Source organism: Bacillus sp. BB081 (assembly GCF_008368895.1).
Classification (GTDB): Bacteria; Bacillota; Bacilli; order Bacillales; family Bacillaceae_G; genus Bacillus_A; species Bacillus_A wiedmannii.
In genome coordinates this window covers 1-57,671 of sequence record NZ_QOZX01000017.1, presented here as the reverse complement: position 1 = coordinate 57,671, position 57,671 = coordinate 1, and the positions used below count along the sequence as shown (strand labels likewise).

The 57,671-nt window shown below is 33.9% G+C and carries 53 protein-coding genes and 4 pseudogenes; 22 read left to right on the top strand and 35 right to left on the bottom strand.

What is annotated here, in order from left to right; all coding sequences use genetic code 11:
- Positions 1-26: 26 nt before the first annotated feature.
- The 3 genes from DN394_RS09855 to DN394_RS09845 form a co-directional block, all read right to left on the bottom strand.
- A complete protein-coding gene (locus DN394_RS09855; protein ID WP_000608947.1) occupies positions 27-407 on the bottom strand; it encodes a hypothetical protein in 381 nt (126 codons plus the stop codon).
- 419 nt (positions 408-826) lie between these two features.
- Positions 827-1,489 carry a bacillithiol biosynthesis deacetylase BshB2 gene (gene bshB2 / locus DN394_RS09850; RefSeq protein ID WP_046957847.1) on the bottom strand — a complete coding sequence of 221 codons (663 nt, stop codon included), beginning with the start codon at positions 1,487-1,489 and terminating at the stop codon, positions 827-829.
- Positions 1,490-1,504: 15 nt separating this feature from the next.
- The gene (locus DN394_RS09845) at positions 1,505-1,855 is read right to left on the bottom strand and encodes a YojF family protein (protein WP_000407039.1); all 351 of its coding nucleotides are present in this window, start codon (positions 1,853-1,855) and stop codon (positions 1,505-1,507) included.
- Between the two features lie 262 nt (positions 1,856-2,117).
- Here DN394_RS09845 and DN394_RS09840 point away from each other — a divergent pair, with 262 nt between their 5' ends.
- Complete coding sequence (locus DN394_RS09840) at positions 2,118-3,443, top strand: ArsB/NhaD family transporter (RefSeq protein ID WP_098209325.1); 1,326 nt, start codon at positions 2,118-2,120, stop codon at positions 3,441-3,443.
- 131 nt (positions 3,444-3,574) lie between these two features.
- Here DN394_RS09840 and DN394_RS09835 read toward each other — a convergent pair whose 3' ends face one another.
- Positions 3,575-3,802, bottom strand: coding sequence for a coiled-coil domain-containing protein (locus tag DN394_RS09835; protein ID WP_001047304.1), 228 nt, complete (start codon positions 3,800-3,802; stop codon positions 3,575-3,577).
- Between the two features lie 230 nt (positions 3,803-4,032).
- Between DN394_RS09835 and DN394_RS09830 the strand changes: the two genes are divergently transcribed.
- From DN394_RS09830 to DN394_RS09820, 4 genes are all read left to right on the top strand, one after another.
- Complete coding sequence (locus DN394_RS09830) at positions 4,033-4,920, top strand: ABC transporter ATP-binding protein (protein ID WP_098109962.1); 888 nt, start codon at positions 4,033-4,035, stop codon at positions 4,918-4,920.
- A 125-nt stretch (positions 4,921-5,045) separates the two neighbouring features.
- Positions 5,046-5,222, top strand: a complete 177-nt coding sequence (locus DN394_RS29365) for a hypothetical protein (protein WP_252197103.1) — start codon at positions 5,046-5,048, stop codon at positions 5,220-5,222.
- 21 nt (positions 5,223-5,243) lie between these two features.
- Positions 5,244-6,014, top strand: a complete 771-nt coding sequence (locus DN394_RS09825; RefSeq protein WP_252197105.1) for an ABC transporter permease subunit — start codon at positions 5,244-5,246, stop codon at positions 6,012-6,014.
- A 1-nt stretch (position 6,015) separates the two neighbouring features.
- The gene (locus tag DN394_RS09820) at positions 6,016-7,314 is read left to right on the top strand and encodes an ABC transporter permease subunit (protein WP_141503348.1); all 1,299 of its coding nucleotides are present in this window, start codon (positions 6,016-6,018) and stop codon (positions 7,312-7,314) included.
- 93 nt (positions 7,315-7,407) lie between these two features.
- On the opposite strand, the gene DN394_RS09815 is transcribed toward DN394_RS09820, so the two are convergent.
- From DN394_RS09815 to DN394_RS09800, 4 genes are all read right to left on the bottom strand, one after another.
- Positions 7,408-7,959 carry a GNAT family N-acetyltransferase gene (locus tag DN394_RS09815; protein WP_097918071.1) on the bottom strand — a complete coding sequence of 184 codons (552 nt, stop codon included), beginning with the start codon at positions 7,957-7,959 and terminating at the stop codon, positions 7,408-7,410.
- Positions 7,960-8,174: 215 nt separating this feature from the next.
- Entirely contained in the window at positions 8,175-9,083 is a 909-nt protein-coding gene (locus DN394_RS09810) for an iron-hydroxamate ABC transporter substrate-binding protein (RefSeq protein WP_097918070.1), read from the bottom strand.
- A 21-nt stretch (positions 9,084-9,104) separates the two neighbouring features.
- Positions 9,105-10,121: a FecCD family ABC transporter permease gene (locus DN394_RS09805; protein WP_000661399.1), complete on the bottom strand. Its 1,017-nt coding sequence runs from the start codon at positions 10,119-10,121 to the stop codon at positions 9,105-9,107.
- On the bottom strand, positions 10,122-11,156 hold the full coding sequence (locus tag DN394_RS09800; RefSeq protein ID WP_098084824.1) for a FecCD family ABC transporter permease: 1,035 nt from the start codon (positions 11,154-11,156) through the stop codon (positions 10,122-10,124). It lies immediately after the preceding gene.
- 275 nt (positions 11,157-11,431) lie between these two features.
- On the opposite strand from DN394_RS09800, the pseudogene DN394_RS09795 reads away from it, so the two are divergent.
- Positions 11,432-12,189 (top strand): annotated as a pseudogene (locus DN394_RS09795) (DUF817 domain-containing protein).
- 127 nt (positions 12,190-12,316) lie between these two features.
- Here DN394_RS09795 and DN394_RS09790 read toward each other — a convergent pair.
- Entirely contained in the window at positions 12,317-13,354 is a 1,038-nt protein-coding gene (locus tag DN394_RS09790; RefSeq protein ID WP_098084827.1) for a DUF4003 domain-containing protein, read from the bottom strand.
- Positions 13,355-13,631: 277 nt separating this feature from the next.
- Positions 13,632-14,108, bottom strand: coding sequence for a DinB family protein (locus tag DN394_RS09785; protein ID WP_240514115.1), 477 nt, complete (start codon positions 14,106-14,108; stop codon positions 13,632-13,634).
- Positions 14,109-14,284: 176 nt separating this feature from the next.
- On the opposite strand from DN394_RS09785, the gene DN394_RS09780 reads away from it, so the two are divergent.
- Positions 14,285-14,773, top strand: a complete 489-nt coding sequence (locus tag DN394_RS09780) for a DinB family protein (RefSeq protein WP_097918066.1) — start codon at positions 14,285-14,287, stop codon at positions 14,771-14,773.
- 204 nt (positions 14,774-14,977) lie between these two features.
- On the top strand, positions 14,978-15,514 hold the full coding sequence (locus DN394_RS09775) for a GNAT family N-acetyltransferase (protein ID WP_098084831.1): 537 nt from the start codon (positions 14,978-14,980) through the stop codon (positions 15,512-15,514).
- Positions 15,515-15,622: 108 nt separating this feature from the next.
- Here the strand turns inward: DN394_RS09775 and DN394_RS09770 are convergent, their stop codons facing one another.
- From DN394_RS09770 to DN394_RS09755, 3 genes are all read right to left on the bottom strand, one after another.
- Positions 15,623-16,099 (bottom strand): DUF2690 domain-containing protein, encoded by a 477-nt coding sequence (locus DN394_RS09770; RefSeq protein WP_000771039.1) that lies wholly within the window; start codon positions 16,097-16,099, stop codon positions 15,623-15,625.
- 16 nt (positions 16,100-16,115) lie between these two features.
- The gene (locus DN394_RS09765; protein ID WP_046957837.1) at positions 16,116-16,628 is read right to left on the bottom strand and encodes a DUF2690 domain-containing protein; all 513 of its coding nucleotides are present in this window, start codon (positions 16,626-16,628) and stop codon (positions 16,116-16,118) included.
- Positions 16,629-16,929: 301 nt separating this feature from the next.
- Positions 16,930-17,823 carry a LysR family transcriptional regulator gene (locus tag DN394_RS09755; protein WP_097918062.1) on the bottom strand — a complete coding sequence of 298 codons (894 nt, stop codon included), beginning with the start codon at positions 17,821-17,823 and terminating at the stop codon, positions 16,930-16,932.
- Between the two features lie 123 nt (positions 17,824-17,946).
- Between DN394_RS09755 and DN394_RS09750 the strand changes: the two genes are divergently transcribed.
- A complete protein-coding gene (locus DN394_RS09750; RefSeq protein WP_098209323.1) occupies positions 17,947-18,912 on the top strand; it encodes a quinone oxidoreductase family protein in 966 nt (321 codons plus the stop codon).
- 50 nt (positions 18,913-18,962) lie between these two features.
- On the opposite strand, the gene DN394_RS09745 is transcribed toward DN394_RS09750, so the two are convergent.
- From DN394_RS09745 to DN394_RS09730, 4 genes are all read right to left on the bottom strand, one after another.
- Positions 18,963-19,673, bottom strand: a complete 711-nt coding sequence (locus DN394_RS09745; protein ID WP_097918060.1) for a histidine phosphatase family protein — start codon at positions 19,671-19,673, stop codon at positions 18,963-18,965.
- Between the two features lie 159 nt (positions 19,674-19,832).
- Positions 19,833-20,357 (bottom strand): GNAT family N-acetyltransferase, encoded by a 525-nt coding sequence (locus tag DN394_RS09740; RefSeq protein ID WP_098109965.1) that lies wholly within the window; start codon positions 20,355-20,357, stop codon positions 19,833-19,835.
- Positions 20,358-20,363: 6 nt separating this feature from the next.
- A complete protein-coding gene (locus tag DN394_RS09735; RefSeq protein WP_098209321.1) occupies positions 20,364-22,265 on the bottom strand; it encodes an endonuclease MutS2 in 1,902 nt (633 codons plus the stop codon).
- A 452-nt stretch (positions 22,266-22,717) separates the two neighbouring features.
- Positions 22,718-23,437 (bottom strand): hypothetical protein, encoded by a 720-nt coding sequence (locus DN394_RS09730; RefSeq protein ID WP_098209320.1) that lies wholly within the window; start codon positions 23,435-23,437, stop codon positions 22,718-22,720.
- 235 nt (positions 23,438-23,672) lie between these two features.
- On the opposite strand from DN394_RS09730, the pseudogene DN394_RS09725 reads away from it, so the two are divergent.
- A pseudogene (locus DN394_RS09725) lies at positions 23,673-23,759 on the top strand (exosporium leader peptide); the annotation flags it as partial.
- A 94-nt stretch (positions 23,760-23,853) separates the two neighbouring features.
- On the opposite strand, the gene amyS reads toward DN394_RS09725, so the two are convergent.
- On the bottom strand, positions 23,854-25,395 hold the full coding sequence (gene amyS / locus DN394_RS09720; protein ID WP_098084843.1) for an alpha-amylase: 1,542 nt from the start codon (positions 25,393-25,395) through the stop codon (positions 23,854-23,856).
- A gap of 217 nt (positions 25,396-25,612) precedes the next feature.
- On the opposite strand from amyS, the gene DN394_RS09715 reads away from it, so the two are divergent.
- Entirely contained in the window at positions 25,613-26,404 is a 792-nt protein-coding gene (locus tag DN394_RS09715; RefSeq protein ID WP_046957829.1) for an arylamine N-acetyltransferase family protein, read from the top strand.
- 117 nt (positions 26,405-26,521) lie between these two features.
- The gene (pepF, locus tag DN394_RS09710; protein ID WP_098209319.1) at positions 26,522-28,309 is read left to right on the top strand and encodes an oligoendopeptidase F; all 1,788 of its coding nucleotides are present in this window, start codon (positions 26,522-26,524) and stop codon (positions 28,307-28,309) included.
- Positions 28,310-28,357: 48 nt separating this feature from the next.
- On the opposite strand, the gene DN394_RS09705 is transcribed toward pepF, so the two are convergent.
- The 6 genes from DN394_RS09705 to DN394_RS09680 all read right to left on the bottom strand — a co-directional run bounded on the left by DN394_RS09705 (position 28,358) and on the right by DN394_RS09680 (position 36,048).
- A complete protein-coding gene (locus DN394_RS09705) occupies positions 28,358-29,404 on the bottom strand; it encodes an agmatine deiminase family protein (RefSeq protein WP_098209318.1) in 1,047 nt (348 codons plus the stop codon).
- A 96-nt stretch (positions 29,405-29,500) separates the two neighbouring features.
- Complete coding sequence (locus DN394_RS09700) at positions 29,501-31,243, bottom strand: amidohydrolase (protein ID WP_098209317.1); 1,743 nt, start codon at positions 31,241-31,243, stop codon at positions 29,501-29,503.
- An 81-nt stretch (positions 31,244-31,324) separates the two neighbouring features.
- Positions 31,325-32,146: a MerR family transcriptional regulator gene (locus DN394_RS09695; protein WP_098209316.1), complete on the bottom strand. Its 822-nt coding sequence runs from the start codon at positions 32,144-32,146 to the stop codon at positions 31,325-31,327.
- A 42-nt stretch (positions 32,147-32,188) separates the two neighbouring features.
- Complete coding sequence (locus tag DN394_RS09690) at positions 32,189-33,166, bottom strand: agmatine deiminase family protein (RefSeq protein ID WP_098209315.1); 978 nt, start codon at positions 33,164-33,166, stop codon at positions 32,189-32,191.
- 358 nt (positions 33,167-33,524) lie between these two features.
- Positions 33,525-34,682 (bottom strand): agmatine deiminase family protein, encoded by a 1,158-nt coding sequence (locus DN394_RS09685; protein ID WP_149293762.1) that lies wholly within the window; start codon positions 34,680-34,682, stop codon positions 33,525-33,527.
- A gap of 238 nt (positions 34,683-34,920) precedes the next feature.
- Positions 34,921-36,048 carry a serine hydrolase domain-containing protein gene (locus DN394_RS09680; protein WP_098209313.1) on the bottom strand — a complete coding sequence of 376 codons (1,128 nt, stop codon included), beginning with the start codon at positions 36,046-36,048 and terminating at the stop codon, positions 34,921-34,923.
- 253 nt (positions 36,049-36,301) lie between these two features.
- Here DN394_RS09680 and DN394_RS09675 point away from each other — a divergent pair, with 253 nt between their 5' ends.
- Complete coding sequence (locus DN394_RS09675) at positions 36,302-36,532, top strand: hypothetical protein (protein WP_098209312.1); 231 nt, start codon at positions 36,302-36,304, stop codon at positions 36,530-36,532.
- A gap of 110 nt (positions 36,533-36,642) precedes the next feature.
- Here DN394_RS09675 and DN394_RS09670 read toward each other — a convergent pair whose 3' ends face one another.
- Positions 36,643-37,857: an MFS transporter gene (locus tag DN394_RS09670; RefSeq protein WP_098209311.1), complete on the bottom strand. Its 1,215-nt coding sequence runs from the start codon at positions 37,855-37,857 to the stop codon at positions 36,643-36,645.
- Between the two features lie 101 nt (positions 37,858-37,958).
- Here DN394_RS09670 and DN394_RS09665 point away from each other — a divergent pair, with 101 nt between their 5' ends.
- Positions 37,959-38,801 (top strand): LysR family transcriptional regulator, encoded by an 843-nt coding sequence (locus tag DN394_RS09665; protein ID WP_098209310.1) that lies wholly within the window; start codon positions 37,959-37,961, stop codon positions 38,799-38,801.
- Positions 38,802-38,803: 2 nt separating this feature from the next.
- Positions 38,804-39,313, top strand: coding sequence for a DUF3916 domain-containing protein (locus DN394_RS09660; protein WP_098209309.1), 510 nt, complete (start codon positions 38,804-38,806; stop codon positions 39,311-39,313).
- Positions 39,314-39,389: 76 nt separating this feature from the next.
- Here the strand turns inward: DN394_RS09660 and DN394_RS09655 are convergent, their stop codons facing one another.
- Both DN394_RS09655 and DN394_RS09650 read right to left on the bottom strand, forming a co-directional pair.
- The gene (locus DN394_RS09655; RefSeq protein ID WP_098209308.1) at positions 39,390-40,334 is read right to left on the bottom strand and encodes a glycerophosphodiester phosphodiesterase; all 945 of its coding nucleotides are present in this window, start codon (positions 40,332-40,334) and stop codon (positions 39,390-39,392) included.
- Positions 40,335-40,721: 387 nt separating this feature from the next.
- The gene (locus DN394_RS09650) at positions 40,722-42,356 is read right to left on the bottom strand and encodes an FAD-dependent oxidoreductase (protein WP_149293761.1); all 1,635 of its coding nucleotides are present in this window, start codon (positions 42,354-42,356) and stop codon (positions 40,722-40,724) included.
- A gap of 562 nt (positions 42,357-42,918) precedes the next feature.
- Between DN394_RS09650 and DN394_RS09640 the strand changes: the two are divergent.
- The 5 genes and pseudogenes from DN394_RS09640 to DN394_RS09620 form a co-directional block, all read left to right on the top strand.
- A pseudogene (locus tag DN394_RS09640) lies at positions 42,919-43,260 on the top strand (ArsR/SmtB family transcription factor); the annotation flags it as partial.
- A 173-nt stretch (positions 43,261-43,433) separates the two neighbouring features.
- Positions 43,434-44,432, top strand: a complete 999-nt coding sequence (locus tag DN394_RS09635; RefSeq protein ID WP_149293758.1) for an NADP-dependent oxidoreductase — start codon at positions 43,434-43,436, stop codon at positions 44,430-44,432.
- 162 nt (positions 44,433-44,594) lie between these two features.
- Complete coding sequence (locus tag DN394_RS09630; protein ID WP_098208996.1) at positions 44,595-46,061, top strand: protein adenylyltransferase SelO; 1,467 nt, start codon at positions 44,595-44,597, stop codon at positions 46,059-46,061.
- Positions 46,062-46,285: 224 nt separating this feature from the next.
- Positions 46,286-47,380: a response regulator aspartate phosphatase gene (locus DN394_RS09625; RefSeq protein ID WP_088081843.1), complete on the top strand. Its 1,095-nt coding sequence runs from the start codon at positions 46,286-46,288 to the stop codon at positions 47,378-47,380.
- Positions 47,377-47,565, top strand: coding sequence for a Phr family secreted Rap phosphatase inhibitor (locus DN394_RS09620; protein WP_088081842.1), 189 nt, complete (start codon positions 47,377-47,379; stop codon positions 47,563-47,565). Before DN394_RS09625 ends, DN394_RS09620 begins: the two co-directional genes overlap by 4 nt.
- 73 nt (positions 47,566-47,638) lie before the next feature.
- Here DN394_RS09620 and DN394_RS09615 read toward each other — a convergent pair whose 3' ends face one another.
- From DN394_RS09615 to DN394_RS09590, 6 genes are all read right to left on the bottom strand, one after another.
- Positions 47,639-48,238: an FMN-binding negative transcriptional regulator gene (locus DN394_RS09615; RefSeq protein WP_149293757.1), complete on the bottom strand. Its 600-nt coding sequence runs from the start codon at positions 48,236-48,238 to the stop codon at positions 47,639-47,641.
- Positions 48,239-48,380: 142 nt separating this feature from the next.
- The gene (locus DN394_RS09610) at positions 48,381-48,908 is read right to left on the bottom strand and encodes a GrpB family protein (protein ID WP_149293756.1); all 528 of its coding nucleotides are present in this window, start codon (positions 48,906-48,908) and stop codon (positions 48,381-48,383) included.
- Between the two features lie 23 nt (positions 48,909-48,931).
- Entirely contained in the window at positions 48,932-49,279 is a 348-nt protein-coding gene (locus DN394_RS09605) for a DUF4260 domain-containing protein (RefSeq protein ID WP_149293755.1), read from the bottom strand.
- A gap of 12 nt (positions 49,280-49,291) precedes the next feature.
- Positions 49,292-50,260: a bile acid:sodium symporter family protein gene (locus DN394_RS09600; protein WP_149293754.1), complete on the bottom strand. Its 969-nt coding sequence runs from the start codon at positions 50,258-50,260 to the stop codon at positions 49,292-49,294.
- Between the two features lie 4 nt (positions 50,261-50,264).
- Positions 50,265-51,656, bottom strand: coding sequence for an FAD-binding oxidoreductase (locus DN394_RS09595; protein ID WP_098209001.1), 1,392 nt, complete (start codon positions 51,654-51,656; stop codon positions 50,265-50,267).
- A gap of 322 nt (positions 51,657-51,978) precedes the next feature.
- Complete coding sequence (locus tag DN394_RS09590; RefSeq protein WP_098704912.1) at positions 51,979-52,377, bottom strand: DUF2871 family protein; 399 nt, start codon at positions 52,375-52,377, stop codon at positions 51,979-51,981.
- 407 nt (positions 52,378-52,784) lie between these two features.
- On the opposite strand from DN394_RS09590, the gene DN394_RS09585 reads away from it, so the two are divergent.
- Positions 52,785-53,288, top strand: coding sequence for a GNAT family N-acetyltransferase (locus tag DN394_RS09585; RefSeq protein WP_098704913.1), 504 nt, complete (start codon positions 52,785-52,787; stop codon positions 53,286-53,288).
- An 861-nt stretch (positions 53,289-54,149) separates the two neighbouring features.
- A pseudogene (locus DN394_RS09580) lies at positions 54,150-55,628 on the top strand (Lsa family ABC-F type ribosomal protection protein).
- A 285-nt stretch (positions 55,629-55,913) separates the two neighbouring features.
- On the opposite strand, the gene DN394_RS09575 reads toward DN394_RS09580, so the two are convergent.
- Together DN394_RS09575 and DN394_RS09570 are read right to left on the bottom strand one after the other, a co-directional pair.
- The gene (locus DN394_RS09575; protein WP_017560598.1) at positions 55,914-56,207 is read right to left on the bottom strand and encodes an ArsR/SmtB family transcription factor; all 294 of its coding nucleotides are present in this window, start codon (positions 56,205-56,207) and stop codon (positions 55,914-55,916) included.
- Between the two features lie 436 nt (positions 56,208-56,643).
- Positions 56,644-57,084 (bottom strand): hypothetical protein, encoded by a 441-nt coding sequence (locus DN394_RS09570; protein ID WP_098092252.1) that lies wholly within the window; start codon positions 57,082-57,084, stop codon positions 56,644-56,646.
- Positions 57,085-57,671: the final 587 nt, after the last annotated feature.

The following is a 57,671-nucleotide window of genomic DNA, read 5'->3' as shown; positions in this document are numbered from 1 at the left end:
TATGCTGCTACACATCCTACTTTTAGCTATTCAGCATCAGCGCACGTAAAATTCTTTCCTCCATCATTTGATTTACAAATATTATTTATAGATTTTTCGGTTATTCTTTCATTTTCATTAGAAACTCGATCTAAGTCCATTCGAAATACTTGTTCCGGATTCTCTTTTGAATTCCCTTCAATATGAATTGTACGATCGAACATCTCAGCCGTGAAGCTACTAGATGTATTTATCATTTCTACTCCATTATTTTCACCTACATAGCGTTCAACTACTTTTTCGGCTTCTTTAAGTTGTTGAGATGTAGGATATGGTATAGATTCCGCTAATATGACTACACCTACTAAATATGTAATATACAAACCACCTGCAATCAAGATCACTTTCTTTACTGTTTTATTAATCATGCTCTAACTCCCTTTGCTTCTTTTGCTATTAAAATATATAACTTTCCTAATTTCTATCAATTTCTTTTTAGTACATAACATTTATTTTACATTTTATAAAAAACACCTCTTTTACTAATTTTCAATTTGATATTAACATGTTATTTATCGTTTTTCAATAAATAATTATTATTAAACAATTTATTTTTACTGTTTTTTAGTTCTGATTCAATCTAAAAACAACCGACTTATTTAATTCCACTACATGATGCTAGTTTTGTTAATGGTACAACACTTCTTGTTGATGGAGGCTATACTGCACATTAATTTTAAAACTTTAAAGCATATCTCTAAGAAATATATAGTCTTCAACAAAAAAAGCACCGTCACAAGTGACAGTGCTTTTTTTATGTAAGAGCAGCCAGAAGATATCTTCTAGCCTACTCCCATTTATAAGTCCAAAATTGTTCAAGTTGCAGCCATTTTAATGTTGCTGCATCTTTATTTTTGATTTTTGCATGTGTTTCTTCTAGCATCGCTTCTGTTTGTGAACGATGCGCACCTAGTGCAGCTAATTTATGCTCGAATACTTCACTAATATTATTTACAACATCCGGCTCACCTAATACAGCTTCACGATTTCTCGTAATCGCAACTGCATGAATGACTGGACGTTCTTCTTTTGACATACGTGATACAGCGCGAACGACAGCGCGGCCAAATGCATCGTGATCTGGATGTACGCCGTGCTCTGGATAAAATGTAATAATTCGAGATGGGTTTACTTCTTGAATGATTGCTTCAATTTTATCTGCAACGAAATCAACATCTTCAAATTCTAACGTTTTATCATGGAAACCAAGCATTCTTAAATCTTGAATTCCCATCGCTTCACATGCATCTTTTAATTCTTTTTCACGGATATTTGGAATTGTTTCACGGTTAGCGAATACGTTTTTCCCCATGTTACGTCCCATTTGTCCTAAAGTACCACATGCATACGTTACAGGTACTCCTTGATCTGTTAATAAGCGAATTGTTCCTCCCGCAGCAAATGCTTCATCATCTGGATGCGGAAATACAACAAGTACATGTCTCTCCATAAGTTTCCCTCCTTCTTACTTAAATGGCGTTAAGCTTAACTCAAGTGCAACTGCTAAGCGGCCTTGGTTATCATGCCCTGCAAGTAATAAACGCTCTTTATCGTCTACTTCCCAGTGCGTAATACCTTCTGCATATACCCAGCCATGATCCATTTTCAAACCAACTCGGTATGGATTCGTTCCAGTAATCTTCCCGCGTTCAAAGCGAATAATTGCATTTCGAATGAATGCTCCAACTGTCATCATCTTTTCGTTAAAGTGTGACGCATACGCTCCGTTCGTTGTTTCTAAATGAATATATACATCTTTATTTACAAAACGTTCAATTTCATTTTGAATAAGAGAACTATCTTTTACTATTTCCATCGGAATTCACCTCTTTAAACCATTTTACGCAAAAATAATGTAAATTGCTATCTCTATATTAGAGGACAACGCTCACTTTTCCTAATAATTTGCACTGTGTTTTTTATATTTTTTATATGATATGTAAAAAATATATTTTTTCCTTCACTTTGTTAAATAGTTTTCTTTCTTTTTTGAATTTGCTACAATATATTTTATCCCGTATTTATGCAGCGAGATACATTTCGACAATTGAATACATACTTTAAAGAAGGTGACATGATTGGAACAATCAGCACATGAAGTAGCAAATTGGCAATATTATTTTGCAATTGCCGTATTTTTAATCACGTACGGATTTATTATTTCTGAGAAATTGAATCGTGCTGTAATCGCACTATTCGGAGCTGCTATTATGATTATTTTTGGAGTTGTAGATTTACATACTGCTTTCACATCACATATTCAATGGGAAACGATCACCCTTTTAATTGGGATGATGATTCTCGTACATATTACGAGTCAATCAGGCGTATTTGAATTTGTGGCCATTAAAACAGCGAAGGCAGCTGGTGGAAAACCAATCCGCATTTTATTATTACTATCCCTATTAACTGCTGTCGGTTCTGCCTTTTTGGACAACGTAACGACCGTTCTACTAATCGTTCCTGTTACACTGTCCATTACACGTATTTTAAAAGTAAACCCTGTTCCTTATTTGATTTCGGAAGTACTATTTTCAAATCTAGGTGGAACAGCAACATTAATCGGTGATCCACCTAACATTATGATTGGATCAGCAAACAAGCATTTAGACTTTAATGCCTTTTTACTAAACTTAGCTCCAATCGTAATCATTATCTCTATCGTTACACTTAGTATCATTTACTTTATGTATCGCAACAAACTAAAAACAACACCTGAACAAATCGAAAAACTAATGGCGTTGAACGAAAAAGATTATATTAAAGATCAAAGCCTCCTTTTAAAATCCATTTCAATTTTAGGACTAACTATTTTAGGCTTTATCCTTCATTCTGTTATTCATGTAGACGCTGCGGTTATCGCGATGACAGGCGCTACACTTCTTATGCTAATTGGCGTGAAAGAACATGATATTGAAGATGTATTTGCCCACGTTGAATGGGTAACCATTTTCTTCTTCGCTGGATTATTCGTTCTCGTTGGCGGGTTAATTGATATCGGGCTTATTTCTTCACTCGCAAAAGAAGTGCTCGACGTAACGAACGGTGATATCGGTTTCGCTGCTATACTTATTTTATGGGTATCAGGCATCGCCTCTGCGACGATTGACAATATCCCATTTGTCGCAACGATGATCCCGCTCATTCAAGATTTAGCTACAGGACTCGGACTATCTGTCGACTCTCCGCAAATTGAAGTACTATGGTGGGCGTTATCACTTGGAGCTTGCTTAGGAGGAAACGGAACATTAATCGGAGCATCCGCAAACGTAGTCGTTGCTGGTATTGCAAAACGTGAAGGACATGCTTTTTCATATATGGACTTCTTAAAAATTGGTTTACCGTTAACAATCATTGCATTACTATTATCACATGCTTATATATATTTACGTTATTTAATGTAAATGCTATAGTGCGTGAAATTATATCGACGATTTTCTAATTATATCGTTGATTCGACAGAGAATATCGACTTACCGACAAATAACGACAATGAAAAAGGTATGCAGCTCTAAATTGCATACCTTTTTTTCGTTCACCAAAATATACCGATAATTGCTAATCCACCTAAAATCATACCACCAATTTGTCCGACGATTGTTGGTGATAATTGAACACCTTTTCTCACCTCAACGACCGGTCTTTCGTGCCTTAGTTGCTGCACTTCACTTTGAAGCTGATGTACACTTCCGTGTAATTCTTTAATTAGTTCCTTTAATTCAGCAACCTCTTCATTTACTGGTTTTGCTTTTTCTAAATTCATTTTGCATAGCTCCTTTTTCTCTAATCGACACATTGTAAAAATTCTCCAACAAGTGCTCTTTTTCCTTTCTTCACAGTCTCATTTCTAAATTATTCATATAATAGGTTTAAGAATTAATTTTAGAAAAAACTTAAATTTGTAACTATACCTATTTATAAATCAGAATTTTCAGTTATAATTAATAGAGTAATTACATTTTATACCAATTAATTAAAAAGGAGGAATTCTACTTGACTATTCTATCTATCAATAATTTATCCAAAAGTTACAAACATAAAAAAATACTAGATGGAATTAACCTCACAATCAGCTCCCCAGGAATTTGGGCTTTAGTAGGCCCTAACGGTGTTGGTAAAACTACTTTTTTAAATGTAGTTACCAACCTTTTGCCCGCTACATCCGGAAATATTGAACTCATGGGGAAATCTAACAAAGATGTTTCAGTGTTTAAAGACGTTTCTTTTTTACAAGACAATTCTGTACTATATGACTATTTAAACGGCTACGACCACCTTGCATTCATTTGTGATGCGCAAAAAATTTTAAAAGAACGCATGAATGAAGTTGTAAAATACGTAGGAATGGAAAGTTATGTAAAGATGAAAATCAAAGATTACTCCTTAGGTATGAAACAACACCTTCTCTTAGCGATGGCAATTTTAAACAAACCAAAGCTTATGTTCCTTGATGAACCTCTGAATGGCTTGGATCCAACTAGCGCTATACTGATGAGGAAAATTTTATTACGTTTAGTAGATGAAGGTACGACGATAATTCTTTCTTCTCATAACTTATCAGAAATTGACCGTGTTACAAAGAAGATTCTTTTTTTAAAAGACGGCAAATTAATAGAAGAAGATATGACAAAGTACGAAAAAATTTATTATCACTTCTTATTTTCAGATTTAAAACACACACAACACGTTTTATTACAAGAAAACGTACAAACAGTGTTAACTAAGAATAGCCTTCGAATCCAATTAGAACACCACACCATCCAAGACCTTATTACTATATTTCATTCTCATCAAATTAATATTATTGATATCCAAAAAGAAGTTATCGGTTCTGAAAAAAGATATGAAGAAGTATTTAATGTATGTGGTGATAAGACATGAAAATATTTCTATTCGAACTAAAAAAAATGCTCTACTCTAATATTCTCTTTACTTTAATCATTGCTACTATACTAATCATCTGCGGGTTATTTCTTCATAATGCGCTTAAACAAGAAATAGTCCAAATGAAAAAAATCGAATTATTTTCTAAATATGAAACAGAAGTTTCTAATCAAGTTATAAGAGATCAAGAGGACTTAAAAAAAGGACCTAACGCAAAAATCGAATCTCGATTAGCAATCGGACTTCCGCTATTAAAACATTTAAATCAACTTATACAAGAAGTAAAAGATAACAAGTGAAAAAATGAATTACAGACTGAAATGAAAGTGTATGACTTAGCTATGCGCTTTGAACGAGTAGAAGGAGGTTTCTCAGCTAGCGAAAAAGATATGAAAAAAGCAATTCAACTGAATAAAATCTTATTACAACAAGGTTTGCCAAAAGAAGACCTTGACCTTTCCATTCAACCATCTCTATTTATGAAAAAAGTAATTTCACTACTACTCAATGCCCCAGGATTTCTTATTTTACTACTCTTACTAGGTACAGTCATTACGAAAGAATTTGAAGACCATACGATTAAGCTAGCCTATACTTTACCTATTTCTCGTAGTCACTATATCTTAATAAAATTTTTCAGTTTACTTGTTGTTAGTCTCCTATGGATTTTACTAGTATTTTCACTATCTTATATATTACCGACAATATTCGGAAAATCTATCGGTAATATTTTTAATTACCCGCTTTTCACAAAAACAGAAACTATTATTAGTTCAGGTACATACTTAAAAACAGCTCTCGCTTACAGTCTATGTTATTCCACTGTAGCTATTTCCTTTTTAGTGCTCATTGGATTTTGGATAAGAAATACTCTTGTTACATATTTAATTCTCACTTTTATTTTGAGCAGTGGTTTCATTTTATCAAAAATTGGCTTTAATCCGTTTCTATCTCCCCTTTCCTATCAACAAATAGATCGCGTCATTTTAGATAATAATGGATATTATCCATTAGGTGCAGTGATGTTAATCGGAAGTACATTTTTGCTCTTACTATGTGCCATATGCATGAATCGAAAGCGGGGGGTGTAATATGAAACAACTCTTCCAATTTGAATTCAAAAAATATTTCAAGAAAAAAACAACATGGATTGCAGTACTAACCTCTATTTTTTTCATTAGCAGCTTATATTTCTTGAATTATTCTGTCGCGGAAGATATCCAGCGTGGGAATTTATCATTTGCACAAAATAGCGTTAACATTTCTCAACAGGCTTTAAAAGAACTAGAACTGCAAAAGATTGAAGCTGAACAGAATGGCGATGTTGAAAAAATTACAGAAAATAAATTAGCTATTCAAGAATCTCAGCAATCTCTTTCACAGAAAAACAAATGGATTGCGAACTATTCTCAAAGTAATTGGCAAGACATATATGAAGAGAATATAAATCATTTACAATTTATGTTTAAGAGCTCAAAAGGCACTAACACATTCAATTACGCAATTGAGAAACAATATATTTCCTTATTTACAGCACGGGCAACGTTGGAAGAATTATTATTACTGAAAAAAAATAAAGCTGAACCATTCATTCAACATACCATTTATACCCCCTTCCTATTTACAATTTACGATCAATTTACAGGGAGTGCCTTAGAATATTGGGAAAAGGATACTATGCGTTATGGCACAACTGGATCTTTATTTTTATATCAAATAATCCAGTACTACTATATACCAGTACTTATTTTATTTGGATGCTTTATTTTTGGAAATAATATTTCTTCTGAAATGAATAATAAGAAGCGCGGTTTGCATTTTTACTATACTTTGCCTATTAAACGAAAATCATTATTTATAACAAAGTATTTTAGTGGATTCCTTTCTACACTTGTTTTCGTTTTACTAATGCTACTCATTCCTTTGTTATGTAGCTATTTCACGAAAGGAATCGGAAATTTTAATTATCCAGTCCTTGTATACGAAGGATCCGAGCCTAATCCATTTGGCAGTGAATATAATAGTTTAAATCCCATTAAAGATCAATTTCACTTTATCACTTTGAAAAATTACTTCGGACAAGTATTATTACTAACTGTTGTACTAACATTTTTTCTATATTCTTTTTACTATATTTCATCACTTTTACTAAAAAGCTTAAGTATTACAACGCCTTTTGTAGGTATTATAGCTTTTATTGGAATGAAGAGTTTCTCTTCTCCTTACAACCCATTTACTTACGTGAATATTCACAGTGTTCTAACTGGCGAAACAGCGACTTTAGTTTTTAATCCTTCTATTAATCTTTCAACTGGGGTAATGTTAACATTCGCTTTAGGCTGCACCCTTTTATTCGCAGGATACAAACTATTTATAAAAACATATAATTAGTACCAAAAATAAAAAAGGAAAACTAGTACCTACCTAGTTCTCCTTTCTATTTAATTATTCATAGTATGAATAATTGACTTGTTATCATCACTTTTATTTTTGCAGCTCCATCCATTCATCCCGCAATATCCCCATAATAATACGATCAAAACACTTCCCATCTCTTTGAACCGCTTCTCTCATACAGCCTTCCATCTGAAAACCCATCTTTTTATACAGCTCAATAGCAGCTTTGTTATAAGAAATAACATCAAGACCGACGCGGTGCAAATTCAATTCATAGAAAGCATAGTTTAAAATAAGATGAATTGCTTCTCTTCCATATCCCTTCCCTCTATCATTTGCATCTCCTATTCCAATTGCTAATAAACCCGTTCTGTTATTCCACTCTATGCCATGAATTGCAACAAAACCAATTAAGCGATCCTCTTGAACTGTCCTTAACATGAAAGAAACACTATTTGATCTCCGTCCCTTTAATAGCCCATCACTCGCTATTTCCTTTAAAGATTGCGGGAATGCTACATCTGTATCGACATTTCTTAAATACTCACTATCCTCTTGCCACATAGCCATTACTTCAGCATCTGCTTCTCTAATAGCTGATAATTTAATCGTTTTATTTTGAAAAAGATTCATTGTCATTTCAAACTCCCCCTTTTTTAATAACAGGGATAATTATTAGCCTATTTATCCCCTTATTCTATAAACTGCTTTATACACGGGATACTTACAATAAGCGCTGACATTGGCACATCTCCTCTACATTAAATTAAATTCATTGTATAATTTTTCATTTATTCTAACAATAAAAAAAAGACCCTCAAAATTTAGAGGATCTTCCTAACAACGACTCGATATTATTTCGTAAACATTTTCTCCGCTTCATCCATTGCCATTTTATTGCCTAAAGCAGAATAGTCAAGCCATGGCTGGTCATTAATAATGTATACATGCTTTCCTTTAACAGCTTTTAAGTCTTTCCAAATTGGTGTTTCTTGAAGTTGTTTAAATGCAGCTTTTGCCTTATCGTCTCTATTTACAACAACGAAAATAGCATCTGCATCAAAGTCAGGTAATACTTCTTGTGAAATGACTTCAAAAGGACGGTTTCCATCAATTTTCTCTACACCATTTGCAGGTTGTAATCCTAAGTCTTGGAATAAAATTGGTCCCATCGGTCTTTTCGTACTAAATACACGTAATTCTTTTGCAGTAACACGAATTGCCATTACTTTTTCGTTATTACCTAATTCTTTATCTATTAAACTTTTTACTCGTTTTGATTGCTCTTCGTAATCTTGAATATATGTATCCGCTTCTTTCTCACGGTTTACAAGTTTACCAACTTGTTTTAACTGATTTCTCCACGTACCTTCATCTAAATTGAAAGAATGTGTTTTTGCAATTTTTTCGTATTTTGCTAAATCTTTGCCCGCGTATTTTTCATCCACATAAATGTCAGTTGGCTTCAATTGAAGTAATGCTTCCATATTCGGATCCGTTACAACACCAAGTTTCTTCGTATCTTTCAACTGCTCTTTTGCATGCGGTAAGAAATCTTTTAAATCTCCACCAATAACGGAGCCTACAGGTGTAATTCCTAATGCCAGTAAATTATTCGTTAAATGAATGGACATAGAAGCGATTTTCGGCTCATTACTTTTTTCAGTTTTTTTCGTTGCCTCTTCATTAGATTTCGTTTGACCACATGCTGCTAATACTAAAATACACATCATGCTAAATAAAATAGTAAGTTTCTTTTTCATATGTTCTCCTCTTTGAAGTATTTATTTTGTTTTTGTAAGTAAATAAAGAAAATACGGTGCTCCTAAAGCTGCCACTACTACACCAGCTGGAATAGAGTTTGGCTCGAATATAGAACGACCAATCGTATCTGCTAGTACTAAAATAATCATTCCGATAATGCCAGCTAGCGGAAGGAAATGTTGATAGGTAGTACCTACTAACTTTCTTGCAATATGCGGAGCAACTAAACCGATAAAACCAATCCCTCCTGCCATCGATACACTCGCACAAGATAATCCAACCGCTGTAGCTAAAAGGAGTAACCGTTCTTTTTGAACAGAAACACCAAGTCCCGCTGCCACACTATCACCTAGTGACAATGCATTTAGCGTTTTAGATTTTAGCCATGCATACGGGGTTAGTATGCATATCCAAGGTAATAATGCTAGGACATGAATCCAATCCCTTCCCCACACATTACCAACTAACCATCTAGAAGCGAATGTATACGTCTCATCATTTAACTTAAGGGAGAAAAATAACGAAATCGCACTAAAGCCAGCTGAAACAGCAATACCAACGAGAATAAGTCTAATAGGAAGTAAACCTTTTGACCGATCACTCGCAAGTATAATAATTAAAAACGCAGCTAGTACTCCCCCGCCAAATGTAAATAACGGTATTAAAATCGATGCATTCTCATTAATAGAATGAAAGAAAGTAACAAATATAATTAGCCCGAAAGATGCACCTGAATGTAATCCTAAAATACCAGGGTCTGCAAGTGCATTACGTGATAATCCTTGCAAAATCGCACCGGAAATCCCAAGGCCAATACCGGCTAACATTGTAATAATAATTCTTGGCATACGATAATCGTATAGCACTGTTGCACTCTCAAAATCACCATAACCGAAAAGTGTTTGAATTACTTTAAGTGGCGCTATGCTCAGTGTCCCTGTATTTAAACTAATTAAAATGACAGCGATACTAATACAACCAAAAATTGTAGTTACAGTAATAGCTCTCTTTTTATCTGTGTTCATAAGCTCCTTCACTTATAGCTCCCTCCCAACTTTACGTGCTATATAGAGGAAGAACGGAACTCCAACAAGAGCTACCATAATTCCTATCGCAAGTTCTTTAGGAGGGTTTACTGTTCTTGCCCCTAAGTCAGCTAAAACTATTAACATAGCTCCTAATAACGCTGACATAGGAATAATGAGTCGATAATTAACACCGACTAATTTTCTAGCAATATGCGGAATAACAAGTCCTACAAATCCAATAGAACCAACTGCTGAAACAGATACACCGGCAAGAATGACTACTATAATCATCCCTAGTATTCTCGTTCGGTTCGTTTTTACTCCTAAATTTGTAGCGACGTCATCCCCCATTGATATGAGTGAAATAGACCGCCCTATCACTGTAGCAAAAAGAATTGTTATGAGAATAATAGGAACTAAAAATTTCAAGTGTTCCCACTTAACTCCTGCAACACCACCAGCGTACCAAAATGCTAAATCTTGGCTTAAGTCATAATAAATCGCGACACCTGAACTTAACGAATGCAAAAACGCGGCCATAACTGCCCCTGCAATCGTTAACCTCATCGGTGTTAATCCGCCTGATGTTGCTGATCCGATAATAAAAATGAGTACTGTACTTAAAACCGCTCCAATAAAGGAAACAATCATTAAATAGGAATACGGCATATGCGGAAAAAAGGCAAAACTAAGTGCTACTACAAACATCGCGCCTGCATTTATACCAAGCACACCTGCATCAGCTAAAGGATTTCGTGTTACTCCTTGCATAACTGCTCCTGCGACTGCAAAAGCCGCTCCTACAACTGCTGCGCCAATTACCCTTGGAAGCCTTAATTCATAAATAATTTGGTGCTGCGTTAAATTCGAATTATAATCAAAAACCGCTGCCCATACGGTTTCCAAATGAATATCCTTTGCACCGAATGCAATAGCTAAAAATAGAGACCCGATTAAACATAATATTGTTAAGCTCATGAAACATATGAACTTAATATGTATCCAGCGATTATTGCCGGCATATACAACAGACTTATGTAACATGTTTCATTTCATCCTTTATATTCAGTTGTTTTTTATAATTATTTTTAATTTATAATCATTACTGATAATAATTATCATTTTCATTTAGATATTATATCCCCACTTTTTTTAAATAGCAAACTATTTTTTTGCTTCGTTAAATACTAAAATACTTATTACAATTCGTTTCTAAAACTTACAAATACATGAAAAATAGACTACTGGCTTATTTTTTTAATTGTAGTATACTTAGTCATTATTTTGAGTTTTCCAATAAAAATATCGAAGGTGACACAATGGTCTATATAAAACAACTACTACACTTTACTTACGAGCAAGCATTATCTTGTTTATTCCCTGTCATTATTTTTTTAACACTAGCCCTTTCAAAAATCATTTCGATTCCAGGGTTGTACCGATATGATTTCATACTCATCGTATGTCTTCTTATGCAGTGGATCATGTACAAGACTGGACTTGAGACGAAAGACGAACTAAAAGTAATTACTGTCTTCCACCTTATCGGGCTTTTACTAGAAATATATAAAGTACATTTCGGTTCATGGAGTTATCCGGAAGAGGCGTATTCAAAGGTTTTTGGAGTTCCACTTTACAGTGGTTTTATGTATGCAAGTGTTGCAAGTTACATATGCCAAGCGTGGAGAAGATTGCATTTGCAAATGCATCATTGGCCGAGTGCTGTTTTCGCAATACCTCTAGGCGCTATGATTTATTTCAATTTTTTCACACATCATTTTCTATATGACTTTTATTAACTGTACTTTTATTCATCGTTTTCTTTCGGACATTTGTAGAATTTTCATTACGAGGCTTTACATATAAAATGCCACTCGTTCTCTCCTTTTTCCTTATTGGTTTCTTTATTTGGATTGCAGAGAACATCGCAACATTTTTCGGAGCATGGCAATATCCAAATCAACGGGAAGCGTGGAATCTCGTTCACTTAAGCAAAATTAGCTCGTGGTTTTTACTCGTTGTTATTAGCATTATGATTGTTACACAGCTCAAATATTTGAAGGAGTCGAAAAGATAACGCTGATTATGTAAAAACAGGTAGCCCATCACTCATTAGAGAGTGATGGGCTTTTTTAATAATATTTTTTAAACCGCCCTTATCAAAGGAGTTATGAATTACAAGAGCATAAGCCATTCGTTGCACATTATGAACTACTACTAGCAGAAGAGGTTGCTGCAGATGAAGCAGCAATCGTTGCCATCATAGCTGCCTGTTGTGCCTGTATGAGGACTTCTATCATTGTTTGTAAACCTGTGTTGGTAGTTTTACTTTCCTCACCTTTCTGACTTACGAACAGTTGAATAGCAATAAGAATATTCGCATCTGTATGCCAACGGAATAATTTCTCCCCCTGCAATTTTTCAATCAATGCTTTAATAGAATGAATCTCTTTTTCTCCATCTTCAAGTAACGCTAGTAGCCCGATAGCTGGATAATGCATCTGTTTCACTTTTACCTTTTCTTGTTTTAACAAATTCCATATGTTTGTACATGTTGCAACTAACATTTCTTCACGGACATCCTTCTTTAGTGAGAGGATATGACTTAAAAACTGAAGATCATTCCCTTTACGCAAACCAGCTTTCGCTAGTTTCTGATACAGACGTTCTACTCGGTCCATAAGTGTTTCTACATTCTCTGATTGTCCTGCTAGTAAAACCGCGAGCGGATAATCATTTGTACCTGTAAGAAAAAGATGATCCTCTTTCATACGTTTATATACTTGCATCGAACGCTGAATGTGCGTGCCATGCTGTTCATTTTCTTCTGTTAAAAGCACAGATGCTGCGAGATAAGTAAATATACTTCGGCTAAAACCACCAGCGACCAATTGTTCATATAAATCTAAAAACTCCCGGAAAGCTTCCTTGTAATCTGTAAAGTGAATATCTAAAGTTGCGGCCACCACAAAGCGATGATAAGACTTCAAGTATGAAAACATCCCTACCTGATTCTTAATATAACTACTAATTTCTAAAAAACGTCCGAGATCAAACAATTTATCACTACCTGCATACATAGCAGCAATCATCATTCCTGTTCGAGAATCACTCGTTTTCCATTTTAGTTCTCCCTTTAACTGTGCATATGTATGTGTATATTGCTCCAGCTTTTGTTCTAATGTAATCATAGTTTTCACTCCTACTTCTATTTCTTCTCTATTATTATACTTATATTTCATAGGGCTTTTGCAACCTTAATTCTGTATTTTCTTCAATATTTTTCTATTATGTAAAACAAAAAACAATAACTATTCCTACTTCATCAGTATCACGATGGTAAGCGTTCATAATCCTTCAAGAAGTTCAACAACAAAAAGGATAGATAATAAATTATCTATCCTTTTTGTCTTTATATTATTTAACATTACACCTGTATTGTGAAAAATAAGATTGTAACTACTTACACCTCAATTTTCACAAAACATCTGTGATTTCGTTTTTCATATGCAATTCAAACTAAAGAGCCTTAATAATTCGTTCCATCGCCTTCATTTGCCCAATATGATCAGCTTCATGATAAAGCATCATACCGTATAGTTCTCCTACTGTTTCCAATCCTAGGAATGGCTCTGGCAGTTTATTTTCAAATGCTTCTGCTGGAATTTCGTTAATACGTTTTGCTTGTTCTTTTAATTGAGCCGTTAACACTTCTAATGATGGCCCTTCTGTTTTCCATTTAGACGGTTTTGATCCATACCCAAACATACCTGGATATTCAGTTGGTAATTGTTTGAATTCTTTTCCAAACATGAAAACTTCTGCCGCTGTTAACACGTGACCAATATGCCAGCGAATTGTATTATTAAAACCCTCCGGCTGTGTATCTGCAGTTTTATCATCTAACGTTTCCATAAATTTAAGTAATGCCCCACGCGTTATTTCAAATTGTTTTAAACCAATTATTCTATTCACTTTATCGTTCCCCTTCTTGATGTACAATTTATTATGAACTAAGAATGTTCAACTTATTAAAGTTTCACCTTGTTTAATCTATCAGAAACAATGAAGAAATACATCTAATATGCTTTGTAAACATAATAAAAGGTTCACCCCTTGTACATATAGAATTACTTACTACACAAATAGTTTAAAAGAGGAGTGTTAATTACATGTTACATATTTTAAAACAACAATATAATCTTATTAGTTCTACAAGAGAAACTCTATTTTCGTTTTTGGAAGAAATTCCACTAGAAAAATTACATAGCACTGTTCCAAATTTCGGGAGCGGTAGCATCATAAAGACACATATTCATGTAGCCGATTGCTATCGCTACTGGCTTGGATCATTCGCATTCAAGCTAAAGCGGGCAGATTTTTCATTTGCTAGTGATGATGAAATTGAGCATGCAGATGTCGAGAAAGTCCGTGCTAGATTTAAGTTAGTAGATGAGGTTGTACTACGTTTTTTAGATGAATACAATGACCGTTGGCTCGAAAATATAGCAAATGAAGTGAAATGGCAAAAAGAACCTTGGAGTACAACTCCGCTATGGCTTTTAACCCATACAGAAACACATGAGTTTCATCATAAAGGCCAAATTGTATCAATGGCTCGTCACCTTGGATACAATCCTCCTGATACAGATCTTAGTTAATTCGATTATAAAAAAACTTGTTGATATATTTTGTTGTGTATAAAACTTTTATCATTTGTTTTAGGTATACCATGCCATTATAAAGTTCATGTAACATTAAAGTAACACGCATACTTTTCAAACAATACAAAAAACAAAACTCTTCTTCCATGTAGATCAAAAACATTTGTATACTCTATCACTAACCTTAAGGAGAAAATAATAATGAGATTAGAGAGTGAAAGAATTTATTTAAGACCTCTTTGTCAGCTAGATGCGCCTATTATATTAGAAAGTACAATGAATGATGAAATAAGATATATGACTGGAACCAAGTCTACTTTTTCATTGGAGCAAATTAAGACACATATAGATCATATAAATAATGATTCAAGTCGCTATGACTTCGCTATTTGTTTAAAAAGTACTGACGAAATGATTGGAGAGTTGTCGATTTTAGATATCGATGAGGAGAACAAAAGAGCAGGATTCAGAATATCAATGCTTTCAATAGCATTAACAGGACAAGGATATGGAACTGAAGCTATTACAATTGTTTTAAAATTTGTTTTTGAACAACTATATTTAAATCGGTTACAGTTAGAAGTATTTAGCCATAATTTACGCGGAATTAGAGCTTATGAAAAGGTTGGGTTTGTAAAAGAAGGAACCTTACGTCAATCTTTATTTTATAACAATACATTCTCAGATGAAATTATTATGGCGATACTTAAAAGTGATTATAAAGATATGTCATTGTAAATAACTGTTCTTAAACTATTAACAACTTGAAAGAACCTTACCACAATAAAATGCAGTAAGGCTCTTTCATTTTTATATCAAATAACAACTCTTAACTCATGTATTATATTAATACCAAATTGTCTCCGCATAATTATATGCATCACTATTCGGAATAGCATGTTTCCCTTGCGCCTGTGCCTTTCTTGGATCTAAATCATATACCATTGGCGTATAACATGATGTTTGCCCTTTATTCACAACACCATTTCCTCCGGCACTCCCGCAAGTGTATGCCTTTCCATCTGTTTTTCTTACGATTCTTGCATCAGCTTCGTTATTATATACTGCTGGACGAGTTACAGTAACTTTTGCCCACGCTGTCTTACACGTTGTGCTAAATTTTAATTCCACATAAGAATTGGAATCAATCCACTTCTTTTCTTTCGTTACTGCTGATTGATCACAGCTATTGTAATACGGACTTTTCCCATCATACGAATGGTCTTCTGCATATGCTTTATCATTATTCGTCGTACTAAACACACTAGTTAAAACGAGAAAAGATAGGCAAAAACATGCGCTTAGCTTTTTTAAAAGTTTCATAGCACTCCGCTCCTTTTTAATAGCGTCCAGTTTTCCCGTAACCGTTATTAGTTGTAACGGCTTCAGCATCAGCTGTATAACCAAAATCCGCAGTTAAATCAAATACCATCCCTGTATACGTACTCGTTTGACCTGTTTTAATTGCTCCATTACCATTATTAGAATCTACTGATTTTTGGAATACACCGTTTTTATATTTATTAATAACAGCGTAAGCATATATCCCTCCAGAAACGGAAGGTGCTGGTTGATCTAAAACAAACTTAGACCATGCTGCGTGACATTTATTACTGTAACGTAAATACACTGTCCCTACTTTTTTACTACCCTCATACACCGCTGTAGACTTTGCATTAAATCCATCTGCATCACATGTTGTACTGCCTCCGTATACTTTTGTTGTAGCCGGATTTTTTCCGTCATAGTAACTACTTAAATCAGTAGCTGCAAATGTACTTCCTTGGAAACTAAATAATACCCCTACACTGGCCGCACTTAACACGCATACTTTCATTAATTTTTTAAACATTTTAAATTCCCCCCTCAAAATAAGTACGTATACTAAAGACAACCTATACCACTATGTAAGCCCTCCTTTCACGCTTCCTAGAGGCATCTTACAGAAACGAATAAACGTTGTAAATTTCCTTATGATTATTGGAATATACGAAGAAATTTACGTATCCGTCTAAGAAAAAAAGTTGAGAAATACACATTTTATAGCAATCTTTATTTAAAACATAAAAGAACCGATACTTGTTACATGCAAGCATCGGTTCTTTATACAAAAGTGCCATTTTTTCTTTTATATAAAATAAATATTTCTCCACTTAATCCGTTGTAAAAAACTCCCTCGTTACATCAATAAATTGTTGTAGCGGCGCTGTCATCCATTTATCTTTATGCCAAGCAATTTGTGTATAAATCGGTAAAATTTCATTTTCTAAATGTAACTCTTTTATCGTCCCCTCTCGTATATCTTTTTCTACTACTATTGCTGGTAACACAGCTATTCCTAAATCCGCAATAACACATTGTTTAATTGCCTCGACACTAACAAACTCAATCTTATTTGCTGGATACACATCTTCCGTACGAAATAGCTCTTCAAATAAAGTTCGATACGAGCAACCAAGCTCCGTTAGTAAAAGTGTCTCGCTCTCTAAATCTTTTGTAGTAATCGAAGGTTGTTCAAGTAAATAATGCCCTGAAGCAGCTACTACTTTTAATTCTTCTTTCATAAGCGGCTCCACATGTAAAGCATCTTCTATTTTACATTCGTCCAAAATAAATGCAAGATCGACTTTCCCTTCCATCAATTGTTCCTTCGCATCTTTATTGGAATGCGCAGGTTTAAATATAAGCTTAATTTGTGGAAATTTCGCTTTAAACCTCTTTAATATAGAAGGAAGTCTATATGTACATTGGCTTTCTTGCGCACCGATTATTAACGTACCTGCTATTTCTTTATCATCTTTCACAGCCATTTTCGCTTCGTTACTGAGCGCAATCATCTTGTCGGCATATAGTTGAAACTTCCTACCTGCTTCAGTTAAGAAAAGACGTTTTCCTAATCTTTCAAATAACGGCGTACCTAGCTCAGCTTCTAACGTTTTAATTTGCGCTGTCACACTCGATTGAGCAAAGTTTAATTTCTTCGCAGTTTGTGTAAAATTCAAAGTATCTGCCGCTATTTTAAATGTAATTAATTGTTTTATCTCCATTTATCGTCCCTCTTTTCAATCGATATTTCCGATCGATTCCATCGAAATAATCCTCTTTGTCTATTGATATTTGTATTGTATGATAAAGAGCATTAACAAACAATAAAAATGGAGGTATTCCATATGAAAGTACTTTGTTTCGAACAGTTTGGAAGTCCGGATGTACTACAATATAAAGAAATACATGATCCAATCATAAATCCAAATGAAATTCTTGTCCGTACGAAAGCAATCGGATTAAACTTTGCTGATATTTATAGACGCCGCGGTGATTATCATCTCGCTGGTAACCCGCCTTATATATTAGGTTATGAAGGCGCTGGTATTGTTGAAAAAGTAGGAGCTGACGTTACGAATATTAATCCTGGAGATCGTATTGCATTTGCTGACGTTCCATTTGCAAATGCAGAGCTAGTTGCTGTTCCATCTGAGAAAGCAATTAACCTTCCAGATTCTATCTCTTTTGAAACAGCCGCTTCTGTCTTATTGCAAGGTCTAACAGCACATTATTTAACGAAAGATAGCTATCAAATAAAACAAGGTGATATAGCTTTAGTACACGCTGCAGCTGGTGGTGTTGGGCAACTACTTATTCAAATCATTAAACTACTAGGCGGAAAAGTAATCGGCCTAACGTCATCAAAAGAAAAAGCAAAGATAGCCACGTTAGCTGGCGCTGATGACGTATTTTTATATACGGAAGCATGGCATACGAAAGTAATTGAAATGACAAACGGTGATGGAGTAAATGTTGTATATGAATCAGTAGGTTCTACGTTAGAGGAAAGTTTTAACGCTACTAAAACTGGTGGTACTGTCGTATTTTATGGAATGGCCGGAGGTAATCCTGCGCCTGTTGATCCACGTATGCTTATGGATACTTCGAAAACATTAACTGGCGGAGACCTTTGGAATGTGCTTACTACTTTTGAAGAACGTAAGCAGCGCTCTACTCAATTATTTGATTGGATCACTACTAGAAAATTAAACATTGCGAATCCTACTACATTCGCCTTACAAGATGGTGCTCTTGCACATAATTTATTAGAGAGCAGAAAAAGCACAGGGAAGATTTTATTAATCCCGTAATTCACAAAATAAAAAGGAAGCTAGATTTCTCTATCTTCCTTTTCTTATTTTTATATTTCCACACTTTCTTTCCCTTTTGCAACATAACTCATATCTCCAACAGACTCGACTGTGTATGTTCCATCTTGATATACAATCTTCGTCACACTAGCATTTTCTACTCCAAGTTTTGTTTTGCTACTGTCTAACATTTCGATTAATGTAGTAATCAAGAGCCCATGAACGACAACTAAAACATTACCGCCACCATTTGCAGCAGATTCTTCACTAATTTTATCAACCTCTTCTTTTATACGAGTAGAAAATAATTCCCAATCTTCCGCCTGTTTCGTAGGGTCTGCTGCTCTAATAAGATTAATCACTTCTTGAATAGAAAACTTCATAAGTTCTTCTGGTGATGCAACGCCTGCAGCTTTTCCAACCACATCCCACATATTTTCAAGTTTTTCACCTTCAAAAATACCAAAATTTAATTCTCTTAATTTTTTTCTTTTCTCAAGTTTTAACTTTGATTGCTCACTATATTTTAATACTAAATTAGCAGTTTCAATCGCTCGACCGCTATCACTACTATATGCATTCGCAAAATGAACATCTTTTAATCCCGTTCCTAAATTAGAGGCAACTTCCACACCTTTTTCTACTAACGGGGAGTCTGCCCAGCCTTGCGCGCGATGATTCGTATTTAATATTGTTTTTCCGTGTCTTGTAACATATAACGTAACTATATTCTCATTGCTATCTGTTTCTCGATTCTTCATTCTATTCTCTCCCTTTACATTTCTATATCAATTTTACCACCTCAATTATTCATTGAGCAAAATATACGTAAGTAAATCGTCTTAATAAAAAAGCTATCTTTCTGTATATCCCTACAAAAAGATAGCATCTTTTATGATTACATTCCTTAACTGATATTCCTACTCAGCAAATGCACTCGAATACTGAACAATTCCTTCTACACCTTCAAGAGCATTCTCTCTTAATTCCACTACCATAAATACCTCTTCAGGCACTTCAAATGGTGCTTTTATATTCCACTCACTTGCTTTCTTAAAGCCAAATTTCGGATAGTATTCTGGGTGTCCTAATACTACAACTGATCCGTATCCAAGTTCTTTCGCTTTTTCTAACGCAGCTCCAATAAGTTTTCCGCCAATTCCTTTTTTCTGATGGCCCCTAGCAACTGAAACCGGTGCAAGTGCTAATGATTCTACAGAAGTTGCACCCTGTTCTATCGTAATTTTTGATAACAGAATGTGACCAACGATTTCCTCATCTATCGCAACAATTGATAACTCCGGAATAAATGCGTCACATTCTCTAATACGTTTTACAAGTTCATGTTCTGTTTTATCACTGAATTCTTCATTTAAAAATGCTGCTTTTACAACTTCTTCAGTTTTACTAAAATCATTTTGTTGTTCTTGTCTAATCGTTACCATTCTATATTATCCTCTATTCTTCCTTATTTCTTTTTGGATTTTACGAAGCGCTTTTTTCGATCCGCGCTCTATATCATGCTGCATTTTTCTTTCTTTATAATCGACAAATAGTGTATTTAAATCATATCCCTCTGGGTATAATTCCTTCGCTGCTACCTCTAAAGTAATACGTTTTACATTCACTTCAACAAATTCACCGTTATAATATACAACGACGTTATAGAAATTATCTATTTCCTTATAGATAATACCAAAATCATCATAATCTAATACATTTACACGATCGCCGATTTTATAATCGTAATGATTTTCTCTTTTTTCTTGCACAAATTTCGGTTTTCTAATTTTGCTTTCATTCACTTTTTCTAGAGCATATTCTTTATTTTCCATGTACTCTTTCGCTCTTTTCAGTACATGTTCTCTTACGTTCATTTTATTCGCAATCCAAAGTGCATTACTTTCACCTGATTTACCGATCACTAATTTATAAAGTGGTTCTAGTGTCTCACTATTAAATTGCATTGCTGCATTCATAAAATCATCATGCATTTCTGAGAATCGTTTAATTTCACCGTAATGCGTACTCGCAACTGTAATACACCCTGCAAGATAAAACTCCTCTAAAATAGAAATTGCAAGTGCTGCCCCTTCATTCGGTTCAGTCCCGCTTCCTATCTCATCAAATAATAGTAGCGTATTATTATTTGACATCCTCATAATTTCAGATAGATTTTTCATATGAGATGAAAATGTACTTAGTGCATTTTCGATACTTTGATTATCACCAATATCTACAAATACATTTTCGAAAATAGCAATTTCTGTTTCTTTATCTCCAGCGATATGCAATCCAGACATTGTCGCTAAAGTTAACAATCCGATTGTTTTTAATACAATTGTTTTCCCGCCTGCATTTGGTCCTGTAATAATTAAACTACGATAGTTTTGACCGATTTCAAAGTGTAACGGTACTACTTTTCCGCTTAAAAGCGGATGCTTGCAATTCACTAAATGAATGTAGCCATGATCATTTAACTTTGGCTCTATTCCATCAATCGATTTACTAAACTTCGCTTTTGCAAATACCATATCATACTGACTAATTAATTCCATATTAATTTTTATATGATAAATATTTTCTACTACAATCCCTGATAAAGTCGCTAAAATTTGATACTCTTCCATCGCTTCTTCTGCTTTCAAACTAGCGAGTTCCGCATTTAACTTTGTAACCGTGTGTGGTTCTATAAATACAGTAGAACCTTTAGCGGACGCTTCAACTATACTTCCCGCAACTTGATTTTTATAAGAAGATTTAATTGGAATTGTATACCTATCATCCTTCTTACTAATAAAGAACTCTTGAATATACTTCTTATTTGCACTACTATTTAAAAACTTCGTTAAGCGCTCTTTTATTTTTCCGTCTACAGAATCAATGTTATTTCGAATTCGTTTTAACTCTTTACTCGCAGCTGCATCAATACTATTACCTTTAATGGAAAAGTTGATTTCCTCTTCAATACTTTTATATTCAGTCATTGAATTCGCATAAGAAGCTAATACTGGCGCAAAAAATTCTTTATCTAACATAAACTTTTTAATCTTTCTACAGCCACGTAAAAAGTCTGAAACACTTACTAATTCTTCAGGATCTAAAATCATCCCTTTTTCTAATTTTTGAATTGTACTAGCAATATTTGAAATGCCGAAGAAAGGAACATGCCCTTCTGCATCTACTATAGCTCGTGCTTCTGTCGTTTCATTCAAGCGATTCCTCACTACTTTTATACTCGTACTCGGCTCTAATTTATTTAATAATTCTTTACCTAACCCACTTACACAATAAGATTTCACTATATCCTTTAATTCGTTATATTGTAACTTTTCAAAAGTCATCGTATTCATTTTATTTCTCCTCACTTTGATTGATTTCTATCATAAATGAAGATACCTACTCATTAGATTCCAATGAGCCCTGCATTATTCAATTACCATTTTTATACATTTAAAATATATACAAAAAAGCTGCGGGGATACCGCAGCTTTTACATTTACAAGGCATGAGTAATAACATATGAGGAAATAAGCCATAAAAACAGATGGCAATCCCCTTATTACACGCTTTATAAAGTATTGTAGGTATCTTCATAGGTATCGAAATAAATCCATGACAAAATTAGGGGTATGATATACATAAAAATCCCCTGGTCTTATCCGATTTATTTCATTAAATTTTTCCTATTTAGTACCTACCGCACTCACAAAAAGCACCTCTCATTAATTTATATTATAGTCATTGAAATCTAATTTACTGAAATCATCATACTATATGTTTTGTGAGAAGTAAAGGTGTCAGACTATTCCCTTGCAGATTGTAAAGCTTTCATATAATCAACCTTTTTCTCAAGAGTCTTTTTCGCATCTTCAGCCGTTACTATATAATCTACCGCAATATGCAGTAATACATCCTTATTAGCATTTAGCAACTGAATCGTTATATCATCCACACTACTTTTACTATCTTCAATCGTTTTATTAAATTCCTGAATACTTCTTGCAACCTCAGCTAATGTCTCCATATGTGCACGGTTGTTTACATCCAAAAAGATATTACTTCTGAAAACTGCCGTAACATAATGCTTCGGATGTTTCTTCGCTATTTTTTTCTCTTCATTCTTACCGAAAATAGTATCCCCTGTCTGCATTTGCTCGAAAGTAAGTATAGTATTATTCCTTTTTTCTTCATAATATGTATTGAACCTTTCTCGTAAATCATTCGCTTCTTTTTTTATTTTATAGTTATCATTATTTACCTTTGGAGAGCTTCGTCCATCGAAGGATATTTGAAATTGCAAATATGGTTCATCTACTTGCTGTACATAAGCTGTTCGTGTGTTTGGACCTAAAAAATCCTTACCTTGGTCGGCTATTTCCATTCGATCTAGTTTTACAGAAATACCATGCTCCGATTTTGTATAACTTTGTGCTTTTTGTTCAATTTCTTTATCCGATATATCACATGATGTTAATAGTAATAAACTAAACATTATGCTATATTTCATTATTGTTTTTTTCATATTGCCTCTCCTTTTGCTACTACTGCCTATACAGAAATGTCCTTATGGATTTTAAATTACGATTTATATAAAGAACTTCTTTTAATAACCTTAAGTGTAAAAACACTCATTTATTATTATTTTACACATATAGTGTAAATTTACACTATATCCATTTTATCGTAAAGCAAATATAATATCTATTTAAATCACGTTAAAAACATACTAATATTTAGTTCTATAGCAATCACAGTAAGGAGATGTTCTTCGAGTACGAATAAGAGAAGCCACGGGTGACATTATTTATTCCAACGCATCTCTCGTTGTTTTAAAAGTCGACTAGTTCATTTATGAAAATAAAAATTTAGGAATGATAACAATATAAAAAGAAGAGGAAGACTTATATTTCAGTCTTCCTCTTCTTTTCTATCACTAATTCACTGCTGAACATATATGGAAACTGATCCTCCACTTACATGGAACTGCCCCCATCCGTCCTTATTAATTGTTACAGTATTTGTTTGATTACCCGTCATATCGTACCATACTTCCCCTGCGTTATTCTTTCCAACTTCCATCCACTTTGACCCTCCGGGTCCATCTGAGATTAATGTTGCTAGACCGGAATTCGCATGTACACCATCACCTTCTCTTGTCCATCCAATTACATCTGGATGGTCTAAATAATCACGCTGCGTACCATATGCAAAGTTTTTTCGTGCCATCAAAATCGGATCAATTTTATCTTTCAACGCTGGAATTTCATAACTACTATTTCCGTTCGTCCCATAGTAATCACCATAGAAAACTGAAGGATAGCCCTCTGCACGAGTTAAAATAAATGCATATGCCAACGGTTTAAACCACGGACTTACTACAGATTCCAATGACTGTCCAGGCTGAGAATCATGATTCTCAACGAGAGTGACTGCAAGTGCAGGGTGATTTTGCATTACTGTTCCATTTAAAATATTTCTCATATCATAATTCCCATTTCCTTTTGAAGCATAATGAAAATTGTAATGCAGTGGTGCATCAAATACAGATTGATTATAATTGACTTTCGCTAAATAATTATTTAAAGTCTGTATATCATTTTGCCAATATTCAGCTACTGTAAACATTTCTTTCCCCGTTTGTTGTCTGACATGATTTACCCAATCGCGTAAATATTCATGATCAATATGTTTAACAGCATCTAAACGAAATCCATCTAAATTTAATTCATTCGCATACCACGTCCCCCAATTTTTCATCTCATTCGCAACATCTGGATGATCAAAATCAAGATCTGCATACATCAAATAATCATAATTTCCATTCTCGCTAGACACTTCCCAGTCCCACGCTTTACCTATACCCCTAAATTTATAAATTCGATTTAATTTCCTTCCTTCATCCCAATCCGTTCCGTCAAAATGATACCATTTCCATTTGAAATTAGAATAAGTATCTCCGCGCCCAGGAAAGTTAAAGCCTGTCCACGCACTAATTTCATAATCACCTGATACTTCAATATTTCGATTGTTACGGTCTACCTCAACTGCTGTGACAGTTTCAGTATAATCAGCCCCACCTTTATGATTCATAACTACATCGCCATATACATCGATGTTTTGCTTATGTAAAGCTTCAATTGCAGATTTCAACTGTGCTTTTGTCCCATATTTCGTCCGCACCGTTCCTTTTTGATTGAATTCCCCTAAATCATATAAATCATACGCTCCATATCCTACGTCATTTTGCACAGTTCCTTTATATGCAGGCGGTATCCAGACAGAAGTAATTCCCTTTTGAGCTAAATTTCCAGCATCCGAACGCAAACGATTCCAATGATTCCCATCATTCGGAGCATACCACTCAAAATACTGCATTAACGTTCCATTGTTAACCGTATCTGCATACACTTTGCTCCCCCCATATATACTAGGTAAAAACAAAACAACCGACAAGCCGACTACTATTATTCTTTTCAACATATTTACACCATCCCCTTTCCAAGAAAACGTTTGCATAGTTTATCGAAATTATTATAATATTCGTTCTACAATTAGTAAAGTAGCAATCTCTCACTCTCCCATATTATTTTTTAGTCTAACTTCAAATATTCAACCAATACTTCAACGTAGTTTTCATTTCACATCTTATTCAAGATTGTTTACAATTTATCTATAAAAGCATAACGGAGGGATTTCTATGACCGACTTTCAAAAGCAATTTTTTGCAAGATTAAATATAGAAGAAAAACACAAAGTTTCATTTGAAGATTTACCTAACATTATGTACGCAATGGCACAAACTGTCCCTTTTGAAAACTTAAATATTCTCGAAAACAACTTTACAAAAATATCAAAAGAAAATCTAAAAGAAAAAATTTTAGTAAACAACCGTGGCGGTCTTTGTTATGAACTCAATCCTACTATGTATTACTTCCTTAAAGACGCTGGATTTGATGTTCATCTCGTTTCAGGAACAGTGTACAATGTTGTAAATTCTATATGGGCTGTTGATTCTGGCCATATCGCAACCGTTTTAACACATCATAATGAACTTTATTTAATTGAAGTAGGATTCGGATCATACTTACCTCTTGCACCTGTCCCTTTCTCAGGTGCAGTCATTCACTCCGTTACAGGAGATTATCGTATTCGTAAAGAAATGACCGAAAAGGGAAACTACATGTTAGAAATGCGTAAAAACAATGAGTTTTTGGATCAATCTTCTGCTGATGATTGGACGTTAGGCTATGCATTTTATATAGAAGAAGTGGATGTAGAAAAAGCAAATGCAGCACAAGAAATTATCGTTGAACATGAGGGCTCACCATTTAATAAAGTACCTCTTATTGTAAAACTAACTGAAGATGGGCATGCATCTTTAACGAAGGATAGTCTGACAATAGCGAAAAACGGTAAGAAAACGAAAGAAACCGTTACAGATGTGCAATATAAAAATCTTTTACATTCAAAATTCGGAATTACATTATAATTTTTTAAGCCTTGCCATTTTAGCAAGGCTTTTCAATTTTTAGCAGGGATTTTTTGCAATTTGTTGTATTTCATAGTTATATAGGAATATAACTACATATTTAGAAAGGAAATGATTATGACTGAACTTAAAGATCGACTACAAGTAGATGATAAAGAGAAATGGGATTTAACGGATATTTATCATACAATTGAAGATTGGGAAAGTGATTTCCAAAAAATCGAAGTATTAACAAAGGAATTACACGAATTTAATGGCAATATTCACGACGGTAATAGCTTATTAGCTTATTTAACAAAGAGCGAAGAAATATCTAGTATAATATCTTTAATGTTTGCTTATGCACGATTACAATCTGATCTTGATACGCGCGATACTGACGCCCAATCGCTTGTCGATAAAGTGTCACAATTACACGTGAAAGTAAGTGCGGCTAAATCTTTCTTTTCTCCATTTTTACTTAGCATAGATGAAGACACTTTACATTCTTACATAGAAGAAGCAGAAGGCTTACAATATTATAAAGAAGACTTATTTGAATTATACCGTTATAAAAAACACGTATTGAATAAGGACCAAGAAGAAATTTTATCACAAATGGGTGAAGCACTTTCCTCCCCGCAGCATACATACGGCATGTTAAATAATGCAGATATACTATTTGGTGAAGTGACTACTGATGATGGAGAAAAAGTTACTTTAACGCGTGGAATGTATGCAAAGTTAATAGAAGATGAAAATCGCGAGAAACGTAAAGAAGCCTATAAAGCTTATTACAAACCATACGTTCAATTAAAGAATTCTATCGCTTCTACTTTATCTGCTGCTATTAAAAATAATGTTACTGTTTCAAAGCTAAGAAACTATCCATCAGCTTTAGAAAAGTCATTATTTGGTGACATGGTTCCGAAAGAAGTATATGAAAATTTAATTGAGACGACGAAAAAAAATATTCAATCACTACATACCTATAATGAACTTCGAAAAGAAAAATTACATGTAGATGAACTACGTCAATACGACTTGGGCGTTGATTTAGTAGCGGGTGTAAAGCAAGACATTCCATATGACAAAGCATTTGACATGATGATCGAATCACTAGCTCCATTAGGTGCAGAATATATTGAAACATTAAAAACCTTTAAAGATAAACGCTATATCGACGTAAGAGAAACACCAGGAAAACGTTCCGGCGCTTATAACTTTGGTGTATACGGTGTTCATCCTTTCATTCTTTTAAATCATCACGATGATTTAAATAGCCTTTTCACTCTCACTCATGAATGTGGACACGGTATGCATACGCACTACTCACACGGATACCAACCAAGAATTTCTGCACACTATACTATTTTTGTTGCAGAAGTCGCTTCTACAGTAAATGAAGTGCTATTAATTCATCATTTATTAAAAGAAGCAAAAGATGCTAATGTACGTAACCATTTAGTAAATCATTTCATCGACAAATTTAAAGGCACTTTCTTTACACAAATTATGTTCGCTGAGTTTGAAAAAATCACACATGAAATGGCGCAGCAAGGTAAACCATTAAATGCCCAAGTCTTTAGCGAAGTTTATGAAAACTTGTTTAGAGAGTATAATGGCGACTCTCTCGTATTTGACGAAGAAGTAAAATACGGCTGGGCTAGAATACCGCATTTCTATCGTCCATTTTACGTGTACAAATATGCAACTGGATTCGCTTCTGCAATCCAAATTGCCGATAAGTTATTGAGTGGCGATCCAAATGCTCAAAAACATTATATTGAATTCCTTAAAGGTGGAAGTTCGGACTATCCATTAAATTTACTGAAAAAAGCTGGTGTTGATTTAACTACACCAGAACCGATTGAGAGTGCACTAAATCGTTTTAGCTCACTTGTTGAAGAGTTTTCAGCATTATAAAAAGCATGCAGAGTATATACTCTGCATGCTTTTTTCATTTTTGTTACTTTATGCTAACTGTTGCTGCGTTACGCAATGAATCATGCCACCATACGCAAACAGTTCATTTACATAAATACCGACAATTCTTCTTCCAGGAAACTGCCCTTCCATGATTTGAAGCGCTAACTTGTCATGCTCATCGCCATATATAGGAACCAATACAACTTCATTTCCAATGTAGAAATTCAAATATGAGCCCTTACAGTCTGCTTCTTTTACCACTCTTCTTGTCACCGGTACTGGTATGAGCTGAAATGGCTTTCCATCTATATTTCTTGCTTGTCGCAATTCTTGATAATGCTTTTCGTACGCCTCCAAAAGGTATGATTCACTTTCTCCGAAAGGATCATATTCATAAAGAATTGTATTTTCATTTACAAAACGCGCTGCCCCATCAATATGGTAATCTGTATCTTCATCATAATTATCCTCTCCGCGAATACCAGTCATCCATATAAAATTCGTTACTCCCAAATACTTCGTTAACTCTATTTCAATCTCTTCCTGACTTAGTGTAGGATTTCGATTTTTATTTATAATAGAAGTTTTTGCCGCCATTAAGGTTCCATTTCCGTTTATCTCTATTCCCCCGCCCTCTAGACAGACACTAGAATTAACTTTTGGAATGCTATACATTTCACTTATTTCCGCCGGAATACCCGCATCATTTTCATACGGATATTTCTCACCCCACCCATTAAAAATCCAGTGTGTTAAGCAGAGATTGCCTTCCTTATCTTTTACAAAAATCGGTCCATTATCTCTTACCCACACATCATCCGTCTTTTGAACTAAGAAATCAATTTTATCCATATCCACTTTCGCTTCCTTTAACTTCGATTGGACATGTACTTTTTCTTCTTCATCATATACAACAATATGCACAATTTCTCCGTAATGAAGCTCCTTTGCCATCGTTACCCAAATATCATCTAGCTTAGCTCTGTAACCTCCACCTCTATGAGCTTTATCATGAGGCCATTGGAGCCATGTCCCCTCATGCTTTTCCCACTCAGCTGGCATATAAAACAAACTATTTTCCATATTTCTCATACATGTTCACCCCTTCTTCGAATGTAAGTTCAGTCTAAACTTTGACATCGTGTTAAGGTCAACAGAAATATATTAACTACTTCATAAACTGATTCTTTATTTTCCCTTGTGATACACTACTTCTCCTTGTAAAACCGTCACTAGAACTTTCGCATTCGGAATCTTATCGGCACTCATTTTAGTAATATCTTCATTTAGTAATACCATATCGGCTGATTTACCTACTTCAATTGAACCAGTAATAGTATCAAGACCTAATGCTTTGGCGGGCTTAATTGTATATGCATCAATAGCTGCGTATACATCAGACAAGCCCTTTTCATCAATACTTAGCGCATTCGAAATCGTCACAAGTGGATTTAGTTCATTTACATCCCAATCACTACTAAGCGATACGTTTGCTCCTGTTTTCCAAATGCGTCCTAACGGCATAATTCGTTTCATCTGTTGATTTGTAAAATACGTACTTGCCCAGCTTTGTTTAGGATCTTCTGCAAAATCATGGCCTACTTGGAAATCAGCACTAATACCTAACTTAGCAAAACGATTTATATCACTATCTGCTACCATCTCAACATGCGTAAGCGTATAAGGCTGATTCGCCCCTTCTTTTTTCGCTGCTTCAATTGCATTTAAACTCTCTCTTACCCCGCCATCTCCAATCGTATGAATGAGTGCACCGTAACCAAGTTTATTCAGTTCCGTCAACCACCATTTCATTTTTTCTTCTGGAATATAGTTCAAACCGTACGGTGTTCCTTTAAACCACTCAAATTTATATTTTTCTAGTATTTTAGCTGTGCTGTTAATGCTAATTCCATCACTATACATTTTCACTTGATTAATAAGCATTCGAGATGATACATCATCACGCTTAATTTTTTTGAAATACTCCATTTGTTCTGCTTCATTTAAGTTCGGATATACCCACGGACGAAGTACTACTCGCGACGTTAACTTTTTCTCATCATTAACTTTATTCCAAACATCTAACCAGCCTCGTTTCCAATAAAGACGTCCATCGCCGACTGTAGTAATACCATTCTTCGCAACCTCATCTAAACCGTCTAACAAACCTTCATAATTTTTTTCAAAGAGATTCGGCTGGGAATTCCATGCTTTTTCCATCACGATATCCCCTGCTGTATCATACAGAATTCCAAAAGGTTCTCCTGTTTCTGGATCCCGGATGATTCTTCCGCCTTGCGGATCTTTCGTCTCTTTATTTATTCCCGCTACTTCCAATGCTTTTGAGTTAACCCATACAGAATGAGAAGTTCTTTCCATAATTAATACAGGGTTATTAGGAAATAACTCATCAAGAACTTGTAATGGCGTTTGTTGTTCTGATTTTTCGTCCATATCTTTTAACAGCTCTTCCAAACTAAATCCTGTTCCACTTATCCATTCGCCATCTTTCACATCTTTTTTACACGCCTTTAAATACGAGCGTTGTTCTTGCAGCGCAGCATCCGGTGAAACACTACAATTCCCTGCTGCTGGTGATTTTGCTTCAAAAATATGATTATGGTTATCCACAAAACCAGGGAGAATAAAATGTCCTTGTAAATCTACCACTTTCGTATCTTCATTTATAAATCCTTCTACATCCTTGTTTGAACCAACAAATGTAATTTTCCCTTCCTTAACAGCTAAAGCCTCTACAATGTCTTGCTTTCCATTTGAAGTATAGATTGTACCATTTTTAAACACTACATTTTTAGGCAACTGATTAGGTAGAACAAAGCTACCATTCTCACCTTCTCCTACTCCAGGAGTACATGCTGAAACCCATGTCATACTTAGACTCAGACAAATAATCATAATTGTTCTTTTCATATTCTTTCTCCTTTTTTTTATGCTGAATTACTTACATAAATAGAATAAGGATTGACATAATGTTAATGTCAATCCTTATTCTCAGTCTATTTTCATGACTAAAAAACAAATTTGTGTCACATACTCTTCTACTAAACAATCACATTCAGGTCCCTTTATGTAGACCTCATATGGCGAATCCTCTATTACATAACCATTTCTTTCAATCCATTTTTCTAACGCAATATAAGCGTAACCTATATAGTCATAACTTCCATAATGCATAGTAGTAACGATTTGATGCGGATTTAGTTTTTTTATTTCACATTCTTGTACTACATCTTTATTATTCCCTTGTATAACCGGAATTCTTAATTCAATATCGCTCTTATTTGGGATATACTCTTCATCATAAAAGACCGTAGAGGGCGAACCAACTATTTGTAAGTTATGCTTTTGTACTTTTTCATATAAGTCATAAAAATAATCATCCATATCATCTATATTTATTTGCAGTCTTTGAGCAATTACTGTTATTTCATTTCTCATTCCAATAAATATATCGTAATTTCTATGACAAGCAGTATTTAAAGCATGATTCATATTTACCATTTCATTCATTTCTGAAATAACCTGTAAATTTTGTTTTACCTCATGAGATAACTCTATAATTTGTGCTTGCATATGTTTAATAAATGAACCTTGATCTGACGACTGAAGAATAATTTTAATTTTCGGTAGAGGGAACTTATACTCCCTTAACTTTTTTATTTTCAACGCTATTTCTAACTGCCCTTGCTCATAATATCTATACCCATTTTCCGGGTTCACATATGCTGGTTTTAATATATCCTCTTTGTCATAATGCCTTAACATCCGTGTACTCATTTTACAAATCCGCGAAAATTCAGTAATTGTATACATATACATACCCCTTGAACACATTTTCCTTTGTAAACTTTATTATTAAAACCAATCAAAAAACTTTCTAATTGAAGAACCTTCATTCTGATTGTTTAATCTTTTCATTTTTGAAGGTAACAAATGACTCGGACAATACCACGTTAAACAATTCATTGCGCCTCCCATAGTTGATATTTCTCCAACATGAATTTGAATAACTTGTTTCTCCGTATATTGTTGAATATACCGTAAAACTTCCCCATCTTTAGGTAGTCCAAACTTAGGGACATAAAGAGCATCACATGTTTCTAACATATTTATATATAGCCCTTTTGCCGATGCTATTTCTTGATCATATTGTCCTTTCTCTGTATATGAGGAAGGAACAACGATAAATTCAGCTTCTGGCATTTGCTCTTGAATAATCTCTTGAACATGATATCTAAATTCATCATCCCCTAAAAAATCACTAATAAACATTGTATGTTCATCAATAAATTTAACCATTCCGTCTGCGTGTGCAAGTACGTCCCCTTCTTCAGCAGGAATAATAATAACTCGGCTCACATCCAAATCCCATTCCAGTTGCTCTATAATTTCTTCTTCCGTCCAATCATCATTATCATCAAATATGCGTTCCGTTAATATAACAGTATCTTTTTTATTCCAAATAAGATTACCACCGTCTAATATCAATGGAGACTTCACATATTCAAAGTCGTTCTTTTTCAACCATTTATTAAATTGTTGATCTAAATATCTCCATTGATCTATCGGTAAGTAATTTGGTTGATATTTAAATTTAACTAAATGATTTGTGACAACTGGTGCAACATCTCTTAACCAAATATCATCATACTCAAAAAAGCTTGTATGAAAGTCTTGCTCTTCCACGGATAAAGAAACAAGTTGATCAGTAAATGATTTATTTTCATTTACGTATTCATTAAAATAAATCAGCTCTTTATAAAATGGACGATAATATGCATTTGATTTATCTGGTATTGCAGTAAAAATAATTCCATTATGTTTTTGTTCCATATTATTTACCTCGCTTTTAATAATGGTTGAATAACTAATTTCACTATGCCAACTATTTACCTTTTCATAACAATTTTCGAAACGTGCACATTTCATGAATGGATTATAGCACGGAGAAATATTATATATTTATATAAAAAATATATAGCCGTGGTTGAGCGAAAAATTGACTCTTGACAGTATTTTAAATAGGAAAGTATGAAATTGAATAATAGAATCATAAACTCTATCATTATGAAGCTAGTTAATATTATTCCTTTCAATGCCCTTACTCTTTTTTGCGAAAAATAAAACATGACAAAATAGATAAAGGTAACAATGTACCTATTTTGTCGGAAGATTGCTGAATTTCAATTGATTATTTCAATTGAATCGGTTGTTGCTGTGTAACACAATGAATCATGCCACCATTTTTATAAAGCTCTCTCACATCAATACCAACTACTTTACGATCTGGGTATAATTTTTGAATCGTATCATTTGCGATTTTATCATTCGGATCATTATAATTAGGCACCAATACAACTGTATTCCCAATATAATAATTAATATATGACCCCTTATAATCGAGAGTTTTTCCATTTTCTAATACCACTTTTTCTTTACTAAGCGGTAAGTATTCATACTTATATTTCTTTCCTGAAGCATTTTTTGCATCTAACAATGTATCCATATCTTTATTAGATAAACCCCATTCGGCTAGGTCATCTTCTTTCATCGTTACAATGGTAGATTTATTATGGAATTTAGCAAATCCATCAATATGAAAGTCCGTAATATCTAAATTAGGCACTCCATCTAACCAAATAAAGTTGGACACCCCAAGATCACTTATATATTTTTCAATTTCTTTTTCCGATAAATCAGGATTTCTATTTTTATTCGTTACCGCACTTCGAGTTAATAAAGCAGTCCCATTGCTGTCTAATTCAATTGCGCCGCCTTCAAGAACAAATTTCCCCCAATCAATTCTTTCAATCCCTGCTTGTTTACTAACATTTTCACGTATACGAGCATCATTTTTATAAGGCGTTTTCTTTCCCCATCCATTAAATGCCGGATCTAATATTTTTAAATTTTTATTATTGTCATAAACAAAAATCGGTCCACTATCTCGTGCCCATACATCATCAGTAGGAGCGATAAAGAAATCAATTTTATCCATATTCAGTCCTTTATCTATTAAAAGATTATTGATGCGCTCTTTCTCTTCCTCATCGTATGCAACAATATGAACTTTTTCACCCTCAGTTAAAGCGCTTGCCATCTTAACCCAAATCGGTTCAACTTCCTGCTTATATTCTTGACCATATGTGTATTCATGAGGCCATTGCAACCATGTACCTTCATGCTTATCTTTTTCATCTGGCATCGTATATTTCCCAACTTTTTTCTGTACCTCTACTTTTCCATTCTCTTTCCCTTTTACATTTTCTTTACCACCTTCAAAAGAACAACCACTAATAATCGTTGTAGATAATGCAGCTATTAAACAAAACTTTACTACTTTTTCCACCTTTTCATCCTCCTGTTCTTACCTCCAATAATGTAAAGCTTCACATAGTGTGAAGCTCAAGCTTTTTCATCAATGTAAAAATTACCAATTATCCTTTACATTCATATCATTTAACTACCTATATAGATTTATTCAAATATCAACCACCTTTCTCACCTACTTAGTCAGCAAATAGAACATGACTAAATAAAAAAAATCGGTATTGATAATTACATATCAATACCGACTTTTAAAATTATTATTTTCCTTCTATTAAATCATTCGCCATTTTCCTAAACTCCTGATTAAACGTATCATTCATACCATTTTGTACGTTAGAGAATAATATTACAAACGTTCGTTTATCCCGGTTAAAATTATTAAATGTATTCCAACCAGCTAATACACCATGATTATGATAATAATCTGGATTAGAATAGAAACTAAATCCATATTTTCTTACAGGTGATGCAGTAAACATATCTAATACACTTTGTTTAGACAGCAGTTTTCCATCCATAATAGCCTCATCTAATCTTTTCATATCTTCAACAGTCGTATACATTTCACCACACCCATACAACCAATTCATTTTTAACCGAGGCGCAGCTATTAACTCGTTATCTTTTTTCGTATAACCTTCTGCTAAAAAAATATCTTCAGGGAGAGTTGCACCCATTCCAGATTCATGCATTTCAACAGGCGTAAAAATATTTTCTTTCACATATTCAGCGAGCGGTTTATTCGATATCTTTTCTACAATATACGCAAGCACCATATAATTATAATCTGTATATTTCCACCCAGTCCCTGCAGGAAATTGCAATTTTTGTTCACCAATCCACGTTACTAACTTTAATCGTGACGCCGCATCAACCCTACCTTGTCCCTGATCTGGCAACCCAGACGTATGTGTTAACAAATTTCGTAACGTAATGTTTTTATCTGCCGGAAATGATGGAATATACTTATTTACATTGTCTTCAATATTTAATTTCCCTTTTTCTTTTAGCTGCATAATAGATATTGCAACGACTGTTTTCGTAATAGAACCAATGCGATATTTCGTTCTTGGCGTTGTTACTACTTTATCTTTCACATTCGCATACCCATAACCTTTTCGTAAAATTACATGATCTTTACTAGCTACAAGAACACTCCCATTAAATCCTTTATCTTTTAAATATTGATCTAGTCTTCCAGCTGCAACTTCATAGCGCTTTTTCTCATTTGCATCAACTTCCTGCATATCGTCCTTTTGCTTACTATTTACATTAGAAAATGCCTTTATATCATATTTCTTACCTTTATTTGCATGTATTAGTGCAACGACACTCCCACAAAAAATAGCAAAAATAAAGAAAACAATTAACCATTTCTTTAGCATAATAGGAACCCTCTTTTATCTAGTTTCACTTAACGCGCATCCATTCTATTCTATATCTGTTAATTTTCAAATACTTTATATTATTATATTCACCTAATTAAACTAGATTCCTTTTTCTCATATTCAGTTTTTGGCTACTCTCTATTGTATTTCTTTCTTGCAAAATTTCCACCTTACAATCGTATACACCCTACTATAATTTCAATATCTTATGTAACATTTGTTACACATTGTAAAAAAAGGAGTTATAAACATGAAAAATGCTGATAGACACAATCGATTAGATGATATAATGTTTCATTATCGGATGACAAAAAACAACATAGTTTTAATTGAATATTACGTAAAAAAGATTTTAATATTAAAAGGACATGATGCTGAAAAATTTTTAAACAAAATAAATCATGCACATAACGATACAGAAAAACAACTCATTATGGCTAAAGTGACAGGAAATTTCAAAAGAGGCAATGAACGTCATTGAAAACGAATATCATTTATATTTTGATTATACAACATATAAAAAAAGAAATGTCGCTCATTCGGCATTTCTTTAGACTTTCTTCATAAAAAATTTACATTGCTAACTTTCTTTTATTTTTTGCTTTTACTATATAAACTCACTGCCGAAATACTTAGTAATATTACTATACACAACCACGCACACGTATACCCTTTCTCATCGACAATATAACCAAATAAAACAGGTGCAACAATAATAGCAATTTGATTGAATGTCAGCGCCAAACTAACTGTTATTCCAACACATTCTTCACTTGCCAATTCAGCAACTTCGACGATAAAAAGACTAAACCATCCAATTGAAAAGAAGCCTAACAATGCGCTGACACCATACAATATTCCACTCGTTACTGTATGCATGCTCATTACTAACAATAAAATCAAACCGATAGAAGCGCAGACAGCTATAAATAAAGGTATGCGCCGGTTCCCCTTATAAAACACATCACTAATAGCTGCTAATGCAACACGACCAATCATTCCAGAAAAGAACATAACTGAAAATACTGTTCCGGCTACAATAGATGTAATGGATTGTTCCCTTACTAAAAATTTCATAAAGTGTCCAACTAACACCATTTGTAATGAAATCATGCAAATACCTGTTATATAAATTGGATACAACTCTTTTTTACATATCACTACTTTTAGCTGCATCCATAAAGAATTTTTAATATGTTCTTTCCTTACATCCTCTTGGACATATGGCTCTTTATAAAACAGAAAAAATAATAAACCTCCAATTATACAAATGCATGCCATACTATTTATCGCATAAGTCACATTATATTGTATTGTAAGAAACGGGATTAAAACTCCCGCTAACGCGCCACCAATCGGTATACCAGCTTGCCTTATTCCCATCGCGAATCCACGATTTTCTTTTGGAAACCATTTTAAAATCACTTTACTTCCTCCTGGCTGGGAAACACTATAAAACATTCCTACTAATAAAAGTACAAATAACAGTCCATTAAATCCATTTACTATATTAGTTAGTAAAAGCGAACCTCCTAGCAAAAATGAACTTATAGAAATTAACAACTTTTCATTATATTGATCAAGTAGCCGCCCAACAAAAAGCATACAAAATAATGGTCCAACATTTACAACACTTACTAACAATCCACTCTCCATATTCGTAAGCGCATATTCTTCTTTCCAAAATAACGCGAAAACTCCAACACCATACGTTATAAGTGTCGCTGTTGTTTGAGCAACCGTCGCAAAAATTAACATAACCCACTTATAAGCACTATTCATCCTTTCTTCGATTAACACAATCATCCCTCCCCTCTTCCATTGTATGAAAGTTCTGATATCATATAAAATAAAGATTCATCATATAATCCATCAAAAAAATTGATACCTTTTCGGAGGGATGATGCATGGACATAAAAGATTTAACTGTATTTTACGAAGTTGCTAAGAAAAGTAATATTTCTCACGCAGCGAAAAATTTGAACTATGTACAATCAGGCGTAACAATGCGTATGAAACAACTAGAAAATGAATTAGGTGTACCTTTATTTTATCGTAACGGAAAAGGTGTAACTCTAACTTCTAACGGTGAGATTTTATTAACATACGCCAAACAAATTACCCACTTAATGGATCAATCTATAAAAGCGGTTCAAAGTAATGGAACTGATCCTAAAGGCAATTTGAAAATCGGGTGTACAGAATCTACAACCGCGGTAAGGCTACCATCTATATTAACGGCCTATTATGAGAAATATCCAGAAGTCGAATTAATTTTAGAAACAAATACGACTGAACAACTAATTAGGCTTGTGTTAGAACGAAAACTAGACGGAGCATTTATAGCTGGATCTACTCAGCATGCCGAACTTCATACAAGTATATTTCGTGAAGAAGAATTAGTTCTTATTAGTAAAAAGCCTTTATCCTCTCTTACAGACATAGAAAATATGAATTTACTCGCTTTTAGTCACGGTTGCTATTATAGAAGTTTATTAGAAGACTGGCTTCAAGAAGAAGACATCTCGCCTAAACGAGTTTTAGAATTCGGAACAATCGAAGCAATACTCGCCTGTGTAAAATCAAATATGGGCGTAGCGATTATGATGAAATCAATTTTACAGGGGCATGCACATAACTTATCATTCAATCCTTTACCAAATAGATTCAAAAAAGTTCCTACTACTTTTATTACTAGAAAAGATATATATCACTCAGCTGCATTACAAAAATTTATGGAGATGATTTAACGATGCGTGAACAGAAAATACGTGGTATGAAGCGTAAAACTAACACGATGATACAGCGAATTGAAGAACACACAAAAACGTTCCCTTCTGCTTTCTATAACGATGAATATTGGTATATGCCTTTACCAGTTTCCCAAACTTTTATCGATTCGTGTAAAACACCTAGAAAAGTAAAACGATTGTGTATTGAAACCTTATTAAATCAAGCACAGCATTTAATAAAAATAAAACCGCGCGATACACATACATATCGAGTTGTTGTTTTAATTTCTATAGAAAGTTTGTGGGATTCGCAAATTATTATATTTAAAAATGAGGGGTACTTTCATAATTTCTTTAATAGAAATACTGAATTTCAAAAATGGATTCCTCTTTCAAATGAGTCTGATTTTTGGAAGACATGGGGAATTTCAATTTGTCCGCCCTTTCAAACATTGCACTTTCAAGAAATCATTTATGATGAGGGTACAATCGATGAAAAAGAGATTTGGTTTGTTGGAGAATTATCTTAAAAGGGGAACTTTACTTCTATAATCTAGCATAATAGAAAAAGGTATACCTAAAACAACGGTATACCTTCTCTCCTATTTATTTTTCTTTTAACACACTATGTAACCTATCCGGATAATTTGTAAACATTCCTGTAGCACCCCATTTAATTAACAACCTCATATCTGGTTTCTCATTAATTGTATAAGGATGAATTAGCAGTCCATTATTTCTAGCCATTTTCATATATGACTCATCAATAATTAGTTCTCCGTTATCATTACGTAAGTTTGGTCCAATACCGACTGCATACTTTTTAATTTCTTGAAAATCATCATTCGTTACACTTTTTGGCTCATGTGTAATGCCAGACCATTCAACAATCTCATTGTTTTCATTTGGATAATACCAAAGCAGTTGAACTAACGGAATATTTTTATTCATACTATGAATCTTTTTTAAACTGTCTTTACTAAATGATTGAATCATAACACGGCTAGAAGACATGTTTTGACCTACTAAATTATATTTATTTAACAACGCTAACAATTTCTCTTCCATTCCTGGATACACATCTGGTGATTTTGTTTCAATGTAATACTTCATGCTTCTTCCGTACTTTTGGAAGATTTCTTCAAGTGTCGGAACTTTTTGACCAATATACTCTTGCTTAGCCTTTTCTGGATAAGCTTTATTGAACCAAGATCCTGCATCCAAGCTTTTTATTTCATTTAATGTTTTATCTCGTACTTCACCTGTACCATTTGTAGTACGATCAACCGCTGTATCATGCATTGCAATTAATTGGCCGTCCTTAGTTAACTGAATATCTAACTCCAAATAATCCGCTTTCATTTTTTTCACAAGATCATAAGAAGCAAAAGTATGCTCAGGTGCATGTCCACTTGCTCCGCGATGTGCAATGTTTAAAAATTTATTCGTATTCCATTCATGCTTCCCTTCTGCTTTTGCATGAACAGCTCCCCCAGCAAAGATACTTCCCATCATAAAGAAAATAACTAACAAGCTAATAATTTTTCTCATCCTTCTAACCCTTCCTACGTTGCAAATTTCAACAAGTTAATGAGATTTACACGAAATAGAAGATATATTTTCATTATTTTTATAAGCTTATATTAAAATTTCAGTCTTACGAATATACTTTCCCTATGTTATTAATATAGAAAACTATTTATTTTCTATATCCCTCCTTTCCACATGTAACTTCCCTATTGTGTACGGCTCATCCAATAAAAAAAGCCATAAATTATTTAGAGGACACTTCTGTATCCCTAAATAAATTTATGGCTTATCTCAAATATCTCCGGCCTCGATTAACTTGTCGAAATTAATCATACCAAACCTATTAAAATTTGTGAATATTATTTTTTCAGTAAAGTGAGACATTTAAGAAAGTATTTCCGTAGTTACTTAAAAATCACATAATAAATTTCTCATTACCTCTTCCAGCACGAAATATGGATTTACTACCGCTTTTTCCGAACGCCATCCTATAAAACCATCTGGTCTAATTAATACAGCTCCTCCATTCTCTATTCCATATAATTTGCTAAAAATATCTTCTTGAGCAATAAAGTCTCCACTTAAACCAACGCGATACACTTTTATATTTACTCCTAATTTAGCTGAAACAGTATGTGCTGATTCAGCCCAAGAACCATTTTCTGCTCCAGTAAATAAAACAAAATCGTTACCTAATAAATCAAGTACAGAGACTTCTTTCCCCTCATACATTCCAACAAAATGTGGTGCCCGCGTACCAGGTCTTCCGTTCAACTGTACAATATCCATTCTATGTGGGGTAACTAAGTCATCTATAATCGCCTCTGAACTATACTGATACCCAGCAGTTACAGCTAAACCATCCATATTATTCAAACTGCCTTCCTCTCTATTCGCCGCACGAAACAGTAAACTACTCGCATAATCTGTCGTTAATTTTGCAACAGGGTATCTCTCTTCATAATATGTTTCTAACAATTTTGGTTTTGCCTTCCCTTTTAAAACAGCCGCTAATTTCCAAGCTAGATTGTGCGCATCTTGTATTCCTGTATTTGAACCAAACCCTCCAGTTGGCGGCATAATATGTGCAGAATCGCCAACTAAAAAAATACGATTATCTTGAAATTTTGTAGCAGTACTTTCAGTCGCCTCCCACGGTAAAACACTTAAGATTTCTGATTCAACATTTGTGCTTCCAATTGCAGTTTGAATAATTTGTTTACAGCGTTCTATAGTGAAATCCTCTGGCCCCTCTCCTTTTAATGGATCGTAGGATACATGGTAAATCCATCTTCTTGCGTTATCAACTGGAATAAGCGCACCAAGAACTTCCGGATGAAGTATCATAGAAAATCCGAATGCGTCTCCTTGTATAAATTCACTTAAATCAGCTTCAAAATAAATATTCATATAATAGCCACCAATGGTTCCACGACCCTCAGTTGTAATCCCTAACTGCTCACGTATTTTACTTTTTGCCCCATCTGCTGCAATGACATAGTCACAATGAATAATACTTTCTTCTTCCGTTTCACGATTCCGAATCGTTGCTATTACTCCGTTCTCATTTTGTTCATAAGAAACTAATTCATGATAAAAAGATAGTTGCCCGCCTAATGTTTTCGCTTCTAGTAACATCATCTCTTCTAAAGTAATTTGATAACAAGCCGTTTGTTTTGATGGACTAATCTCTTTTACTTTTCGAAGTAATTTTTCATCGTTTTCATACTGAGTTGCCCTCATTTGTGCCAACTCTTCATTATTCACCTCTGCTATTGTATGAACTGCTATTCTTCCTCGGCAATTCTCTAATGCTTTACCTGCCAATTTAATTCTATTTTCTAAACCTAACTCTCGAAATAACTCCATTGTACGTAAAGTAAGCCCACCTGCTTTTGGATGAATTGCAGTAGACGGATGCCTTTCAATCAATAAATAATCAATATTATGTTTTGCAAGAAATAACGCAGATGCTAACCCTGATAATCCCCCTCCAACAATTAAAACTGGTACATCATTCGATTTCATATATTTACCCTCCACATCATTGTTCTGAGCTCAGTGATATAAATATAATCAAAAAAACAACAAAGATATAGACTTATATTTCATTTTAAATTATCATATAGATAGATTACGCCCCAAATTCGTTTTACTTTTTCATACATCTATAATCTGTTTGAATTATGCGCGAATGAAAGAGTAAAACGAAACAACTGACTTTATTAGACACCCAAATAATAAAAACATGCTAAGCGGTCGTAACCCTATAATTTATAGGGTTACGACCGCTTAATTTTTTGTTCAATGACTTAACCTTTCTCGCCTGTAAACCCTATAGGGTTACGACCGCTTAATTTTTTGTTCAATGACTTAACCTTTCTCGCCTGTAAACAACGGATTATTAATTCATTTTCTATTTTTAAAACTTCATCCATTCTGGTATGTAATCCTTTTCTATCCCCTATAAGTTTCAACACTTGAAAATTCATTCGTCTCGATTTTCTTTCCCAATATTGCAGTTCATACAACAATCATGTAGCATTACCGTATCGAAGTAATGGTCCATCATCTTAAACCTTTCGACTAATTAGCAGGAGGTAAAGTGATTAAAATGAATAAACAAGAACAATTAAATATTATAAAAAGAGATTTTATTGATTCACAAAAAGTGTTATTGGCAATTGGCGATGAAACACGTCAAGCTATTTTGTTAGTTCTCATGGAAACGGAATGTCAAACCGGATTACGTGTAGGAGAAATTACGAAGCAAACACACCTTTCTCGACCAGCGGTATCACATCACCTTAGGATTTTACGAGAAGCCGGTATTATTTTAATGCGAAAAGAAGGTACAAAAAACTTTTATTATATTGATATACGTACAAAATTAAGTTTATTAAAAAATCTTGTATTAAATATTGAAAAGCTATTGCACAACTTTTATCCCGCTTTAATGGGCAGTAAGACCCCCACCTCAAAATTCAGTGAAAGCAAAGAAGTTAGGTGGGGGATCAACTGCCCATAAAAGTCCGATTGGTTCAACTAATAATCAGTGGGGGATGAAGAAAACCCCCACTGATTAAAGTTTCACTTTATTGAAATGTGGAGGTATAAGAAATGAAAGCGATGATAATTGATAAGTACGGGAAAGTTCCAATGCGTATGGCAGAGGTACCTACTCCTGAAATAAATGAGTATGAAGTGCTCGCAGAAATTCATGCAGCTAGTATTAACCCAATTGACTTTAAAATACGCGATGGAAAAGTAAAAATGTTACTTAAATATGAAATGCCCCTAATCCTTGGTAATGATTTTTCCGGTGTCATCGTAAAGGTTGGATCAAAAGTGACTCGTTTTAAAGTTGGTGATGAAATATATGCACGTCCAAGAAAAAATAAAATCGGTACTTTCGCGGAATATATAGCCATTCATGAAGATGATATAGCTTTAAAACCAGAGAATTTAAGTTTTGAGGAAGCGGCGTCGATTCCACTCGTTGGCTTAACGTCATATCAAGCATTACATGACATTATGCAACTAGAAAAAGGACAAAAGATTTTAATTCACGCTGGATCTGGCGGTGTTGGTACTTTCGCCATTCAGTTAGCAAAAATAATGGGCGCTACCGTTACAACGACTGCTAGTGAAGCTGGTGCGAATTTAGTAAAGTCTCTTGGCGCAGATGAAATTATTAATTACAAAACAGAAAAATTTGAAGAAATACTAAAAGATTATGATGCAGTATTTGATACAATCGGCGGGACAACACTTGAAAAATCATTCAATATTATAAAAAGCGGCGGCAACATTGTTTCCGTTTCAGGAATGCCAAATGCTCGTTTCGGTAAAGAATTTGGTTCCGGATTTTTTAAAACACTCTTATTTTCATTAGCAAGCAAAAAAATTACTGCTCTTGAAAAAAAGCATAATGCACAATATTCATTTTTATTTATGAAGCCAAGTGGGGATCAACTACGCATCATTGCAAACTATATTGAAGTTGGAAAAATCAAACCGGTAATCGATCGAGTTTTCCCTTTTGAAGATGCTCAAAAAGCAATGGAATATTCAGAGGCTGGAAGAGCAAAAGGAAAAATAATCGTAAAAATTAAGTAATAATAAAAACTCCATTTTTTTAAAATGGAGTTTTGTATTTGCTGTTAAATAGACATAGTACACTGAAGTCCTTACAATAGATTGCAAGGGGAAATATCATATTATACTTTTAGCTAATTTTACAAAGAATACATAATAAAAAATAAACAAGGAGGAGATACAATGACTAAAAATAATGAAGCTGGTTGGAATTTAGATAATAGTTATACGACTTTACCACAATCATTTTATACAGAAATCCCCCCTACTCCAGTAAATTCACCGGAGCTAGTTAAACTAAATCATTCGCTAGCAATATCTCTTGGCTTTAATCCTGAAGAACTAAAGAAAGAAGCCGAAATTGCTATTTTTGCTGGTAATGCTCTCCCAGAAGGAGCTCATCCATTAGCACAAGCGTATGCAGGTCATCAATTCGGACATTTTAATATGTTAGGCGACGGTCGTGCTCTTTTAATTGGCGAACAAATTACTCCCTCAGGTAAACGTTTTGACATTCAACTGAAAGGTTCTGGACCTACTCCGTATTCACGCCGCGGTGATGGTCGTGCTGCACTCGGTCCGATGCTACGTGAGTATATTATTAGTGAAGCAATGTATGCACTCGATATTCCAACTACCCGCAGTTTAGCAGTTGTCACAACTGGTGAACCAACATATCGTGAAACAAAATTACCTGGAGCCATTTTAACTAGAGTCGCTAGCAGTCATATACGTGTCGGCACATTTCAATATGCTGCAGCTCGTGGTTCTATCGAGGATCTTCAATCACTAGCTGACTATACGATAAAAAGGCATTATCCAGAAATTGAAGCTCATGAAAACCGATATACTGCATTACTACAAGAAGTTATAAAAAAACAAGCAAATCTCATCGCTAAATGGCAACTTGTTGGATTTATCCATGGTGTAATGAATACTGACAATATAACGATTAGTGGAGAAACGATTGATTACGGCCCTTGTGCATTTATGGACAATTACGACCAAGGAACCGTATTTAGCTCTATTGATACACAAGGTCGCTACGCATATGGAAATCAACCATATATGGCCGCATGGGACCTCGCGCGACTAGCTGAATCTTTAATACCGATCCTACATGAAGATGAAGAAGAAGCACTTAAGATTGCTCAAGACGAAATTTCAAAATTTAGCGTACAGTATGAAAACCAGTGGTTCCTTGGAATGAAAAAGAAATTAGGACTATTTAGCAACGAGGAACAAGATCAATCACTTATTGAGCAACTTTTAAAAATGATGGAGAAACATAAAGCGGATTACACAAATACATTCCGTTCATTAACTCTTGATACGATCGAAAATACAGCTCTATTTGAAAGTCCAGAATTTAAAGAATGGTACAAACTATGGCAATCTCGATTAGAAAGACAAGAAGAATCGAAAGAAAACGCCTACAAGATGATGAAAAACAATAACCCATCAATCATCCCTAGAAATCACCGTGTAGAAGAAGCACTAGAAGCAGCTGTCACCAATGGCAATTATAGCGTAATGGAAAAACTCCTTGAAGCTCTATCAAATCCTTATGCGTACTCTACAGAGCAAGAAGAATACTGCGTTCCACCTGTACCGACGAATCGTCCTTATCGTACTTTTTGTGGGACTTGATTGTTTAATATGTAAAAAGGTGTGTTCATACAAATTGTGTGAACACACCTTTTTTATACTCTCTCCTCCGCTCTTTCTTTAGCCCAAAATAAAATCCACTCTATTCCAATGAGCTTAATAATAACTCTACTATACAAATGTTGAGAAATATAAAACATCATTTCTAAATATTGTTATTTTTGATACTATATTTTATAAGAATATTCAAAAAGCGAGGGGATTTCATGAACGTTCAACTACAAGGTAATGAACAAGTTACGAAATTATTTAATGACTGGTATTTAGCTATGCTTAAACAAGATGTGTCTCAGGCGACAAACTTAAAGCATGAAATTGAGGAAAAGGAACTAAACTTTGAGGAAGATGAAAACTTAGCATTATACTATTCTCTATTAAATTTTCGTTTCAAAGTTTTAACTGATGGTTTAAGTATTACAAAAGACAGTTTCAATAAGATAGATTCTTACGCGATTTCACCTAATCACCAACTTTCTTACTACTACCATTTATTTAAAGCGATTCATGCTACTTTAACAACAAATTATAATTTAGCAAGTGAACATTATGAAAATGCTGAAAAGCTATTAGTTAATGTTTCAGATAAACTAGAGGAAGCAGAATATAATTACCGATTCGCTATCTTTAATCAACATTTTTATAAACCTATTGAAGCAATTCAATATGCTAATAAAGCTCGAGAAATATTTTTCATGTATAGAGATTATGAAAAAAATGTCGCTTCATGTGAAAGCGTTATAGGTGCATCATGTGTACAATTAAGACAATACGAGCAAGCTGAAGAACACTACAACTCCGCAATCAATATTTTACAAAAACAAAATGAAGAATCTTTACTTTTAAGAGTTCGTAATAATTTAGGCTGGCTATATGCCAATCAAAACCTATCAACACTGGCTATTCGCCATCTATCTGAAGTAACGACAAAAATGCCTACGCATTTTAAAGCGATTTTCTTACAGGCAAGGGAACATTCTAAACTTGGTGAAATAAATATCGCTTCAGAACTTATAAAAAAAGGATTAAAAATTTGTACAGAACTTAACAATGAAGAATATATGCTTCACTTTAAAATTTTAGAGTCCCTTAACAATAACGAGTCAACTGAAGACTTAGAAAAAATTATTCTTGAAGGAATTGCGTATTTCGACAAAGAATCTTTATATAACTACACTCAGGAATATTCAGAAAAGTTAGCCATTAAACTTTACGATGAAAATAATCATATAAAAGCAAGTGAGTATTTTCATAAAGCGTTACAAGCAAAAGAAAAAACGTTTGAGAAAGGGGCATTAAAATGATAAGAAAAATTGGTTCCATCTTATTAGGATTATCTGTTATCGGAATTGTGTCTATTGGGGTAAATAGTTCGTTTACATATCAAGCAAGTCATGCAGATTTCCCTGCACCACAAAGGCCTGACCTTGTTCAATCCGTTGACGTAGGTAAAGACTATAACTCAACAACAACTGAAAAAACACTTTAAAAAACGAAAGACCTTCAATTCAGAAGGTCTTTTTTAATACGTTTATTTAGAATGTTTCCCTTTCAAGTAAACTCTATTTTCTCATCAACTCCGCAACCCCTCTACTCCCCTCACTTCCAACTTTCTCAAGTTCCTCCACAACTAAATTCCGTCTCTCTACAGAATGATTTTGACTTAACTTCGCTTTTCCTTCTATTTTACTAATCTTAATTTTAAAACCAACTATCCCTTTACTTAATCCTGCCATATAATTCGGGTCTACATCATTAAGTGAGTACGTACTCTGTGGCTCTTCATATTTATGTACTAAATCTTGAAGAGAACCTATTAATTCCTGTTCATCCTCAACAATTTCCAATTCTCCATATACATGCACTGCAACGTAATTCCATGTTGGCACTGCATTGTTTGTTTCATACCACGACGGTGATATGTAACTGTGTGGCCCTTGGAATATAGCTAATACTTCTTGATTCCCACTATCTTTCCACTGTTCATTCGGACGTGCGAAATGTCCATGTAAAATTAAAGTCTCCCTATTTAATAACAACGACAAATGCGTTGCATATGGTTTCCCATTATGTTGAGAAAATAATGTCGCAAAGCTATTTTGTTCAATTATTTCGTACTTCATCTCTTCATCTTGTATTACAAAATATTTTGGTACGTACATAAGCTCCCTCTTTTCCGCTCTTTTCTTTTCTATTTTATTTCCTATTATATTTAGTAATTGCATCAATCAACAGGGCCAGTTTGTTTTTGTTTTACAATGGCAGCTTTCTAAAAAGAATAGGCAGCATGTATTCCATGCCGCCTTAGTTTATTCCCTCCAATATACTTGTAATAAATGCCGTCTTACCTTCACTATAGCTCGCTCTATTTTTCGACTCTCTTGCTAACACTTTCTTTAAACTTCCATATTCAATAGCTACATCTTCATGTTCACGAAGGTAATCTCGAAACGCTATATGTCTTCTTAGCTCTTCACTATTCTTATCACACACATATAAATGATGTTCCATCCAAACTGTCCTTTCCCCGTCCCACGGAACAAAAGCGTCCTTTCTGCCAAACGCCTCTCTTCCTTTGAAGCTCCAGTCTGCTTGATGATAGTACCCTATCGTTTCAAGTATTTTTACTACTTCTGGAAAAATCCCATACTCTTCTATTACTATATCAACATCTAATATCGGCTTCGATGCAAGTCCTTTAACAGATGTACTCCCAACATGCTCAATGGACAAAGCGAGTTCTTTTATTACATTGTTAACGAGCGATTGTAGCTTATTAAATTCACTTTCCCATTTGATGTTATATTCTTCGATAGTAATTCTCTGTTTCAATGTATCCCTCTTTTCAAAACAATTTATAACCTTTGAATATGAGTATCTTTAAAATCCGCCTCATATTTCAATCCATATCCAAACATTCGATCCATCCCAATATGTGCTGTCCATATTAACCCAATCATTATAACGGTATCTATCTTAAAATAGACACCTATGATAGCTATTAATATAGATATAATATATGTGTGACATATATTATAAATTTTAGCACCAACACGATTATTTATACCGTACGCTAACATTGATAAATCCGGTGCTAAAAGGAATATCCAAAATATAATCCAACTAAATCCATATATCGAATACGTATAAATCGTAGCTAACAAAACAACAAGTCCTTCAAAATGTACAATGCGTTTTTGCATTCTTTATCATTCCTATTTTTCTATATTTACCGATACATTTTCATCACTGAAAGTATTCTTTGCATTTTTTGACCAGATGGTTGCTAAAATTGGTCCCGCAATATTATGCCATACTGCCGCTAATACACTGGGGAGTGCAGCTGCTGGTCCAAAATGCGCTGTTGCCAGCGCAACACCTAAGCCTGAATTTTGCATTCCTACTTCTATTGAAATAGCTCTTCTTGTCCCTTCGTCTAGTCTAAGTATGAATGCTGTTATATATCCGAGTAAAAAACCAAATGCATTATGGAGCATAACTGCAATAAAGATAAGAAGACCTGAAGAAGTAATACTACTTACATTGGCTGAAACAACTGCAGAAACAATAATAATAATTGCTACAACTGATATTAAAGGAATAACAGTCATTCCTTTCGTAACAGTTTTAGGGAAAAACTTCTTCACTACTAATCCTAAAATAATAGGTAGGATAATGACTTGTACGATAGAAAGAAACATAGACATAGCATTTACTGGCATCCATTGTCCCGCAAGTAACAATAAAATAAGAGGTGTAGCAATTGGTGCTAGTAACGTTGATAATGACGTCATTGCAATAGACAACGCTAAGTTCCCTTTGGCTAAATAAACCATAACATTTGATGCAGTGCCACCCGGTACTGAACCGAGCAACACTAATCCAGCTGCTAATTCGGCTGGTAACTTCATAACGTAGGCTAGTACGTATGCGACAAGTGGCATAATGATAAACTGAGCACATACACCGATAATAACTGGCAATGGTTTTGTAGCAATGATTTTAAAATCAACAGCCTTTAATGTTAATCCCATCCCAAACATTACAACCCCGAGTAAAATTGTTATGTAACTAGTTAACCCGAGAAATGGTCCAGGAATGAAATATGCAATAGCTGCCATACAAATAACCCAAAATGCAAAATACTTTCCAGCTATATTACTTATCGCTTCTAGTACTTTCACCCAATCATCCCCTATCCTTCAACTGAAAAACTTTATTCGGATTCAAAATGTTTTGTGGGTCAAGAGCTTTCTTTATTTTTTCCATTACGAGTAATGCCGCCCCATGTTCTTCTTCTTGATACTTTCGTTTTCCGATTCCAACGCCATGTTCTCCCGTACACGTTCCACCTCGTTTAAGAGCATATAAAACGATACTTTCATTTATTTCGTCCGCCTTTTCTACTTCTTCTTTATCGTTTGGATCAACCATTAAGAGCACGTGGAAATTTCCGTCTCCTACATGACCAAGAATACCACCGACAAGACCTACTTTATCTAACGTCTCTTTCGCATGTTGGATTGCACCAGCTAATTCTGAAATGGGTACACATACGTCTGTACTCATAAGCTTTTTGCCAGGATAGCTATGAACGTAAGAGTATGCTAGATTATGCCGTGCATCCCATAATTTATTTCTCGCCGCAGTTTCCGTTTCAAAAGCAACTTCTTTACATGTATGATCAAAAACAATTTCCTTCGTAAATTCTATATCTTGCTTTAGTCCAGCTTCATTACCGTGAAACTCTAAAAACAGTGTAGGCTCTTCTCTGTAACTTGTTTCATTATAATGATTTACTTGTTTCATAGATAATTCATCTACAAGTTCAATTCTTGCAATTGGAATACCCGCTTGTAGTATATTAATAACAGCTTCTACTGCATTATTTATAGTTGGAAACGATGCTCTCGCAGCCATAACATGTTCTGGTATGCCGTATACTTTTAATGTTAACTCTGTAAAGCATCCAAGCGTACCTTCTGATCCTACGAAAACACCATTTAAATGGTAACCTGATGACGACTTCGCTGCTAAATTTCCAGTATGTATTACTCCCCCATCAGCAAGAACGACTTCTAAATCACGAACTTGATCACGCATTACCCCATACTTAACTGCTGTCGTTCCGCTCGCATTTGTGGCAGCCATTCCACCTAACGTTGCATCTGCACCTGGGTCTACACTAAAAAACAATCCATACTTTTTCAATTCTTTATTCAGCTGAGAGCGAGTCACTCCTGGCTGTACTCTTACAAGGAAATCTTTCTCTCTTATTTCGAGTATTTTATTCATAAGCGAAAAGTCCATTGTAATTCCTTTTTCATATGGAATAACATGTCCCTCTAAACTAGAACCTACCCCAAAAGGAACGACAGGTTTTCCATGCTCACTCGCTACTTTCATTATCCTACTAACCTCTTCAGTCGTTTTCGGAAAAACAACTACATCAGGTAAACTACTAGTATGATAAGATTCATCTTTACTATGTAACTCTCTTACTGTCGTATTTACAACTACTCGATCTTCGGGAAGTACAGCCTTTAATTCATTTACTAAACGCTCTACCGTTATTTCCATCGTATACTCGCCTACTTCCTATAAATTTGAATTACAAAATATGTTAACTTTCATACATAATAATCCGAAAAATTAAATAATTCAAGTTTTATACATATGAAATTCGTTTCATACTGTCGAATAAACAAAAAGAACTTGCAACAATTGCTGCAAGTTCTTTTCTATAAAGTGAAACTTTAATCAGTAGGGGGTATTCATCCACCACTGATTATCAGCCCTCACCAATCGGGCTTTTACGGGCAGTTGATCCCCTACCTAACTTCTTTGCTTTCGTTGAATTTTGAGTTGGGGGTCTTACTGCCCGGCGAATAGCTGGATAAAACTATATTTTAAATGACTTCTTTATTAACAACATAAACCAAACTAAAGTAACTGCCATTAACGAATGGGAAAACCCTACAATATACGTTAACCCTTTAAAGTCTGCTCCATTTAACTGAAGAAGTCCTCTCGCTGCTAGCGAACCTAACATTAAAGTTAGTGCGATATTATGTACAACAAACCACATATTAAAACTTTTCGCTTCATGAAACGCGAATACTTTTGCTAATCCTAAAGCAATTAAAAAGAAGAAAAAGCCGAGTACAAGTGTATGTGTATGCAAAAGATTTAACAAAGTAGATCCTACAATCCCCTTATACTTTCCATACTCCCTAGCGAAAATTCCTGATAATAAACCGATAATCAAATACGTAAACGATGCATTATATAATTTTTTCATTATGTACCTCCTTGAGTAGAATGTGTAGTGTGTCATATTTAGTAATAATGATAGTTATATAGTAAAAACTCCTAGTTACCTAGGAGTCATTGTATAAGCATCTCACTCTTTACAATCAATTCTAATTATAAAATATCCCTTTATGCAAAACAAACGAACTTTATGTGAACAAGCAAGATTCTTTTAAAATATGTTGCGATTTCGTATTACGCAATCCATACTAATTATTATAAAGTGAAACTTTAATCAGTGGGGGTTTTGTTCATCCCCCACTGATTATTAGTTGAACCAATCGGACGTTTACGGACAGTTGATCTCCCACCTAACTTCTTTGCTCCAACTAAATTTTGAGGTGGGAGTTTTACTGTCCGTTAACGCGGGATAAATGTTAAAGGTGGTGCATTGGATTGATAATTCTTGAAACTGAACGAATCGTTCTTCGCTGGTTTCATATAAAAGACGCTCCATTTATTCTTGAATTAGTAAACGATCCTGCATGGATTCAATTTATTGGTGATAAAAGGATTAAAAACTTAGAAGATGCAAAAAAATACATCTTAAACGGACCCGTTGATATGTATAATAAAATGGGATTTGGTCTTTACTTAGTTGAACGAAAAGAAGATCTTACTCCACTTGGTATGTGCGGACTTATTAAAAGAGATTCATTAGAAGATGTCGATATCGGCTTTGCCTTTTTAGAGAAATTCCGTTCAAATGGGTATGGCTTTGAATCAGCTTCTGCTGTAATCCAATACGGAGTACAAAAACTAGGACTAAAACGAATTGTAGCAATTACTACTATTGATAACACCAATTCAGGAAAGCTTTTAGAAAAAATAGGATTTCAGTTCGAAAAGATAATTTCAGACTCTGGAGAAAATTTAAAGTTATTTGGATATAACATATAATGAATTGTCAGGGTTCTCTTTTAATCTAATCAAAAAATATTTCTTACATATACATTCCTAAAAGTTATTATAATTAAAATACTCATCTGTTTTTTAACATTATAACCACACTAATTTAAATTAAAATTCTGATTTTCGGTACTGTATTTATTCTTAAAAACACCCTATTTTGTTCTTAAAGTTGTCAAAACTCTTATGTAGCTACATGAAAAGTTTATGCTAATATATTAATAAGAAACTATGCGTTCCCTTAACCCTGTATCCGGCCCTGTATTTTTTATAGGGCCTTTGTTTATTTAATTTACTTATCACTTGCTTATACATATTAAAATTCATTTCAGCTTTATTTCCTTACTCAAAAAATTATAAATGATCTAGGAATAAGTAGAGGAGATTCTGATATTGCATCTCCAAAAAAAGAATGTTACTCTAAAAATAGAATAATGAAAGGAATGATGGATGAATAATGATTAACTAATTTATATTTTAAGTTGAATTTTATAACTTCAAACTACAAAATATAGGGTTAGTCTATCCATTTTTATAATTCATTTCATACTTTATTTGTCATGATTCAAATGATTAATAAGTACTTACTTAAGCATAAGCGACAGACTAATCCTTCCGATTAAAAATTGGGGGATTTTTTTATTCCCTTTTATGTAAGTTAAAATTTATTAATCGCTAAATTTACCTAACAAATAAAGGAGCGAAAAAAATGGCTAATTCAGATACTATTATTACACATGTAATGCTCTATATAAGTCGTTAATATCCATCAAACTTATATAGAGGAATTAAAAAATGGATGGATGTTCCGACTTTATATGAAACGTTTCGATATATAAAGGAGGAATTATTATGTCAATGATAAAAGTTCAAGACTTAACTTTTTCATACCCAGGTAGCTTTGATAATATTTTTGAAGGTGTAAACTTTCAAATAGATACGGATTGGAAACTAGGATTTATCGGTAGAAACGGACGAGGTAAAACGACATTCTTTAATTTATTATTAGGAAATTACGAGTATAGTGGAAAAATCCTTGCTTCTGTTGAATTCAATTACTTCCCCTACCCTGTTGCAGATAAGAACAAATTTACTCATGAAATCCTTGAGGAAATTTGTCCCCAAGCAGAAGATTGGGAATTTCTACGTGAAATATCCTATTTAAATGTTGATGCCGAGGTCATGTACAGACCGTTTAAAACTTTATCAAATGGATAACAAACAAAGGTGTTGCTTGCTGCACTGTTTTTAAATGAGGGCCAATTCCTACTAATTGATGAACCAACAAACCACCTAGACACGGATGCACGAAAAATAGTCTCTGATTATCTAAGGAAGAAAAAAGGGTTTATTTTAATTTCACATGACAGAATCTTTTTGGATGGATGCGTTGACCATATCTTATCTATAAATAGAGCAAATATTGAAGTTCAAAGCGGGAACTATTCTTCTTGGAAATTAAATTTCGATAGACAGCAAGAGCACGAAGAGGCTACAAATGATCGTCTACAAAAAGACATTGGAAGATTAAAACAGTCTTCCAAGCGTTCAGCAAGTTGGTCTCATGATGTAGAAGCTTCAAAAAATGGAACAAGGAATTCAGGTTCTAAATTGGATAAGGGATTTGTAGGACATAAAGCAGCCAAGATGATGAAAAGAGCAAAAAACCTAGAATCAAGGCAACAAAAAGCTATTGAAGAAAAGTCAAAATTACTAAAAAATGTGGAGAAAACTGAGTCATTAAAATTAGAAGCATTGAAGTTCAAGTCAAATGAATTCGTTACTTTGGCTGACGTGTCTGTTACGTACGATGACCAAGTCGTGAATGAGCCAATTAACTTCGTAGTTGAACAAGGTGACCGAATTGTGCTTGATGGCAAGAATGGGAGCGGGAAAAGCAGTATCCTAAAACTAATTCTAGGGTATCCGATACAGCATACAGGTTTAGTTGCATTAGGTACAGGACTCACCATTTCCTATGTTCAACAAGATACTTCTCATTTGAAAGGATCGCTATCAAATTTTATTGAAGAGCACAAGATTGATGAGACATTATTTAAATCCATCCTACGAAAGATGGATTTTGACCGAATTCAATTTGAAAAAGATATATTTCATTATTCTGGTGGACAAAAGAAAAAACTGCTTATCGCTAAAAGTTTATGTAAAAAAGCCCATATGTATATATGGGATGAACCATTAAACTTTATAGATATTTATTCACGCATGCAAATTGAAGAGCTAATTCAAAAATTTAATCCCACAATGATTATTGTTGAGCATGATAAGGCATTTCAACAAACCATTGCAACGAAAACTATATCTATGTAACTCCACTCGAATCATTAATAAAGTGAAACTTTAATCAGTGGGGGTTTTCTTCATCCCCCACTGATTATTAGTTGAACTAATCGGACTTTAGTGGGATAAATCCCCACTAGTTGAACCAATCGGACTTTAGTGGGATAAATCAAGCCATTAGTCTATACAGTATTTGAATGAAGTGTCCAAAAAAGCCTAATTTCTCTACAATCCATTGAGAAATTAGCATTGGTGCCTCCTTCAAGTCCTAATGCACATCTTAAAAAGAGCACTTTTGAAAAGTACTCTTTTTAGCTACAAACCTAGAATTCCTACAATCTGGCGAGCCTTAACATTATCGATATAATAATGCATCTCTAACCCTCGTCTTTCTGCACGGAGCACGGTTCCCCTCAATTTTGATAGATGCTGTGAAACAGTAGATTGCGGAAGTCCTAATATTTCTGTCAACTGTGTAACATTACACAATTTATGGTGCATTAATTCATTTACAATCTTCAATCGAACGGGATGTGCCATTACTTTTAATACATCTACATCTTCCTCTCGGATGTTAGCTAGATCTCTATTAGATATTAATATTGTCATTTCGCATTCCCCTTTATTATTAATTTCTATTTTCCAATTATCCTTATAAGTAGTACTTATATATATTTACCATTTATCCTGTTGAGAAAATGTATTCTCGTTCTTAATCAAAAAAGACACCAATCCTATGAACAGTTTTTACTGTTCCAATGAATTGATGTCCTCTAATTTTTAGCCAAACTATATTTTGTTTTAAAAAAGTTATTTTATAGTAGACATTCTCTCGTTGACACAAACTAGTAGATTAGCGATGGGAATATCAAGATGTATTGATAAGCGGTTGGAAGTAATTGTTTTTTTGTTTAATAGCAAAAAACGAGCCTCCCCTCAAATTAGATAAGGTGCTCGTTTTCATTTTGATTGGTAATTCTTAATTCAATTTAGTTTTTTTCCAATAAGGAAAGATTAAATCACCTTAAAACAAAGCGATTTAAATTTAATTCATAGACCTTACTGAAACTTGGAATTGCCCCTTAGAATCATCATCATTTGAAACGTAAATTTTATATGTTCCGCTCGGTAATGGAGATAAAGCATTCTGTACATTTGTAACATTAATTTGTTGTTCTCCAGGTTTTATATAACCACCAACAATTAGCTCCATATTTGGACCTTTCACACTATATCCCATTGTATTTTGACCATTATTTTTCATAAAGAAGCTTAAATTTTCACTCCCATTATATACAAAAGAAGTTACAGCCTCTCCACTATAATCCATTGTTTGAGTTAATAATAAGTCTACAGGAACATGTTCAACTATATGAATGGTATCATTCGTTTTGTGTATTTCTTCAGCATAAGTATTATTTCCTAACACACCAAGTGTTAATGCTGAAATCACTCCACAACTAAGCACTAGTTTATTTAACTTCATTTTAAGCTCCCCCTTGATGTTTGTAATCTATTACCATCATACATTCTTTTTCAAGTACGTTTTTATGTAATAATTCATATCTTTAAACCTATATATTTTAACTTTATACCTTAATAGTTACTGAAACACTCACATTGATAAAGCTACAGTATTATGATTCATAAAAAACATGTAAATTTCAAAATTTGTTTAACGAGAATTCATACAATTAAGTACCAACACACTCAATTAAATAGCGTTTCCATTTTAAATAAAATATACTAATGAAAAATTTTGAAATTTCCACTTTATAATTTGGTATATTCCATGTTAATATAACGAAGGCTACAAATAGAATCCACAAAATATCTTTTTTCACAGATTATTCATACTTAAAACCCTATTATTTTATTAGTAACTCAATCCCAATTTTACTTATACAAAATTCAATTTCTAGTTTCATATGTATAAATATCAAAGTAGATTTTTTTATCTATTATTTTTCCTAACTTCCTTATCAATTCTAATAAAGTGAAATTTTAATCAGTGGGGTTTTGTTCATCCCCCACCTAACTTCTTTGCTTCCAATGAATTTTGAGGTGGGGGTC

Excerpts from the sequence above, each read along its gene's own strand:
- DN394_RS09705 (WP_098209318.1), bottom strand. The coding sequence starts at position 29,404 with ATGAGAAATATGGAAAATAGTTTGTTTTATATGCCAGCTGAGTGGGAA.
- amyS (WP_098084843.1), bottom strand. The coding sequence starts at position 25,395 with ATGTTGAAAAGAATAATAGTAGTCGGCTTGTCGGTTGTTTTGTTTTTA.
- DN394_RS09675 (WP_098209312.1), top strand. The coding sequence starts at position 36,302 with ATGAAAAATGCTGATAGACACAATCGATTAGATGATATAATGTTTCAT.
- DN394_RS09570 (WP_098092252.1), bottom strand. The coding sequence starts at position 57,084 with ATGAAGTTAAATAAACTAGTGCTTAGTTGTGGAGTGATTTCAGCATTA.
- bshB2 (WP_046957847.1), bottom strand. The coding sequence starts at position 1,489 with ATGGAGAGACATGTACTTGTTGTATTTCCGCATCCAGATGATGAAGCA.
- pepF (WP_098209319.1), top strand. The coding sequence starts at position 26,522 with ATGACTGAACTTAAAGATCGACTACAAGTAGATGATAAAGAGAAATGG.
- DN394_RS09790 (WP_098084827.1), bottom strand. The coding sequence starts at position 13,354 with ATGAAATATAAGTATAATAATAGAGAAGAAATAGAAGTAGGAGTGAAA.
- DN394_RS09690 (WP_098209315.1), bottom strand. The coding sequence starts at position 33,166 with ATGGAACAAAAACATAATGGAATTATTTTTACTGCAATACCAGATAAA.
- DN394_RS09655 (WP_098209308.1), bottom strand. The coding sequence starts at position 40,334 with ATGAGAAAAATTATTAGCTTGTTAGTTATTTTCTTTATGATGGGAAGT.
- DN394_RS09635 (WP_149293758.1), top strand. The coding sequence starts at position 43,434 with ATGAAAGCGATGATAATTGATAAGTACGGGAAAGTTCCAATGCGTATG.
- DN394_RS09825 (WP_252197105.1), top strand. The coding sequence starts at position 5,244 with ATGAAAGTGTATGACTTAGCTATGCGCTTTGAACGAGTAGAAGGAGGT.
- DN394_RS09595 (WP_098209001.1), bottom strand. The coding sequence starts at position 51,656 with ATGGAAATAACGGTAGAGCGTTTAGTAAATGAATTAAAGGCTGTACTT.
- DN394_RS09845 (WP_000407039.1), bottom strand. The coding sequence starts at position 1,855 with ATGGAAATAGTAAAAGATAGTTCTCTTATTCAAAATGAAATTGAACGT.
- DN394_RS09800 (WP_098084824.1), bottom strand. The coding sequence starts at position 11,156 with ATGTTACATAAGTCTGTTGTATATGCCGGCAATAATCGCTGGATACAT.
- DN394_RS09625 (WP_088081843.1), top strand. The coding sequence starts at position 46,286 with ATGAACGTTCAACTACAAGGTAATGAACAAGTTACGAAATTATTTAAT.
- DN394_RS09660 (WP_098209309.1), top strand. The coding sequence starts at position 38,804 with ATGCGTGAACAGAAAATACGTGGTATGAAGCGTAAAACTAACACGATG.
- DN394_RS09670 (WP_098209311.1), bottom strand. The coding sequence starts at position 37,857 with ATGATTGTGTTAATCGAAGAAAGGATGAATAGTGCTTATAAGTGGGTT.
- DN394_RS09855 (WP_000608947.1), bottom strand. The coding sequence starts at position 407 with ATGATTAATAAAACAGTAAAGAAAGTGATCTTGATTGCAGGTGGTTTG.
- DN394_RS09815 (WP_097918071.1), bottom strand. The coding sequence starts at position 7,959 with ATGACAATGAATCTTTTTCAAAATAAAACGATTAAATTATCAGCTATT.
- DN394_RS09605 (WP_149293755.1), bottom strand. The coding sequence starts at position 49,279 with ATGCAAAAACGCATTGTACATTTTGAAGGACTTGTTGTTTTGTTAGCT.
- DN394_RS09775 (WP_098084831.1), top strand. The coding sequence starts at position 14,978 with ATGAGATTAGAGAGTGAAAGAATTTATTTAAGACCTCTTTGTCAGCTA.
- DN394_RS09770 (WP_000771039.1), bottom strand. The coding sequence starts at position 16,099 with ATGAAACTTTTAAAAAAGCTAAGCGCATGTTTTTGCCTATCTTTTCTC.
- DN394_RS29365 (WP_252197103.1), top strand. The coding sequence starts at position 5,046 with ATGAAAAAAATCGAATTATTTTCTAAATATGAAACAGAAGTTTCTAAT.
- DN394_RS09740 (WP_098109965.1), bottom strand. The coding sequence starts at position 20,357 with ATGGTAACGATTAGACAAGAACAACAAAATGATTTTAGTAAAACTGAA.
- DN394_RS09735 (WP_098209321.1), bottom strand. The coding sequence starts at position 22,265 with ATGAATACGATGACTTTTGAAAAGTTACAATATAACGAATTAAAGGAT.
- DN394_RS09780 (WP_097918066.1), top strand. The coding sequence starts at position 14,285 with ATGTTACATATTTTAAAACAACAATATAATCTTATTAGTTCTACAAGA.
- DN394_RS09615 (WP_149293757.1), bottom strand. The coding sequence starts at position 48,238 with ATGTACGTACCAAAATATTTTGTAATACAAGATGAAGAGATGAAGTAC.
- DN394_RS09575 (WP_017560598.1), bottom strand. The coding sequence starts at position 56,207 with ATGACAATATTAATATCTAATAGAGATCTAGCTAACATCCGAGAGGAA.
- DN394_RS09835 (WP_001047304.1), bottom strand. The coding sequence starts at position 3,802 with ATGAATTTAGAAAAAGCAAAACCAGTAAATGAAGAGGTTGCTGAATTA.
- DN394_RS09755 (WP_097918062.1), bottom strand. The coding sequence starts at position 17,823 with ATGGAGATAAAACAATTAATTACATTTAAAATAGCGGCAGATACTTTG.
- DN394_RS09700 (WP_098209317.1), bottom strand. The coding sequence starts at position 31,243 with ATGAAAAGAACAATTATGATTATTTGTCTGAGTCTAAGTATGACATGG.
- DN394_RS09750 (WP_098209323.1), top strand. The coding sequence starts at position 17,947 with ATGAAAGTACTTTGTTTCGAACAGTTTGGAAGTCCGGATGTACTACAA.
- DN394_RS09630 (WP_098208996.1), top strand. The coding sequence starts at position 44,595 with ATGACTAAAAATAATGAAGCTGGTTGGAATTTAGATAATAGTTATACG.
- DN394_RS09695 (WP_098209316.1), bottom strand. The coding sequence starts at position 32,146 with ATGTATACAATTACTGAATTTTCGCGGATTTGTAAAATGAGTACACGG.
- DN394_RS09820 (WP_141503348.1), top strand. The coding sequence starts at position 6,016 with ATGAAACAACTCTTCCAATTTGAATTCAAAAAATATTTCAAGAAAAAA.
- DN394_RS09665 (WP_098209310.1), top strand. The coding sequence starts at position 37,959 with ATGGACATAAAAGATTTAACTGTATTTTACGAAGTTGCTAAGAAAAGT.
- DN394_RS09810 (WP_097918070.1), bottom strand. The coding sequence starts at position 9,083 with ATGAAAAAGAAACTTACTATTTTATTTAGCATGATGTGTATTTTAGTA.
- DN394_RS09680 (WP_098209313.1), bottom strand. The coding sequence starts at position 36,048 with ATGCTAAAGAAATGGTTAATTGTTTTCTTTATTTTTGCTATTTTTTGT.
- DN394_RS09765 (WP_046957837.1), bottom strand. The coding sequence starts at position 16,628 with ATGTTTAAAAAATTAATGAAAGTATGCGTGTTAAGTGCGGCCAGTGTA.
- DN394_RS09715 (WP_046957829.1), top strand. The coding sequence starts at position 25,613 with ATGACCGACTTTCAAAAGCAATTTTTTGCAAGATTAAATATAGAAGAA.
- DN394_RS09590 (WP_098704912.1), bottom strand. The coding sequence starts at position 52,377 with ATGAAAAAATTATATAATGCATCGTTTACGTATTTGATTATCGGTTTA.
- DN394_RS09620 (WP_088081842.1), top strand. The coding sequence starts at position 47,377 with ATGATAAGAAAAATTGGTTCCATCTTATTAGGATTATCTGTTATCGGA.
- DN394_RS09745 (WP_097918060.1), bottom strand. The coding sequence starts at position 19,673 with ATGAAGAATCGAGAAACAGATAGCAATGAGAATATAGTTACGTTATAT.
- DN394_RS09730 (WP_098209320.1), bottom strand. The coding sequence starts at position 23,437 with ATGAAAAAAACAATAATGAAATATAGCATAATGTTTAGTTTATTACTA.